General features: G+C 71.8%; 54 protein-coding genes, 2 pseudogenes and 1 riboswitch (2 of these 57 only partly in view). Of the genes and pseudogenes, 23 read left to right on the top strand and 33 right to left on the bottom strand.

Features of this window, described 5'->3' with window-relative positions; translation table 11 throughout:
• Positions 1-771, top strand: the 3' portion of a protein-coding gene (gene dnaN, locus ACZ4MF_RS28230; RefSeq protein WP_467494686.1) for a DNA polymerase III subunit beta. 357 nt of this gene lie to the left of the window's left edge; 771 of the gene's 1,128 nt are visible here — the last part of the coding sequence; its start codon lies beyond the left edge, outside the window; its stop codon occupies positions 769-771.
• A gap of 109 nt (positions 772-880) precedes the next feature.
• Positions 881-1,894 carry a sigma-70 family RNA polymerase sigma factor gene (locus ACZ4MF_RS28225; protein WP_467494685.1) on the top strand — a complete coding sequence of 338 codons (1,014 nt, stop codon included), beginning with the start codon at positions 881-883 and terminating at the stop codon, positions 1,892-1,894.
• On the opposite strand, the gene ACZ4MF_RS28220 is transcribed toward ACZ4MF_RS28225, so the two are convergent.
• The 8 genes from ACZ4MF_RS28220 to ACZ4MF_RS28185 form a co-directional block, all read right to left on the bottom strand.
• On the bottom strand, positions 1,778-2,164 hold the full coding sequence (locus ACZ4MF_RS28220; protein ID WP_467494737.1) for an STAS domain-containing protein: 387 nt from the start codon (positions 2,162-2,164) through the stop codon (positions 1,778-1,780). The two genes, ACZ4MF_RS28225 and ACZ4MF_RS28220, sit on opposite strands and share 117 nt — an antisense overlap.
• 67 nt (positions 2,165-2,231) lie before the next feature.
• Entirely contained in the window at positions 2,232-3,509 is a 1,278-nt protein-coding gene (locus ACZ4MF_RS28215) for a thymidine phosphorylase (protein WP_467494684.1), read from the bottom strand.
• Between the two features lie 82 nt (positions 3,510-3,591).
• Positions 3,592-3,996: a cytidine deaminase gene (locus tag ACZ4MF_RS28210; protein ID WP_467494683.1), complete on the bottom strand. Its 405-nt coding sequence runs from the start codon at positions 3,994-3,996 to the stop codon at positions 3,592-3,594.
• The gene (locus ACZ4MF_RS28205; RefSeq protein ID WP_467494682.1) at positions 3,993-5,279 is read right to left on the bottom strand and encodes an ABC transporter permease; all 1,287 of its coding nucleotides are present in this window, start codon (positions 5,277-5,279) and stop codon (positions 3,993-3,995) included. Before ACZ4MF_RS28205 ends, ACZ4MF_RS28210 begins: the two co-directional genes overlap by 4 nt.
• Complete coding sequence (locus ACZ4MF_RS28200) at positions 5,279-6,403, bottom strand: ABC transporter permease (protein ID WP_467494681.1); 1,125 nt, start codon at positions 6,401-6,403, stop codon at positions 5,279-5,281. The genes ACZ4MF_RS28205 and ACZ4MF_RS28200 overlap by 1 nt, the downstream gene beginning before the upstream one ends.
• A complete protein-coding gene (locus ACZ4MF_RS28195; protein ID WP_467494736.1) occupies positions 6,400-7,926 on the bottom strand; it encodes an ABC transporter ATP-binding protein in 1,527 nt (508 codons plus the stop codon). The genes ACZ4MF_RS28200 and ACZ4MF_RS28195 overlap by 4 nt, the downstream gene beginning before the upstream one ends.
• A gap of 232 nt (positions 7,927-8,158) precedes the next feature.
• Positions 8,159-9,217 (bottom strand): BMP family lipoprotein, encoded by a 1,059-nt coding sequence (locus ACZ4MF_RS28190; protein WP_467494680.1) that lies wholly within the window; start codon positions 9,215-9,217, stop codon positions 8,159-8,161.
• A gap of 320 nt (positions 9,218-9,537) precedes the next feature.
• Positions 9,538-10,773, bottom strand: coding sequence for an amidohydrolase (locus ACZ4MF_RS28185; protein WP_467494679.1), 1,236 nt, complete (start codon positions 10,771-10,773; stop codon positions 9,538-9,540).
• Positions 10,774-11,004: 231 nt separating this feature from the next.
• Here ACZ4MF_RS28185 and ACZ4MF_RS28180 point away from each other — a divergent pair, with 231 nt between their 5' ends.
• Entirely contained in the window at positions 11,005-11,661 is a 657-nt protein-coding gene (locus tag ACZ4MF_RS28180; protein ID WP_467494678.1) for a class I SAM-dependent DNA methyltransferase, read from the top strand.
• A 259-nt stretch (positions 11,662-11,920) separates the two neighbouring features.
• The gene (locus ACZ4MF_RS28175; protein ID WP_467494677.1) at positions 11,921-12,472 is read left to right on the top strand and encodes a CAP domain-containing protein; all 552 of its coding nucleotides are present in this window, start codon (positions 11,921-11,923) and stop codon (positions 12,470-12,472) included.
• A gap of 5 nt (positions 12,473-12,477) precedes the next feature.
• Here the strand turns inward: ACZ4MF_RS28175 and ACZ4MF_RS28170 are convergent, their stop codons facing one another.
• The 4 genes from ACZ4MF_RS28170 to ACZ4MF_RS28155 are packed head-to-tail and all read right to left on the bottom strand — an operon-like array spanning position 12,478 to position 17,338.
• Positions 12,478-13,629, bottom strand: coding sequence for a hypothetical protein (locus tag ACZ4MF_RS28170; protein ID WP_467494676.1), 1,152 nt, complete (start codon positions 13,627-13,629; stop codon positions 12,478-12,480).
• A 60-nt stretch (positions 13,630-13,689) separates the two neighbouring features.
• Positions 13,690-14,628: an N-acetylneuraminate synthase family protein gene (locus ACZ4MF_RS28165; RefSeq protein ID WP_358651741.1), complete on the bottom strand. Its 939-nt coding sequence runs from the start codon at positions 14,626-14,628 to the stop codon at positions 13,690-13,692.
• 14 nt (positions 14,629-14,642) lie between these two features.
• Positions 14,643-15,998, bottom strand: a complete 1,356-nt coding sequence (locus ACZ4MF_RS28160; RefSeq protein WP_467494675.1) for a cytidylyltransferase domain-containing protein — start codon at positions 15,996-15,998, stop codon at positions 14,643-14,645.
• A 17-nt stretch (positions 15,999-16,015) separates the two neighbouring features.
• Entirely contained in the window at positions 16,016-17,338 is a 1,323-nt protein-coding gene (locus tag ACZ4MF_RS28155; protein ID WP_467494674.1) for a DUF6716 putative glycosyltransferase, read from the bottom strand.
• A 198-nt stretch (positions 17,339-17,536) separates the two neighbouring features.
• On the opposite strand from ACZ4MF_RS28155, the gene ACZ4MF_RS28150 reads away from it, so the two are divergent.
• The 3 genes from ACZ4MF_RS28150 (at position 17,537) to ACZ4MF_RS28140 (ending at position 21,100) form a co-directional block, all read left to right on the top strand.
• Positions 17,537-18,514 carry a glycosyltransferase family 2 protein gene (locus ACZ4MF_RS28150; protein WP_467494735.1) on the top strand — a complete coding sequence of 326 codons (978 nt, stop codon included), beginning with the start codon at positions 17,537-17,539 and terminating at the stop codon, positions 18,512-18,514.
• The gene (locus tag ACZ4MF_RS28145) at positions 18,511-19,854 is read left to right on the top strand and encodes a polysialyltransferase family glycosyltransferase (protein ID WP_467494673.1); all 1,344 of its coding nucleotides are present in this window, start codon (positions 18,511-18,513) and stop codon (positions 19,852-19,854) included. The genes ACZ4MF_RS28150 and ACZ4MF_RS28145 overlap by 4 nt, the downstream gene beginning before the upstream one ends.
• Positions 19,855-19,939: 85 nt before the next feature.
• The gene (locus ACZ4MF_RS28140) at positions 19,940-21,100 is read left to right on the top strand and encodes an acyltransferase family protein (protein WP_467494672.1); all 1,161 of its coding nucleotides are present in this window, start codon (positions 19,940-19,942) and stop codon (positions 21,098-21,100) included.
• On the opposite strand, the gene ACZ4MF_RS28135 is transcribed toward ACZ4MF_RS28140, so the two are convergent.
• Positions 21,093-21,752 carry a TetR/AcrR family transcriptional regulator C-terminal domain-containing protein gene (locus ACZ4MF_RS28135; protein WP_467494671.1) on the bottom strand — a complete coding sequence of 220 codons (660 nt, stop codon included), beginning with the start codon at positions 21,750-21,752 and terminating at the stop codon, positions 21,093-21,095. The two genes, ACZ4MF_RS28140 and ACZ4MF_RS28135, sit on opposite strands and share 8 nt — an antisense overlap.
• 74 nt (positions 21,753-21,826) lie before the next feature.
• Here ACZ4MF_RS28135 and ACZ4MF_RS28130 point away from each other — a divergent pair, with 74 nt between their 5' ends.
• Positions 21,827-23,206: an FAD-dependent monooxygenase gene (locus ACZ4MF_RS28130; protein WP_467494734.1), complete on the top strand. Its 1,380-nt coding sequence runs from the start codon at positions 21,827-21,829 to the stop codon at positions 23,204-23,206.
• 30 nt (positions 23,207-23,236) lie between these two features.
• Here the strand turns inward: ACZ4MF_RS28130 and leuE are convergent, their stop codons facing one another.
• The gene (gene leuE, locus ACZ4MF_RS28125) at positions 23,237-23,887 is read right to left on the bottom strand and encodes a leucine efflux protein LeuE (RefSeq protein WP_467494670.1); all 651 of its coding nucleotides are present in this window, start codon (positions 23,885-23,887) and stop codon (positions 23,237-23,239) included.
• Between the two features lie 48 nt (positions 23,888-23,935).
• Positions 23,936-25,531, bottom strand: a complete 1,596-nt coding sequence (locus ACZ4MF_RS28120; RefSeq protein ID WP_467494669.1) for an acyl-CoA mutase large subunit family protein — start codon at positions 25,529-25,531, stop codon at positions 23,936-23,938.
• 84 nt (positions 25,532-25,615) lie between these two features.
• Here ACZ4MF_RS28120 and ACZ4MF_RS28115 point away from each other — a divergent pair, with 84 nt between their 5' ends.
• Positions 25,616-26,455: a L,D-transpeptidase family protein gene (locus ACZ4MF_RS28115; RefSeq protein ID WP_467494668.1), complete on the top strand. Its 840-nt coding sequence runs from the start codon at positions 25,616-25,618 to the stop codon at positions 26,453-26,455.
• A gap of 225 nt (positions 26,456-26,680) precedes the next feature.
• Here ACZ4MF_RS28115 and ACZ4MF_RS28110 read toward each other — a convergent pair whose 3' ends face one another.
• The 7 genes from ACZ4MF_RS28110 to ACZ4MF_RS28080 all read right to left on the bottom strand — a co-directional run bounded on the left by ACZ4MF_RS28110 (position 26,681) and on the right by ACZ4MF_RS28080 (position 33,249).
• Positions 26,681-27,763 carry a hypothetical protein gene (locus ACZ4MF_RS28110; protein ID WP_467494667.1) on the bottom strand — a complete coding sequence of 361 codons (1,083 nt, stop codon included), beginning with the start codon at positions 27,761-27,763 and terminating at the stop codon, positions 26,681-26,683.
• On the bottom strand, positions 27,763-28,425 hold the full coding sequence (locus ACZ4MF_RS28105; RefSeq protein WP_467494666.1) for an RNA polymerase sigma factor: 663 nt from the start codon (positions 28,423-28,425) through the stop codon (positions 27,763-27,765). Before ACZ4MF_RS28105 ends, ACZ4MF_RS28110 begins: the two co-directional genes overlap by 1 nt.
• A 296-nt stretch (positions 28,426-28,721) precedes the next feature.
• Positions 28,722-29,483, bottom strand: a complete 762-nt coding sequence (locus ACZ4MF_RS28100; RefSeq protein WP_467494665.1) for a hypothetical protein — start codon at positions 29,481-29,483, stop codon at positions 28,722-28,724.
• 180 nt (positions 29,484-29,663) lie between these two features.
• Positions 29,664-30,272, bottom strand: coding sequence for an RNA polymerase sigma factor (locus ACZ4MF_RS28095; RefSeq protein WP_467494664.1), 609 nt, complete (start codon positions 30,270-30,272; stop codon positions 29,664-29,666).
• Between the two features lie 139 nt (positions 30,273-30,411).
• On the bottom strand, positions 30,412-30,798 hold the full coding sequence (locus tag ACZ4MF_RS28090; protein WP_467494663.1) for a hypothetical protein: 387 nt from the start codon (positions 30,796-30,798) through the stop codon (positions 30,412-30,414).
• Positions 30,799-30,955: 157 nt separating this feature from the next.
• Positions 30,956-31,513: a hypothetical protein gene (locus tag ACZ4MF_RS28085; RefSeq protein WP_467494662.1), complete on the bottom strand. Its 558-nt coding sequence runs from the start codon at positions 31,511-31,513 to the stop codon at positions 30,956-30,958.
• A gap of 107 nt (positions 31,514-31,620) precedes the next feature.
• On the bottom strand, positions 31,621-33,249 hold the full coding sequence (locus ACZ4MF_RS28080) for a beta-N-acetylhexosaminidase (RefSeq protein ID WP_467494661.1): 1,629 nt from the start codon (positions 33,247-33,249) through the stop codon (positions 31,621-31,623).
• 154 nt (positions 33,250-33,403) lie between these two features.
• Here ACZ4MF_RS28080 and ACZ4MF_RS28075 point away from each other — a divergent pair, with 154 nt between their 5' ends.
• The 7 genes from ACZ4MF_RS28075 to ACZ4MF_RS28045 all read left to right on the top strand — a co-directional run bounded on the left by ACZ4MF_RS28075 (position 33,404) and on the right by ACZ4MF_RS28045 (position 38,940).
• A complete protein-coding gene (locus ACZ4MF_RS28075) occupies positions 33,404-33,997 on the top strand; it encodes a 2-oxo-4-hydroxy-4-carboxy-5-ureidoimidazoline decarboxylase (protein WP_467494660.1) in 594 nt (197 codons plus the stop codon).
• A gap of 170 nt (positions 33,998-34,167) precedes the next feature.
• Positions 34,168-34,548, top strand: a complete 381-nt coding sequence (gene sdhC / locus ACZ4MF_RS28070; protein WP_079173146.1) for a succinate dehydrogenase, cytochrome b556 subunit — start codon at positions 34,168-34,170, stop codon at positions 34,546-34,548.
• Between the two features lie 5 nt (positions 34,549-34,553).
• Complete coding sequence (locus ACZ4MF_RS28065; protein ID WP_467494659.1) at positions 34,554-35,036, top strand: succinate dehydrogenase hydrophobic membrane anchor subunit; 483 nt, start codon at positions 34,554-34,556, stop codon at positions 35,034-35,036.
• A gap of 19 nt (positions 35,037-35,055) precedes the next feature.
• Entirely contained in the window at positions 35,056-36,810 is a 1,755-nt protein-coding gene (gene sdhA, locus ACZ4MF_RS28060) for a succinate dehydrogenase flavoprotein subunit (protein ID WP_467494658.1), read from the top strand.
• Positions 36,810-37,574: a succinate dehydrogenase iron-sulfur subunit gene (locus tag ACZ4MF_RS28055; RefSeq protein ID WP_356030199.1), complete on the top strand. Its 765-nt coding sequence runs from the start codon at positions 36,810-36,812 to the stop codon at positions 37,572-37,574. The genes sdhA and ACZ4MF_RS28055 overlap by 1 nt, the downstream gene beginning before the upstream one ends.
• A 103-nt stretch (positions 37,575-37,677) precedes the next feature.
• Positions 37,678-38,088, top strand: a complete 411-nt coding sequence (locus ACZ4MF_RS28050) for a VOC family protein (RefSeq protein ID WP_467494657.1) — start codon at positions 37,678-37,680, stop codon at positions 38,086-38,088.
• 36 nt (positions 38,089-38,124) lie between these two features.
• The gene (locus ACZ4MF_RS28045) at positions 38,125-38,940 is read left to right on the top strand and encodes a TetR family transcriptional regulator (RefSeq protein WP_467494656.1); all 816 of its coding nucleotides are present in this window, start codon (positions 38,125-38,127) and stop codon (positions 38,938-38,940) included.
• On the opposite strand, the gene ACZ4MF_RS28040 is transcribed toward ACZ4MF_RS28045, so the two are convergent.
• From ACZ4MF_RS28040 to ACZ4MF_RS28030, 3 genes are all read right to left on the bottom strand, one after another.
• Positions 38,941-40,485 carry an ABC transporter substrate-binding protein gene (locus ACZ4MF_RS28040; protein ID WP_467494655.1) on the bottom strand — a complete coding sequence of 515 codons (1,545 nt, stop codon included), beginning with the start codon at positions 40,483-40,485 and terminating at the stop codon, positions 38,941-38,943.
• Positions 40,486-40,727: 242 nt separating this feature from the next.
• Positions 40,728-41,156, bottom strand: coding sequence for a hypothetical protein (locus ACZ4MF_RS28035; protein ID WP_467494654.1), 429 nt, complete (start codon positions 41,154-41,156; stop codon positions 40,728-40,730).
• A gap of 135 nt (positions 41,157-41,291) precedes the next feature.
• Positions 41,292-41,531, bottom strand: coding sequence for an SCO4848 family membrane protein (locus ACZ4MF_RS28030; RefSeq protein WP_467494653.1), 240 nt, complete (start codon positions 41,529-41,531; stop codon positions 41,292-41,294).
• A gap of 91 nt (positions 41,532-41,622) precedes the next feature.
• Between ACZ4MF_RS28030 and ACZ4MF_RS28025 the strand changes: the two genes are divergently transcribed.
• The gene (locus ACZ4MF_RS28025; protein ID WP_467494652.1) at positions 41,623-42,849 is read left to right on the top strand and encodes a D-alanyl-D-alanine carboxypeptidase family protein; all 1,227 of its coding nucleotides are present in this window, start codon (positions 41,623-41,625) and stop codon (positions 42,847-42,849) included.
• Here the strand turns inward: ACZ4MF_RS28025 and ACZ4MF_RS28020 are convergent.
• Entirely contained in the window at positions 42,797-43,729 is a 933-nt protein-coding gene (locus tag ACZ4MF_RS28020) for a YihY/virulence factor BrkB family protein (RefSeq protein ID WP_467494651.1), read from the bottom strand. The genes ACZ4MF_RS28025 and ACZ4MF_RS28020 overlap by 53 nt on opposite strands.
• A gap of 116 nt (positions 43,730-43,845) precedes the next feature.
• On the opposite strand from ACZ4MF_RS28020, the gene ACZ4MF_RS28015 reads away from it, so the two are divergent.
• Together ACZ4MF_RS28015 and ACZ4MF_RS28010 are read left to right on the top strand one after the other, a co-directional pair.
• Positions 43,846-45,150: an FAD-binding oxidoreductase gene (locus ACZ4MF_RS28015; RefSeq protein ID WP_467494650.1), complete on the top strand. Its 1,305-nt coding sequence runs from the start codon at positions 43,846-43,848 to the stop codon at positions 45,148-45,150.
• 15 nt (positions 45,151-45,165) lie between these two features.
• Positions 45,166-45,903, top strand: coding sequence for a decaprenylphospho-beta-D-erythro-pentofuranosid-2-ulose 2-reductase (locus ACZ4MF_RS28010; RefSeq protein WP_467494649.1), 738 nt, complete (start codon positions 45,166-45,168; stop codon positions 45,901-45,903).
• Here ACZ4MF_RS28010 and ACZ4MF_RS28005 read toward each other — a convergent pair.
• The 3 genes from ACZ4MF_RS28005 to ACZ4MF_RS27995 form a co-directional block, all read right to left on the bottom strand.
• On the bottom strand, positions 45,884-46,471 hold the full coding sequence (locus tag ACZ4MF_RS28005) for a 2'-5' RNA ligase family protein (RefSeq protein WP_467494648.1): 588 nt from the start codon (positions 46,469-46,471) through the stop codon (positions 45,884-45,886). The two genes, ACZ4MF_RS28010 and ACZ4MF_RS28005, sit on opposite strands and share 20 nt — an antisense overlap.
• A 138-nt stretch (positions 46,472-46,609) precedes the next feature.
• The gene (trpS, locus tag ACZ4MF_RS28000) at positions 46,610-47,635 is read right to left on the bottom strand and encodes a tryptophan--tRNA ligase (RefSeq protein ID WP_376291120.1); all 1,026 of its coding nucleotides are present in this window, start codon (positions 47,633-47,635) and stop codon (positions 46,610-46,612) included.
• Between the two features lie 57 nt (positions 47,636-47,692).
• Positions 47,693-49,144: a glycine hydroxymethyltransferase gene (locus tag ACZ4MF_RS27995; RefSeq protein ID WP_467494647.1), complete on the bottom strand. Its 1,452-nt coding sequence runs from the start codon at positions 49,142-49,144 to the stop codon at positions 47,693-47,695.
• A 33-nt stretch (positions 49,145-49,177) separates the two neighbouring features.
• A riboswitch (ZMP/ZTP riboswitch) is annotated at positions 49,178-49,283 on the bottom strand.
• Between the two features lie 102 nt (positions 49,284-49,385).
• Here ACZ4MF_RS27995 and rocD point away from each other — a divergent pair.
• Entirely contained in the window at positions 49,386-50,594 is a 1,209-nt protein-coding gene (gene rocD / locus ACZ4MF_RS27990; protein WP_467494646.1) for an ornithine--oxo-acid transaminase, read from the top strand.
• 55 nt (positions 50,595-50,649) lie between these two features.
• Here rocD and ACZ4MF_RS27985 read toward each other — a convergent pair.
• Positions 50,650-50,871: pseudogene (locus ACZ4MF_RS27985) on the bottom strand (glutathionylspermidine synthase family protein); the annotation flags it as partial.
• A gap of 18 nt (positions 50,872-50,889) precedes the next feature.
• Positions 50,890-51,202, bottom strand: a pseudogene (locus ACZ4MF_RS27980) (hypothetical protein); the annotation flags it as partial.
• A 128-nt stretch (positions 51,203-51,330) separates the two neighbouring features.
• Between ACZ4MF_RS27980 and ACZ4MF_RS27975 the strand changes: the two are divergent.
• Positions 51,331-52,161, top strand: coding sequence for a DMT family transporter (locus ACZ4MF_RS27975; RefSeq protein ID WP_467494733.1), 831 nt, complete (start codon positions 51,331-51,333; stop codon positions 52,159-52,161).
• 13 nt (positions 52,162-52,174) lie between these two features.
• On the opposite strand, the gene pdxR is transcribed toward ACZ4MF_RS27975, so the two are convergent.
• Positions 52,175-53,581, bottom strand: a complete 1,407-nt coding sequence (pdxR, locus tag ACZ4MF_RS27970) for a MocR-like pyridoxine biosynthesis transcription factor PdxR (protein WP_467494645.1) — start codon at positions 53,579-53,581, stop codon at positions 52,175-52,177.
• Between the two features lie 47 nt (positions 53,582-53,628).
• Between pdxR and ACZ4MF_RS27965 the strand changes: the two genes are divergently transcribed.
• Positions 53,629-54,150: a carboxymuconolactone decarboxylase family protein gene (locus ACZ4MF_RS27965; protein ID WP_467494644.1), complete on the top strand. Its 522-nt coding sequence runs from the start codon at positions 53,629-53,631 to the stop codon at positions 54,148-54,150.
• Complete coding sequence (locus tag ACZ4MF_RS27960) at positions 54,147-54,890, top strand: isocitrate lyase/PEP mutase family protein (RefSeq protein WP_467494643.1); 744 nt, start codon at positions 54,147-54,149, stop codon at positions 54,888-54,890. The genes ACZ4MF_RS27965 and ACZ4MF_RS27960 overlap by 4 nt, the downstream gene beginning before the upstream one ends.
• Before the next feature lie 6 nt (positions 54,891-54,896).
• Here ACZ4MF_RS27960 and ACZ4MF_RS27955 read toward each other — a convergent pair whose 3' ends face one another.
• A protein-coding gene (locus tag ACZ4MF_RS27955) for an ABC transporter substrate-binding protein (protein WP_467494642.1) crosses the window boundary here: on the bottom strand, positions 54,897-54,950 show its 3' portion. 900 nt of this gene lie beyond the right edge of the window; the window shows 54 of its 954 coding nt (coding positions 901-954); its start codon lies beyond the right edge, outside the window — the gene reads right to left on this strand; it ends in the stop codon at positions 54,897-54,899.

Here is a 54,950-nt window from a genome sequence, read left to right as displayed (position 1 = left end):
GCGCCCGCGCCGTACGGCGAGGTGGACGCCGCCGCGTTCGCGACGGCCGTCGGACAGGTGGCGGTCGCGGCGGGCCGCGACGACACGCTGCCGATGCTCACCGGCGTCCAACTGCGCTTCGACGGCGCGGAGATGACACTGTCGGCGTCCGACCGGTACCGGTACGCGGTGCGCGGGCTGCCCTGGCGGCCGACCGGCCCGGACGGAGAGGCCGTGGAGGTGCTGCTGCCCGCGCGGCGGCTGCTGGAGGTGGCGCGGGCGCTGGGGAAGTGCGGCGCGCTGCGGATCCTGCTGGAGGTGGCCACGGCGCAGAGCTCGGGGGCCGTCGGTTTCGAGGGCGGGGACACGCGCGCGGTGCTGCGGCGGCTGGAGGGGCGGCTGCCGGGGTACAGGGCACTGTTCGAGGTGGCGGGGGCGGCCGTGGCCGAGGCGGAGTGCGCGGCGTTCGCGGAGGCGGTGCGCCGGGTGGCCGTGGTGGCGGACGGGAGCAGCCCGGTGCGGCTGGACTTCTCGGCCGCCGAGGGCTCGCTGCTCGTGCGGGCGGGATACGGGGACGACGTGGCGGCGCAGCGCCTTCCGGTCGCCCTGAACGGGGCGGACGAGGTGACGGTGGCCTTCAATCCGTCGTACCTGCTCGACGCACTGAACTCCTTCGAGAGCGGTGAGCTGCGGCTGGAGATGCTGGGGGCGGGCCAGCGGGTGCTGCTCGGCGCGGGCGGGCCGCGGTCCGCGCACCGTCATCTGCTCATGTCCGTGAAGCAACTGGTCTGAGCTGGGCATTTTCGGACTCGGGGGGCCATTGTCAGTGGGCTGCGGTAGCTTCCGAAGTGCTGGGGCGCAAGGGTGCGCGAACAGGAACGGCCACAGGGGTGGGTGGACGATGGGTGACAGCACGGCGACGGTGGACCTGGACGTCGCACTGGAGAAGCACCGGACCGAGCTGACCGGATACTGCTACCGCATGCTCGGCTCCTCCTTCGAGGCCGAGGACGCGGTGCAGGACACCCTGGTGCGGGCCTGGCGGAGCTACGAGAAGTTCGAGGGCCGCTCCTCCCTGCGCTCGTGGCTGTACCGGATCGCGACGAACGTGTGCCTGGACATGCTGACGGCGGGCAACAAGCGGGCGAGGCCGATGGATCTGACGGAGTCGAGCCCACTGGCGCAGGCGGCGCTCTCCCCCCGCCCGGAGAACACCTGGCTGGAGCCGATGCCGGACGCGCGGGTGCTGCCCCAGGTGCAGGACCCGGCGGAGGCGGCCGTCGCCAAGGAGTCCATCCGGCTCGCGTTCATGGCAGCGCTGCAGCAACTGCCGCCCAAGCAGCGGGCGGTGCTGATCCTGCGCGAGGTGCTGGCCTGGAAGGCGAGCGAGGTCGCCGAACTGCTGGGCACCTCGGTCGCGTCGGTCAACAGCGCGCTCCAGCGGGCCCGGGCCACACTCGCGGAGCGTGCCGACGCCGGCCCCGAGGGCGCGGTGTCCGATCCGCTGGACGAGGAGCAGCAAAAACTCCTGGAGCGGTACGTCAAGGCCTTCGAGGGCTACGACATGGCGGCGCTCACGGCGCTGCTCCACGAGGACGCCGTCATGACGATGCCGCCGTTCGACCTGTGGCTGCGCGGCACGGCGGACATCACCGGCTTCATGACCACCCTCGGCGCCTCCTGCGCGGGCTCCCGCCTGCGGCCGGTCATGGCCAACGGCCTGCCGGGCTTCGCGCACTACAAGCCGGACGAGGAGAAGGGCGGGTTCAGCCCCTGGGCGGTGCAGATCCTGGAGATCTCAGACGGCCGGATCACCGGTTTCCACTGCTTCCTCGACACCCAGCGCTGGTTCCCCCTCTTCGGTCTGCCCCTCCACCTGGAAGCGGAGTCCGACGAGGTCGAGAAGGGAGAGTAACGACGGGGCGGGATCCCGCAGGCGTATCCGCCCGCCGGCCCGGCGGGCGGTCAGCTCCAGCCGTGCCAGCAGATCGACGGCGCCCAGCCCCGAGGGCCCGAGTCCGCCCACATCACACACGACGACCCGTGCACCGGTCGCCGCCAGCAGCGCCCGCACGTCGTCGCACAACCCCGGCACCTGGTCACGGCTGACGGCGCCGGGCAGCACGAACACGGCAGGTGTCTCGGCATTCACGACCGGTAGACCGCCGGGGCGGTCGTAACTCATCGCGCACGCCGAAGGGGACCGGCGCAGGTCCACCGATCCCCTTCACCCGAACGGGAAATCCACCTGGTCAGGCGATCCGCTCCAGCACCACCGGCGACGCCGTGAAGTCCGTGCCGGCCGGGGCGATGTCGTACGAGCCCTCCACGGCCTCCAGCGCGTAGGCGAAGCGCTCGGGGGTGTCCGTGTGGAGGGTCAGGAGGGGCTGGCCCTCCTTGACCGTGTCGCCCGGCTTGGCGTGCATCTCGACGCCCGCGCCCGCCTGCACCGGGTCCTCCTTGCGCGCACGCCCCGCGCCCAGGCGCCAGGCCGCGACGCCGATGTCGTACGCGTCCAGACGGGTCAGCACGCCCGTGGCCGGGGCCTTGATGACGTGCTGCTCCTTCGAGGTGGGCAGCGTGGCGTCCGGCTCGCCGCCCTGGGCCGCGATCATGCGGCGCCAGACGTCCATCGCCGAGCCGTCGGCCAGGGCCTTCGCCGGGTCGGCGTCCTTGATGCCGGCCGCGTCGAGCATCTCGCGGGCCAGGGCCAGCGTCAGTTCCACGACGTCCGCCGGGCCGCCGCCCGCCAGGACCTCGACCGACTCGCGGACCTCCAGGGCGTTGCCCGCCGTGAGGCCCAGCGGGGTCGACATGTCCGTCAGGAGGGCGACCGTCCGCACGCCGTGGTCGGTGCCGAGGCCGACCATCGTCGAGGCCAGTTCGCGGGCGTCCGCGAGCGTCTTCATGAAGGCGCCCGAGCCCACCTTCACGTCCAGGACCAGCGAGCCCGTGCCCTCGGCGATCTTCTTCGACATGATGGAGGACGCGATCAGGGGGATCGCCTCGACCGTGCCGGTGACGTCGCGCAGTGCGTAGAGCTTCTTGTCCGCCGGGGCCAGGCCGTCGCCCGCCGCGCAGATCACCGCGCCCGTGCCGTCCAGCACGGACAGCATCTCCTCGTTCGAGAGCAGCGCGCGCCAGCCGGGGATCGACTCCAGCTTGTCCAGGGTGCCGCCGGTGTGGCCGAGGCCGCGGCCGGAGAGCTGCGGGACCGCCGCGCCGCAGGCCGCGACCAGCGGGGCCAGCGGGAGCGTGATCTTGTCGCCGACGCCGCCCGTGGAGTGCTTGTCCGCCGTCGGGCGGGACAGCGACGAGAAGTCCATGCGCTCGCCCGACGCGATCATCGCCGCGGTCCAGCGGGCGATCTCGCGCCGGTTCATGCCGTTGAGCAGGATCGCCATCGCCAGCGAGGACATCTGCTCGTCGGCGACCTCGCCCCGCGTGTACGCGTCGATGACCCAGTCGATCTGCTCGTCGGTCAGCTCGCCGCGGTCCCGCTTGGTGCGGATGACGGAGATGGCGTCCATGGCCATGGCGTTCCCTTCGGAAGATGTACGACGTGTACGGCCCCCCTGCGCGGATGCGGGTCAGGGGGGCCGTACACCGGAGTTACTTGGTGAGATGGGCCGGGCCGAAGGCCTGGGGCAGCATCTCGAAGAGGGGCAGGACACCCTCCGGGGTGTCCAGGAGGAGGTCCGGGCCGCCGAACTCGTGGAGCAACTGGCGGCAGCGGCCGCAGGGGACCAGCAGGGCGCCCTCGCCGTCGACGCAGGTGAAGTGCGTCAGCCGGCCGCCGCCCGAGCGCTGGAGGTCCGAGACCAGACCGCACTCGGCGCACAGGCTGAGCCCGTAGGAGGCGTTCTCCACGTTGCAGCCGGTGACCGTGCGGCCGTCGTCGACCCGGGCCGCCACGCCGACCGGGTAGCCGGAGTAGGGGGCGTACGCCCGGGACATCGCCTCGCGCGCCACCACCCGCAGGGCCTCCCAGTCGAACACTGCGGCTGCACCCGTCACTTGCCCTGGCCCTTCCGGTAGCGCATGCCGTCCGCCTTCGGCATCCGCAGGCGCTGTGCCGACAGGGACAGCACCAGCAGCGTGACGACGTACGGGGTGGCGCCGACGAAGTCGCTCGGGACCGTGTCGGTGAGCAGGTACCAGACCAGGATCACCGCGGCCACGGCGAGGCTGATCACGCCCTGGAGCATCGCCTTGCGGTACAGCTTCCAGGCGGCCAGGGCCACGAGCAGGACCACCAGCAGGAGCAGCAGCGCGTGGACGGTCGTACCGCCGTTGCGCAGCTGGAGCGCGTCGGAGTAGCCGAACAGTCCGGCGCCCATGGCCAGGCCGCCCGGACGCCAGTTGCCGAAGATCATCGCAGCGAGGCCGATGTAGCCGCGGCCGCCGGTCTGGCCCTCCAGGTAGGTGTGCGAGGTGACCAGGGCGAGGAAGGCGCCGCCGAGGCCGGCGAGGCCGCCGGAGACGGCCACGGCCGCGTACTTGTAGGAGTACACGTTGACGCCCAGCGACTCCGCGGCGGTCGGGTTCTCGCCGCAGGAGCGCAGCCGCAGGCCGAACGGGGTGCGCCACAGCAGCCACCAGGTGCCGGCGAACAGCAGCGCGGCCAGGACGGTGACGACGGACAGGTGGGTGACCAGGCCACCGAGGATGCCGGCGAGGTCGGAGACCAGGAACCAGTGGTGGTTCTCGACCGACTGCAGGGCGTCGGAGAGGCCGGGCACGGTGACGTCGGGCAGCGCGGCCACCGGCGGGGACTGCTTGGGGTTGCCGCCCGCGTTGGCCGCCGCGCCGCCGGCGAAGAACAGCTTGGCGAGGTACTGGGTGGCGCCGAGCGCGAGCAGGTTGATCGCGACACCGGAGACGATGTGGTCGACGCCGAAGGTGACGGTGGCGACGGCGTGCAGCAGGCCGCCGAGGACGCCGAAGGCGATGCCCATCAGCAGGCCGAGCCAGGGGTTGGTCTGCCAGCCGATCCAGCCGGCGCCGAAGGTGCCGAGGATCATCATGCCTTCGAGGCCGATGTTGACCACACCGGCCCGCTCGGACCACAGACCGGCCAGACCGGCGAGGCCGATCGGCACGGCGAGGCCGAGGGCGGCGCTGACCTGCCCGGCGGAGTCGAGGTCCTGTGAGCCGGTGATCACCCGGACCGCGGCGAGGAGGAGCAGCGCACCCGCGACGATCATGAGGATCTGGCCGACGGAGCGGCCCGAGCGCTGCGGCGCGCCCGCCGCCTTGGGCGCCGCCGGCGGCGGCGTGTCGGTCATCGTGGCAGTCATCACGCCACCTCCTGCTTCTTCGTCGCGGCGGCCTGAGCGGCGAGTTCCGCGCCGACCTTCTGCTGCTGGCGTTTGAGGCCGTAGCGGCGTACGACCTCGTAGGCGATCACGACGCACAGGACGATGACGCCCTGGATGACGCCGAGGATCTCCTTGTCGTAGCCCTGGAACTCCAGGTGGTTGGTGGTGCGCTCCAGGAAGCCCCACAGCAGGGCGCCGAGCGCGATGCCGATCGGGTTGTTGCGGCCGAGCAGCGCGATGGCGATGCCGGTGAAGCCGATGCCCGTCGGGAAGTCGCTGCTGAACTGGTAGCTGTCGTTGAGCAGGGTCGGCATGCCGATCAGACCGGCCACCGCACCCGAGATGATCATGCTGGTGGCGACCATCTTCTTCACCGACACACCGCTCGCGGCGGCCGCGCTCTCGGACTGGCCGACGGTGCGCAGGTCGTAGCCGAAGCGGGTGCGGCCGAGCACGAACCAGTACGCGACGCCGACAGCGGCGGCAAGGAAGATGAAGCCCCACAGCTCGCCGGACGGGCCGGTGTCGATGCTGAAGAAGTGCGAGCCCGACGGCAGCGGCTTGGTGGCGACGACGGTGTTGCCCTGCTGGAGCTGGGCGAGCTTTCCGGGCTGGAGCAGGTAGGCGATGATCGCGGTGGCGATCGAGTTCAGCATGATCGTCGAGATGACCTCGCTGACGCCGCGGGTCACCTTGAGGATGCCGGCGATGGCCGCCCACAGGGCGCCGGTCGCCATGGCGCAGATCAGGATCAGCGGGATGGCCAGCCAGCCGGGCACGGTCAGCGCGCCGCCGAGGACGGCGGCGAAGAACGCGGCGAGCCGGTACTGGCCGTCGACACCGATGTTGAACAGGTTCATCCGGAAGCCGATGGCCACCGAGACGCCCGCGAGGTAGTACGTGGTCGCCTTGTTGAGGATGTAGACCTGGCTGTCGCTGGCGAAGCCGTAGGTCAGCATGTCGTTGAAGGCGGGACCGGGGTTCTTGCCGGTCGAGAGGATCACCAGGGCGGTGACGACGAGCGCGGCGACGACCGCCAGCAGCGGCGCGGCGATGCCGAGAAGCAGCCGCTCCTTGTCGATCCGTGAGGTCAGCTTGTTCATCGCTCGTCGTCCTCTGTGTGCTCCAGGTGGCCGGAGGCCGCACCCGTCATGGCGGAGCCCAGCTCCTCGGGGGTGATCGTGGCGGGGTCGGCGTCGGCGACCAGGCGGCCGCGGTACATCACCCGCAGGGTGTCGGAGAGCCCGATCAGCTCATCCAGGTCCGCGGAGATCAGCAGCACGGCCAGGCCCTCGCGGCGGGCCTCGCGGATGTAGTCCCAGATGGCGGCCTGGGCGCCGACGTCCACGCCGCGGGTGGGGTGGGCGGCGATGAGCAGCTTGGGGTCGTGGCTCATCTCGCGGCCGACGATCAGCTTCTGCTGGTTGCCGCCGGACAGCGAGGCCGCGGTGACGTCGATACCGGGGGTGCGGACGTCGTACGACTCCACGATCCGCTGGGTGTCGGCGCGGGCGGCCTTGATGTCGATGAGTCCGCCCTTGGAGTTGGGCTTCTCGGTGACGTGGCCGAGGATGCGGTTCTCCCAGAGCGGTGCTTCCAGGAGCAGGCCGTGGCGGTGGCGGTCCTCGGGGATGTAGCCGATGCCGGCCTCGCGGCGGCGGCGCGTGGGGGCGTGGGAGATGTCGGCGTCGTCGAGGGTGATCACACCGGCGTCGGGGTCGCGCATGCCCATGATCGCCTCGACCAGCTCGGACTGGCCGTTGCCCTCCACGCCGGCGATGCCGAGGACCTCGCCCTTGTGGATGGTGAAGGAGACCTGGTCGAGGACGATGCGCTCGATGCCGTCGAGGTCGGTCTGCGCCAGGTGCAGGCCGTCGACGGTGAGCATCGGGACGTCCGTGACGGTGGACTCCGTGGTCTCCGGGGTGGGCAGCTCGCTGCCGACCATCAGCTCGGCGAGCTGCTTGGGGGTGGTCCTGGACGGCTCGGCCGTGCCGACCGTCGTGCCGCGCCGGATGACGGTGATCTCGTCGGCGACGGAGAGCACCTCGCCCAGCTTGTGGGAGATGAAGATGACGGTGAGGCCCTCTGCCTTGAGCTCGCGCAGGTTGTCGAAGAGCGCGTCGACCTCCTGCGGCACGAGGACGGCGGTGGGCTCGTCGAGGATGAGGGTCTTGGCGCCGCGGTAGAGGACCTTGAGGATCTCCACGCGCTGGCGGTCGGCGACGCCGAGCTCCTCGACGAGGACGTCCGGGCGGACGTTCAGGCCGTACGCGTCGGAGATCTCCTTGATCTTGGCGCGGGCCCTGCCGCCGATGCCGTACAGCTTCTCCGCGCCGAGGGCGACGTTCTCCAGCACGGTGAGGTTGTCGGCGAGCATGAAGTGCTGGTGCACCATGCCGATGCCGCGGGCGATGGCGTCGCCGGGGTTGTGCAGGACGACCTGCTCGCCGTTGACCGTGATGGTCCCCTCGTCCGGCTGCTGCATGCCGTAGAGGATCTTCATCAGGGTGGACTTGCCGGCGCCGTTCTCACCGCACAGGGCATGGACGGTGCCCGTGCGGACGGTGATGTCGATGTCCTTGTTGGCGACGACGCCGGGGAAACGCTTGGTGATGCCGCGCAGTTCGACGGCAGCGGGAGGGCTGGACGCGTTGATGGCGCACTCTCCTCGGGGAAAGGGGCTGCGTAGGGGAGGGCAGGCGTCGGCGACGCTAGCGCGGCAACTCGACGCTACACGCGTAGAGTTGACACATTGTTATGGCTCGGCGAGGGGTCGTGGGGACGACACTCCCTCACCGAGCCGGGTCCGGCGAACCGGCCGGGTCCCTCGGCGGGAACCGGCCGGATCCGTCAGGTCACGGGGTGGTCTTGACCTTGATCTGGCCGTCGACGATCTTCTGCTTCGCGGCGTCCAGCTTGGGCTGGATGTCGGCGATGAAGCCGCCGCTCGTGGCGAGCGAGACGCCGCCCTTGGCGAGCGAGTAGACGTTGTTGCCGGTCAGCGGCTTGCCGTCCTTGACCGACTTGATGAAGTCGTACACACCGACGTCGACGTTCTTGACCATCGAGGTCAGGATCGCGCTCTTGTACTGGGCGAGACCCGGGATGTTGTACTGGTCGGAGTCCACACCGATGGCCCAGGCACCCTTGGCGCCGTGCACGGCCTCGATCGCGCCGTTGCCGGAGGAGCCGGCGGCCGTGTAGATGACGTCGGCGCCGTTGTCGAGCATGCCCTGCGCGGCCTGCTGGCCCTTGTCGGGGCTGGAGAAGCCGGAGTAGTCCTGGCCGTGGGACAGGTACTGGACGTCGACCTTCACCTTCGGGTTGGTGTCGTGCACGCCCTGGGTGTAGCCCGCCTCGAACTTCTTGATCAGCGGGTTGTCGACACCGCCGACAAAGCCGACGTGGTCCTTCTTGGTCTTCAGCGCGGCGGCGACACCGGCCAGGTAGGAGCCCTGCTCCTCGGTGAACGTGATGCTGTTGACGTTCGTGCCGGTCACGACCGAGTCGACGATGCCGAAGTTGGTCTTCGGGTACTTAGGGGCGATCTTGGTCACGGCGGAGGCGTAGGAGAAGCCGACGGCGACGATCGGGTTGTAGCCCGCGTCCGCCAGGTCCTGCAGGCGCTGCTCGCGGTCGGCCTCGGTGTCCGAGGTCTTCGCGGTCAGTTCCTTGATGGAACCGCCGAACTCCTTCTCGGCCTTGTCGGCGCCGCGCGCGGCGGAGTCGTTGAACGAGCGGTCACCGCGGCCGCCGACGTCGTAGGCGAGACCGATCTTGATACCGCCCTTGGCACCGCCCGAGGAGGAGGAGCTGGCGTTGTTGTCGGAGGAGGTGCTGCCACACGCGGTGGCAGTCACGGCGAGTGCCGCGGTCGCGAGACACGCAGCGGAAAGCTTGGCTACCCGGCGCACGGGAGGCTCCTTCACCTGACCTGAGCGCCGTGTCGGCGCTTGATGGGAGCACCTTGCCGGTGCTCCAGCCGGGACGCCCCGTCGGCGTCGGCTTCGCGGCATCGTAACGCGCGTAGATGTCGCAAAAAACCCCCTCTCGAAGCCGTTATCGATTCGAGGCAAACAGCGTCTGAACTCACCCTCTTCGCCCTTGATCGGAGGTGTCGCGGTGCGTACACGAATGGCTTACGGAGATGTTGCGCCGGTCGGTCGAATAAGTAAGAACAAGTAAGAAGGAGCCCCGAAGCGGCCCCTTCTTCCTCATTCCTCCCGCCCCTGACTCAGACCTCGGTGCCGTTCGCGTCCAGGAAGGCCGCTGCCGTGAACATCTCCACGCCGACCGTGATCGCGTGCTCGTCGGCGTCGAAATCGCCCTGGTGCAGGTCGCGGACCGTGCGCTCGCCGGGGCGCCGGACCCCGAGCCGGGCCATGGCGCCCGGGACGTGCTCCAGGTACCAGGAGAAGTCCTCGCCGCCGAGGCTCTGCTCGGTGGACTCCACGGACTCCCGGCCCCGGCGCGCGGACATCGCCCGGCGCAGCAGGTCGGCGGACTCCTTGTCGTTCACGACCGGCGGCACCCCGCGCACATAGGTGATCTCGGACTTGGCGCGGTGCAGGGTGGCGACCTCGTCGATGGCCGCGTGGATGATGTCGGGCGCCTGCCGCCAGGCCTCCAGGTCCAGGCAGCGCACGGTGCCGGACAGCTCGGCGTGCTGCGGGATGACGTTCGGCGCGTGCCCCGACTCGATCCGGCCCCAGGTCAGCGCCAGCCCGACCCGGGTGTCGACCCGGCGGGCGATCAGCGCGGGCACGTCGAGGGCGACGCGGGCGGCGGCGGTGACCAGGTCGGTGGTCAGATGCGGCCGGGCGGTGTGCCCGCCGGGGCCGTCGAGCGCGATGTCCAGCCGGTCGCAGGCGCTGGTGATCGGCCCGTGCCGCAGCCCGACCCGCCCGGCGTCGACGCGCGGGTCGCAGTGCACGGCGAGGATCCGGCCCACGCCCGCCAGCACGCCGTCCTTGATCGCGTCCAGGGCGCCGCCGGGCATCACCTCCTCGGCAGCCTGGAAGATCAGCCGCACGGGTCGGGGCAGCAGGCCCTTGCCGTGCAGGTCCGCGAGGACGAGCCCGGTCCCGAGCACGATGGTGGTGTGCACGTCGTGCCCACAGGCGTGCGCCCGGTCGGGCACGGTGGACCGGTAGGGACAGTCGGCCTTGGTGTCCGGGATGGGCAGGGCGTCGATGTCCGCGCGCAGGGCGAGCAGCGGTACCGCCGTCCGCTCACCCTCGGTGAGCCCGATGTCGCACACGAGTCCCGTTCCCTTGCCGAGCACGCGGGGCTTGAGCCCTGCCTGCTCCAGCCGCTCCTTGATCGCGGCCGTCGTACGGAACTCCTGGTTGCCCAGCTCGGGGTGCATGTGCAAGTCGCGGCGGAAGGCGACGAGTTCGGCGTGCAGGGCTTCGCTCAGCGCGCCGGGGAGCACATCCCCCGCGAGGCCGGCCTCGGACTCTAGGGACATCAATTGCTTCACCCTCTGAAGGGTAGGACGCCCGGGTGGTCAACTGCCCCTCGATCAACAAAAGTTCAGCCCGTTAGGGGAGAAAATCTGACCAGCGGACGCATGGCGGCGGACTCTGACGGGTAAAACCACTGTTTCTCCTTCCACGGATACCATGCCTCACTACAGTCCTGCTCGACGTGTCCAGGAACCGGACCGGGGCCGCGCCCCCTCCCGATAGGGTCCGGACGCGTGACCGACGCGACGGAGACGTTCCTCCATCCCACCCGGACCTCGTACGACACGATCGCCAAGGAGTACGCGGCCCGGTACCCGACCGGGCTCACGCACCCGCTGGACCGCACCCTGATCACGGCCTTCGCCGAACTGGTCACGGCGAACGGCCCGGACCCGGTCGCCGACCTGGGCAGCGGCCCCGGCGGGGTCACCGCGCTCCTGCACTCCCTCGGGATCCCGGTCTTCGGCGTGGACCTCTCCCCCGCCATGGTGGCCCTGGCCCGCGAAACTCACCCCGGCCTGCGCTTCCATGTGGGTTCGATGACCGCCCTGGACCTCCCGGACGCCACGCTGGGCGGCATCCTCGCCCTCTACTCCACGATCCACGTCCCCGACGACCACCTGCCGGCCGCCTTCGCCGAATTCCGGCGCACCCTGCGCACCGGCGCCCACGCCCTGCTCGCCTTCCAGGCCGCCGACGAGCCCGGCCACCTCCACCTCCCGGAGCGCTTCGGCCACGAGATCGACCTCGACTACTACTGGCGCACGCCGGAGCAGGTCGCGGCGCTGCTGGCGGGGGCCGGGCTGGAGCTGGTCGCGACGGTACGGCGGGAGCCGTCCGGGGAGGAGCGCCGGGCGCGGGCGTTCGTGCTGGCGAGAAAGGCCGACTGAACCCCGGACGCGCCCCCTCCCCCCGGCCCGGCCCGAACCTTCCTCGCGTGCAGTGTCGTACACGATGCCGAGCGGCCGGCCGGGATCCTCGTGGCCGGGCGATCGTCGTGGAGGCGTGGGCGGACGCCGCCGCGCACGAGGCGGCCGCCGGTGATCGCGCCGGTTACCGGCGGTACGTGCTCCTGGCGCCGTCTGGTGACGAACGCACGGCGTCGCGAGAATCACCCTGAGTCACCACCTCCGAAAGAGGGGCTGCACAGTGGGCGTTCTCTCGCGGGCCGCACCCCGGCCGACGGCCGTGCTCCTGACCGCGTTCCTGTCCTGCTCGCCGACCGCCTGGGCCGGGCCACCGACGCCGGGGCCACCCGCGTTCCCCTCACCCGGGTGGACGGTGCCGGTCGCCGGGCAGTGGCGCGCGCCGCCCTCGGCACCGGCCTCGAACGCCGTGGTGTCCGAGGTCAACAGGCGCCGTTCCGAGGAGGGTTGCGCAGCGGTACGGCTGCGCACCTCGCTCGACCGGGCCGCCCAGGCACACAGCTCGGACATGGCCGCACACCGGCACCTCACCCACACCGGTACGGACGGCAGCGCCCCCGAGAACCGGATGCGGACCGCCGGCTACCGCCCCGTCGCCACCGGCGAGACCATCGAGGTCGGCCCCGCCGACGCGGGCGCGGCCGTCACCGCGTGGATGGCCAGCCCGCCGCACCGCGCCATCCTTCTCACCTGCCGCTACACCGACGGCGGCGTCGGCAGGACGGACGGCCCCGACGGCGCCTGGTGGACCCTGGACCTGGCCTCGCGCGACTGACTTCTTCAGACGGAGAACGCCACCGTCTGCAGCCGGTGCACGTCTTTGGCCGTTCCCGTGACGCCCGACAGGAAGCCCTGGGCGCGGGGGGACGCGGTCTCCGTCAGCCAGGTCGGGTCGATGTCGAAGACGGCCACCTTCACGCCCGTGCCCACCAGCGCGAGCGGCAGGGTGTGGACGACCGTCGAGGGGAAGCTGAGGATCGTACGGCCGATCGGGCCGCGGCGGGCGATCAGTTCGAGGGGGAGGTCCGGGCGGACGATCTCCAGGCCCGTCTCGGTCGCCAGGCGGTGGAGTTTGTCCGTGCTCTCGCGGCGGTGGGCGAAGTAGCGCGTCGCGCCGTGGGTCCTGGAGAGGGTGCGGACCGCTTCCACGTAGTGGTCGGCGTCCACCACGCCCGTCTCCACCAGTGACGTGCCGACCATGTCCGCGCTCTTGGTGATGCGCGGCGGGCCGAAGCGGGCGCGGGTCCACGAGAAGTCGTTGGCCGTGACCGTCACGCCCTCGGGCGTCTCCGTCACCGGCATCGAGGAGAAGACCTCCACCCGGCGCTTCGCGCTCGGCGTGAGCCGGCGGCGGGCCGAGGCGGAGACCGGGGCGAAGAGCAGGTCGCGCGGGCCGGGGCGGCCGCCCTTGCGGTGCCAGCGGACCAGGCGTTCGCCGCGGGCGAGCTGGGCCACGAACTCCATCGTGGCCGTGCCGTCGTCCACCACGACCAGGTCGAGGGCCTTGGTGATCGTCAGCAGCAGTTGGACGTAGCGGGAGAACGGGTCTCCCATCACGATCCGGTCGGCCCGGCGGAGCGCGCCCGCCAGGCCGCCGATCGTCGAGAAGGGCGCGGCCGGACCGCCGCGCGCCTCCTCCCAGCGCACCGTGTGCCCCTCGTCCCGGGCCAGGTCCGCCATGCGGCGCAGCTGGCCCCGGGTCATCGGGTCGGTCGGCGACAGCACGACGAGGGTGAGTTCCGCGCCGGCCCGTGAGGGGTCACCGGCCATCGTCCGCCGCACCTGCGCGGGCACGGACGGCAGCGGGTCCGGGGCCGGGCCCTGCAGTCCGTGCAGGTGTGCCCACTCCAGTACGTTCAGCAGCTGGACCGGGCTCTCCACGAAGGCGAGCGTGCGGGGAGGTTGGCCGGGCTGACCGGCGCGGGGGCTCATCGGCGTACGACCGTCCCGTCGTAGGACACGTAAGGGGCTCAACAGGCCGGGGCCGGGGGGTCAGACCGTGACCGGCTCGCCCGCCGCCGCGGCGATCTCCGCCTCCGCGACGACACCGGTGACGCGGCGCAGCTTCTTCATCGGGCCCAGCTCGGAGTCGTAGACCTTCTTGACGCCGTCGCCGAGGGAGGCCTCGATGGTGCGGATGTCGCGGACGAGGCGGGTGAGGCCCTGCGGCTCGACGGAGGCGGCCTGGTCGGAGCCCCACATGGCGCGGTCGAGGGTGATGTGGCGCTCGACGAAGGTGGCGCCGAGGGCGACGGCGGCCAGCGTGGTCTGCAGGCCCGTCTCGTGGCCGGAGTAGCCGATCGGGACGTTCGGGAACTCCTTCTCCAGCGTGTTGATCACGCGGAGGTTCAGCTCCTCGGCCTTCGCCGGGTAGGTCGAAGTGGCGTGGCACATCAGGATGTTGTCGCTGCCCAGGACCTCGACCGCGTGGCGGATCTGCTTCGGGGTCGACATGCCGGTGGAGAGGATGACGGCGCGGCCGGTGGCGCGCAGGGCCTTCAGCAGCTCGTCGTCCGTCAGGGAGGCGGAGGCCACCTTGTGGGCGGGGACGTCGAACTTCTCCAGGAAGGCGACGGCCTCGGTGTCCCACGGGGAGGCGAACCAGGCGATCCCCTTCTCCTTGCAGTACTCGTCGATCTGGCGGTACTCGTCCTCGCCGAACTCCACGCGGTGGCGGTAGTCGATGTAGGTCATCCGGCCCCAGGGGGTGTCGCGCTCGATGTCCCACTGGTCGCGCGGGGTGCAGATCTCCGGGGTGCGCTTCTGGAACTTCACGGCGTCGCAGCCGGCCTCGGCGGCCACGTCGATCAGCTTGAAGGCGTTCTCCAGCTCACCGTTGTGGTTGATGCCGATCTCGCCGCAGATGTAGACGGGCTTGCCGGGGCCGACCTCGCGCGAACCGAACGAACGCAGACGGGAGTTGGTGCTCATGGCAGGAGATGTCCTTACTTGGGGAGGGAATCGAGAGAGGGGCCGAGGATCCAGCTGGCGATCTCTCGGATCGCGCCGTCACCGCCGGGGAGGGTGGTGACCGCGCGTGCGGCGCCGCGTACGACGTCGTGGGCGCTCGCGACCGCCACGGGCCAGCCGACGAGGGCGAAGCACGGGAGGTCGTTGACGTCGTTGCCGACGTAGAGCACGCGCTCCGGCGCGATGCCCTGCTCCTCGCACCACTGCTTCAGCGCGAGGTCCTTGCGGTCGATGCCGTGCAGCACCGGGAGCTTCAGCTTCCGGGCGCGGGCGGCGACCACAGGGTTCTGCTCCGTGGACAGGATCAGCATCTTCAGGCCGCTCTTGCGCAGGGCCGCGATGCCGAGTCCGTCGCCGCGGTGCACGGAGACGAACTCCCGTCCGTCGGAGTCGATCAGCACCCGGTCGTCGGTCTGGGTGCCGTCGAAGTCCAGTACGACCGCGTCGATGTCCTCGGCGGTCGGCAGCGAACCGGGACGGTCCGCGTCGAAGAGGGGGGCCAGCGCGCGGGCGCGGGCCAGGTCGTGCGGGTCGTCGATCTCCAGCACGCGCGCGGGATCCGTGCGGACGAGTTCCGTACGGCCGAAGAAGCGGTACTGGTGCTTGCGGAAGCCGGCCGCGTCCATCGCGTAGGCGGCGCCGGTCTCCAGGAAGTCCTGGGGGCGGTCCTGACGGCGGGGGCGGAAGGACTTGTCGTGGTTGACGCCGTAGCCTCCGGTGGCCGGCGCGGGAACGGCGTGGCTGCCGCCCGCCGCCGCGGCCACCGAGGCCGTGCCGGTGGCGCCGTCCGTCGCCGCCCGCGCTTCGGCCACCGGCGCGGTGGCCGACGGCTCACCGTGCGCGGCGAGTTCGTCGACCGCGTCGCGCCAGACGAACCCGTGGAACGGCGCGACCGTCAGCGCGGTGTCCGCGCCGCCTTCGATCACGGCCGACGCAACCCCGTCGATGTCCTCGCGAACGATGAACGGGCTGGTGCACTGCACGAGCAGGACCGCGTCGACCGCCGCGCCGTGCAGCGCCTCGTGGGCGTCCATGGCGTGCAGGACGGCGGCCTCGGAGGTGGCCGTGTCCCCGGCGATGGCGGCGGGCCGCAGCACGACCTCGGCGCCGGCCTGCCGGGCGGCGGCCGCGATGGCCTGGTCGTCGGTGGACACGACGACGTCGGTCACCAGCCGGGTCGCCCGGCACTCGCGCACCGCGCGCGCCACCAGCGGCACGCCGCCGACGGGGGCCAGGTTCTTGGCGGGCACGCCCTTGGAGCCGCCGCGCGCGGGGATCACCGCGAGCACCCGGCGCAGCGTCGCGCCCGGTCCCGCCTCGGGGTTGGACATGGAGTCTCCTTGGAAGGTCACAGCTCCCCCATCCGCCGGATCACGGGGGCCACGCGCTGCACGCCGTGGCGGTAGGCCCCGCGCGCGGCGCGGCGCACGATCTGGCGCACCGGGCCGGGTTCCTTGTCGGCGGCGGGCGCGCCGGGCAACGGGGCGCCGTCGGGGCCGAGGTGGTGGCGGGCGAGGATGCCGGGCAGGTATCCGGGCGCCGTCTCGGGTGTGTAGTAGGGGTTCAGCGGGGGCAGCCCGCCGGGCCGCTCCAGCAGCCCGGCGATGCGCTCGCGCGCGGTGTCGAAGGCCGTCTCGTACGAGCCGTCGACACCGACGCCCTGCCGGGCCACCCACTCCTCGTCCGCCGCCGGCCGGTGCCCGGCGTCGAGCTGGTCCCAGGAGGCGAGGCACCCGGAGCCGGTGAAGTGGTGGTTGCCGAGCACCTCGCGCACGCCCAGGTCGGTGAGGACGACCGTGGGGACGCGCCGGTGCAGGGCCTCCAGGGCGGCCGTGGAGCTGACGGTGACCAGCAGGTCGGCGCGGTCCAGCACCTCGCCCATGTGGCCGTACACCAGCCGGAAGTTGGCGGGCACGGACATGCCCCGGACCAGCTTCTGGTACGGCAACTCCTCGATGTGGGTGGTGTGTTCACCCGGCTTGGAGCGCAGCTTCAGCAGCACCTCGCGCTCGGGGTGCCTGCGGGCGTGCTCGATGAGCCGGTTCAGCAGGTATGTACGGTCCTTGCGGCTGTCCGGGACGGACGGCTGGGCCGCGAACACCACGGTGTACGGCTCGTGTTCACCGGTGTACGGCGCCCCGCCGAGGAAGGGCAGCGCGACCTCGGTGACCGCGGAGGCGTCGGCGCCCACGCCCTCGTACACGGCCCGGAACCGGTCCGCGTCGTGCCGGGAGTTGGCGAGGACGAGGTCGGCGCCGTGCCGCAGCAGCAGGCCGTCGGCGAGCTTCTCGTAGACGACGCCGACGTAGCCGGTGACGACCACCGGGCGCTCGCCCGAGCCCCAGGCGCCCCGCAGTCCGTGCAGCATCGCCTGGACGCCGCCGCCGACCAGTGCGAGGACGAGGAGGTCGTAGGGCTCCCCGGCCGTCGAGTCGGTCATGGCGCGCAGGAACTCGACGCCGGTGACCTCGCGGAGCGAGTCCGCCCGGACGCCCACTTCCCCCAGCTGGCGGGCTGTGGGGGTGGCGCGCCCCCGCAGGAGGTAGCCGTCGAGCCGGATCTCGGAGTCGGCGGGGGCGAGGCGCTGCGCGGTGAGCGCGCCCCACTTCCACCGGGTGTCGGAATCGGCGAGGACGGCGACCCGCAGGGACTTCGTAGCTCTTGCTGGCACGCCGAAGACGCTAGGAAGCGATTCCGTTGTCCGGCCCAACCCGAATGCAACAAACGGTTAACAGCACATCGCCGAATGACGAATCGGGCCGTCAACTCGCCGGAAAAAAGCCCGGTTCACAGCTTCGCCACGCGTCGTTCACCCAGCATCAAGCAAGGCGTCAAGACGAATCACGGGCTTCCCCCTAACGTCCCTGACGTGGTCAAGCTCTCCGTCATCGTGCCGTTCTACAACGTGCAGCAATACGCTCCCGACACCCTCAGGAGTCTGAAGGCGAATGCCCGGGACGACTTTGAGTTCATTCTCGTGGACGACTGTTCCCGCGACGGGACACCGGACATTCTCGCGCGCGCGGAGCGCGAGCTGCCCGGGGCGGTCCATGTCCGGCACGAGCAGAACGGGGGGCTGGCGACCGCGCGCAACACCGGGATCGACCGGGCGCGCGGTGAGTACCTGACGTTCCTGGACGGCGACGACTGGCTCGCCCCCGGCTACTTCCCCCAACTGGTCGCCGCCATGGACGAGTTGGGCTGCGACTTCCTCCGTACCGACCATGTGCAGTGCACCGCGCGCTCGCGCCAGGTGCACCGGGTGCCGGTCGGCCGGCGGGGCGTGGTGATGAGCCCGCGCGAGGCGATCCTGCCCGCCGACCGCTCGACGTCCGTCGACTACGCGTACGCGTGGGCCGGCATCTACCACCGGCGGCTCGTGGACAAGGGCCTGCTGCACTTCACCGACGGGCTGCGCACGGCCGAGGACCGGCCGTGGATCTGGAAGCTGCACCGGGAGGCGGAATCCTTCGCCGCGGTGAGCATGCTCGGTGTGTTCTACCGGCGCGGGGTCGCCTCGTCGCTCACCCAGATCGGCGATGTCCGGCAGCTGGATTTCATTCGCGCGTTCGACCAGGTCGTCGCGGAAACCGCCGAGGATCCGCAGGCCGATGAACTGCTGCCGAAGGCCGTCCGTACCTATTGCGCCATCATTTCCCATCATCTGGGATCCATCGAAAGGTTCGAGCCCGCGGTGGCGAAAAAGCTGAAATCCATGAGTGCCGCGGCCCTGCGGCGCATGCCGCAGGACGTGCTGGAGGACGCGCTGGACTCCATGGACTTCCAGCGCGCGTCCAAGCTGCGCCGGCTGCGCCGCCGTCCCGCCCCCGCGGGGGCCGCCGCGTGACGACCCAGATCTTCCAGGCGTCGACGCTGTACGGCACGGCCACGCTCGCCGCCGCCCTGGACTCCGGCTGCTTCGGCCCGGCCGACCGGCGGATCCTGCTGGTCTGCAACAACTCCACCACCCCGGAGACGACGCCCGCCCTGGACGAGGCACCCGGCTTCGAGAAGCTGCGCGACCGCTTCGACGAGGTGATCTCGTACAACGAGACGATCTTCCCGTTCCACCCGGGCGGCTGGGCTCCGCGGGTGGACGACATGCCGCTGTGGGAACGCTTCCTGCGCCACGAGTGGCGGCTGGGCGAGGACGACGTCGAGCTGGCCGTCGAGTCGATCCAGGTCAACCCGTCGCTGGCGCTCGGCCAGATCTTCACCGGCGCCCCCGTGACGGTCTACGCCGACGGCCTGATGAGCTACGGCCCCACCCGCAACAAGATCGACCCGCTGGTCGGCACCCGGGTGGACCGGGTGCTGCACCTGGACCTCGTCCCCGGCCTGAAGCCGCTGCTGCTCACCGAGTTCGGCGTCGAGGGCGAGATCGTGCCGACGGCCGCCTTCACCAAGGTGCTCGCCGATCTCGGGCCCGTGAATCCCCAGGACACGGAACTGCCGGACGTCGAGGAGCCGGCGCTGCTGCTCGGCCAGTACCTCTCTGCGCTGGAGATCCTCACCGCAGAGCAGGAGGACCAGCTGCACATGCGGATGCTGCGGGGCGCGGCCGCGCTCGGGCACACCAAGGTGGTGTTCAAGCCGCATCCGTCCGCACCGGCGGGCTTCACCCGCTCGCTGGAGCAGGAGGCGCGGAAGCTGAAGGTCGAGCTGACCGTGCTCGACACCCCGGTCCTCGCCGAGGTGCTGTACCAGCGGATGCGTCCCGCGCTGGTCGTCGGCTGTTTCTCCACCGCCCTGCTCACGGCCCAGGCGCTCTACGGCCTGCCCGTCGCCCGGATCGGCACCGAGCTGCTGCTGGAGCAGGTCACGCCGTACGAGAACAGCAACCGGATCCCGGTCACCATCGTGAACGCGCTGCTGCCCGCACTGGGCGACAGGGCGGCCGTCGAGGAGCAGCGCCGGGGCATGGACGTCGAGGAGCTCGGCGCGCTGGTGCGGGCGGTGGGCTTCGCGATGCAGCCGAAGATCCTGCCGAGGCTGCGGCCCGAGGTCGAGGGCTGGCTGGCGCGGAACCAGAACCCGCGGACCCTGCGCTACTTCAAGCGCCGACGGCTGACCTCCCTGGCCCTGCCCGGCGGGGTGCCGGCCCAACTGGCGTTCATCCCCCGCAACGCCACGGTGCGCCGAGTGGCCCGCAAGGCCCGCAGCCTGCGCCGGGGCGCACGCAACTGAACCGGGCCGCGGGCCAGGGGCGCGCGAGCGGCCGGGCCCGGCGACGGCAGAACCGTGAAGACCATCCAGGAAGGACATGACCTCCATGGCAGCGTCACCGTCACCCCCGGGCCTCGCCGCCGCGCCCGGCCCGTTGATACCCCGCCCGGCCCCCGCACCGTCCGCCGCCGGTGGCGGACGCGCGAGCCGCCTCATGGCCCTGGACGGTCTGCGGCTCGTGGCCGCGCTGATGGTCTGCCTCTACCACTACACCGGACGCGGCGGCACGGTCTCCGCGTCCTGGCACGGCAGCCCGGCGCACCTCTTCCCGACCCTGTCCCGGGCGGCCGTCTACGGCAACTTCGGGGTGCAGTTCTTCTTCGTGATCAGCGGCTTCGTGATCTGCATGAGCAGCTGGGGCCGTACGCTCGGCGACTTCTTCCGCTCCCGCGTGTCGCGCCTGTACCCGGCCTACTGGGTGGCGCTGTTGCTGGTCACCGGGGCGTCGCTCGCCATGCCCGTCGTCGTCCACGCGGTCCGGCTGGACGAGTTCCTGGTCAACCTGACGATGCTCCAGCAGCCGATGGGCGCGAAGCGGGTCCTCGGCGTGTGCTGGACGCTCTGGGTCGAACTGCGCTTCTACGTGCTGTTCGCGCTGCTCGTCGTGGTGCGCGGGGTGACCCGGCGCCGGGTGGTGCTGTTCGCCTGTGTGTGGACGCTGGCGGCGGTGCTGTGCCACAGCTCCGGGAACGAGCTGCTGAACCAGGTGATCATGCCCGAGTACGCCCCCTTCTTCATCGGCGGCCTGGCGCTGTACCTGATCCACCGCTTCGGCAGCGACCTGCTCTCGTGGGGCATCGTCGCGATGTCCTGGCTGCTGGCCCAGCGGGAGGCCACCACCGGCCTGTGGGGCCACCACCCGCACCGCGATCCGTACGTCGTCATCCTGATCGTCACCATCGCCTTCGCGGCCGTCGCCGTCGTGGCGCTCGGCTGGGCGAGCTGGGCCAGGTGGCGCTGGCTGGTCACGGCGGGCGCGCTGACGTACCCGTTCTACCTGGTCCACGAGCACCTGGGCTGGTTCGTCATCCGGGTGCTGCACCGCGGTCTGGGGCTCGGCCCGTGGCCGACGCTCGTGGTGACCGTGCTGGGCATGCTGGCGCTGGCGTGGCTGATCCACCGGTTCGTGGAGAAGCCGTTCGGGCCCCGGTTGAAGCGGGCCCTCAAGACGGCGGGCACCGGTGTCCCGGAGCGGGCGGTCAGCTGACTCCGTACCGCGCCCCGATCCCCGCGACGACGACCGCCAGTCCTTCCTCGAACTGGCGGTCGTAGTCGTCGAAGAGCAGCTCGCCGGCCGCCGCCGCGAGCGGGAAGTCCGCGAGCCGCCGGGCCCGTTCCCCGACGTCGTACCCCTCCCGGCGCTCGCCCGGCAGGGGCCGTACGCCCTGTTCCTCGGTGACGAAGCCGATCGCGTAGGCGTTCGCCGTCCGGCCCGCGTCGACCGCCTGGGCGAGGGTGAACCCGGCGTCCGTCAGCAGCCGCAGGTTCGCCTCCAGGGCGGGGGCGTGCTCGGTGCCCGTGAAGCGTGAGCCGCTGTAGACCTTGGCGCCGTCGCGATAGCCGAGCAGCGCGCCGCGCAGCCCCCGGCCCGTCTTCAGCAGCCGCTCCTGCCAGCTGTCGTCCGGATCGAGCGGCGCGGCGGCGACCATCCGCCGGTACATCTCCGTCGCCATCTCGTCCAGCAGCGCCTGCTTGTCCTTGAAGTGCCAGTACAGGGCGGGCGCCTTGACGTCCAGTTCGTTGGCGATGGCGCGCAGGGTCAGGCCGTCCAGTCCCGCCTCGTTCAGCAGCCGCAGGGCGGTGTCGGCGACGCGGCGCCGGTCCAGGGGGGCGCGGGGTGCGCGTTTCTCGGGGCTCACACTTGACAGCTTAACAGCGTTAAGGGCACGCTCATGGGCGACGGCACTTAACGCTGTTAAGGAGACGAAGGAGTATCGCGATGGACGTTCTGATCGTGGGCGCGGGTCCGACCGGTCTCGCCCTCGGCGCCGACCTGGCCCGGCGCGGCGTGGAGGCGCTCGTGGTGGAGCGGGCCGACGGCCTGTTCCCCGGCTCGCGCGGCAAGGGGATCCAGCCCCGCACCCAGGAGGTCTTCGACGACCTGGGCGTACTGCCCCAGATCCGCGCGGCGGGTGGACCGTACCCGGACCGGATGATCTGGAAGGACGGCGAGCGCGTGGGCGGGGAACCGATGTTCGACACGGTCGAGCCGGACGAGGGCGCGCCGTACACCGAGCCGCTGATGGTCGCGCAGTGGCGCACGCAGGAGGTGCTGTACGCGCGCCTGCTGGAGCTGGGCGGCCGGGTCGCCTTCGGGTGCGAGGTGACCGGCGTCGTGCAGGACACGGACGGGGCGGCCGTGGAGCTCGCCGACGGTACGGCGCTGACCGCGCGGTACGTCGTCGCGGCCGACGGCGGACGCTCGGTGATCAGGCGGGCGCTCGGGATCGGCATGGCCGGCGAGAGCGTGGACCCGGCGCCGTTCATGGTGGCGGACGTCCGGGTACGGGGCCTGGACCGCGCGCACTGGCACACGTTCCCGAAGGACGACGGCACCGTCGTGGGCCTGTGTCCGCTGGCCGGCACGGACGACTTCCAGCTCCAGGCCCGCCTCCCCGAGGGCACGGCCCCCGACCTGTCCCTGGACGGCATCCGCACGCTGGTCGCCGCGTACACGCACCTGGACCGCGCCGACGTGACGGAGCTGCGCTGGGCGTCCGACTTCCGCCCGCGCGCCGCCCTGGCGGACCGCTTCCGGGTGGGCCGGGTCCTGCTCGCGGGCGACGCGGCCCACGTCCACTCCCCGGCGGGCGGCCAGGGCCTGAACACCAGCGTCCAGGACGCCTACAACCTGGGCTGGAAACTGGGCGCGGTGCTACGGGACGGCGCCCCGGACGCCCTCCTCGACACCTATGAGGAGGAGCGCCGGGCGAACGCGGCGGCCATGCTGGACCTGTCGACCGGGGTGCACCGGGGCGAGGTGCGACGCGGGCGCGAGACGGTCCAACTCGGCCTGGGCTACCGGGAGTCGAGCCTCACCGAGGAGACCCGCGCGAACCCGGCCGGGGTGCGGGCCGGCGACCGCGCGCCCGACGGCACGGCGGGCGGTGTACGCCTCTTCGACGCGTTCCGGGGGCCGCACTGGACGCTGCTGGGCGCGCCCGACGGCACGGCCCCCGGGGTGCGCTCGCTCCCGGCGGCCCCGGAGTCGTACGGCCCGGGTGTCTTCCTGGTCCGCCCGGACGGCTACGTGGGCTGGGCGGGCGGGACCACGGACGGGCTCGCGGCCTATCTCTCCAGGGTCGGCCGCTGAGGAGCGCCGGTCCCCTGGGAGCTACGAGGGCTACGAGCTCGCCAGCGACAGCTTCACGGCGAAGCCGAGGAACAGCGCGCCGGCCGCCGACGTGGCCGTGGCCGACAGCCGCTTGCGGCGCCGGAACGCGGCGGCGAGCCGGGTGCCGCCGAATATCAGCGTGCTCAGGTACAGGAAGCTGGCCAGCTGTCCGAAGGCGCCGAGGATGGCGAAGGAGAGGGCCGGGTAGGCGTAGCCCGGGTCGACGAACTGCACGAAGAAGGCGACGAAGAACAGGATCGCCTTGGGGTTGAAGAGGCTCACGACGAGGGCCCGCCTGAAGGGCCGCTCCTCGGCGGCCCGCTCGGGCTCCGCCTGCGCCACGTCCTGCTCCCGCCGCGTCCGCCACAGCTGCCAGGCGGACCGCAGCATCCCTGTCGCCATCCAGGTCAGATACGCGGCGCCCGCGTACTTCACGATCCCGAACAGCACGGCGTCGGCCTTCAGCAGGGAGGCGACACCGGCCGCGGACAGCGTCATCAGCACGGTGTCCCCGCAGAACACGCCCGCGGCGGCGGTGTATCCGGCCCGCACGCCGCGGCGGGCGGCGACGGACAGCACGTACAGCGAGTTGGGACCGGGCAGCAGCACGATCAGGGCGAGGCCTGCCAGGTAGGTGGGGAGATCGATGACGCCGAACATGCGAATGAGTGTCGCACGCAGGTCTGACAACACCCCCTGCCCGGCCGCTCAGAAGACGTCATGGGGTTCGTACCTCCCCCACACCTCCCGCAGCGCGTCGCACACCTCCCCGACCGTCGCCCTGGCCCGCAGCGCATCCCGCATCGGATACAGCACGTTGTCCTCGCCCCCGGCCGCCTTCTTCAGCGCGGCCAGCGCCGGCTCCACCGCCCGCCGGTCGCGCCGCGCCCGCAGCCGCTTCAGCCGCTCCGCCTGCCGGGCCTCGATCGCCGGGTCGACCCGCAGCGGCGCGTACGGCTCCTCCTCGTCCAGCCGGAAGCGGTTGACGCCCACGACCACCCGCTCGCCGGAGTCGGTCTCCTGGGCGATGCGGTACGCGTTCCGCTCGATCTCGGCCTTCTGGAAGCCCTGCTCGATGGCGGCGACCGCCCCGCCGAGATCCGCGACCCGGCGCATCAGGGCGAGGGCCGCCGCCTCGACGTCGTCCGTCATCCGCTCCACCGCGTACGACCCGGCGAACGGATCCACCGTCGCCGTCACGTCCGTCTCGTAGGCCAGCACCTGCTGGGTGCGCAGCGCCAGCCGGGCGCTCTTGTCCGTCGGCAGCGCGATCGCCTCGTCGAAGGAGTTGGTGTGCAGCGACTGCGTGCCGCCGAGCACCGCGCCGAGGGCCTGGACGGCGACCCGGACGAGGTTCACCTCCGGCTGCTGCGCGGTCAGCTGGACCCCGGCGGTCTGGGTGTGGAAGCGCAGCATCAGCGACCTGGGGTTGCGCGCGCCGAACTCGTCCCTCATCACCCGCGCCCAGATCCTGCGCGCCGCACGGAACTTGGCGATCTCCTCCAGCAGCGTCGTACGGGCCACGAAGAAGAACGACAGCCGGGGCGCGAACGCGTCCACGTCCATGCCCGCCGCCACCGCCGTACGGACGTACTCGATGCCGTCGGCGAGCGTGAACGCGATCTCCTGCACGGGTGAGGCGCCCGCCTCGGCCATGTGGTAGCCGGAGATCGAGATCGTGTTCCACCGGGGGATCTCGGCGGCGCAGTACCTGAAGATGTCCGCCGTGAGCCGCAGGGACGGCTTCGGCGGGAAGATGTACGTCCCGCGCGCGATGTACTCCTTCAGCACGTCGTTCTGGATCGTGCCGGTCAGCCGGTCCGCCGGGACGCCCTGCTCCTCCGCCACCAACTGGTACAGGAGCAGCAGCAGGGCCGCCGGGGCGTTGATCGTCATCGACGTCGAGACCTGGTCCAGCGGGATGCCGTCGAACAGCACCCGCATGTCCTCGACCGAGTCGACGGCCACGCCGACCTTGCCCACCTCGCCGTGCGCGAGGGGCGCGTCGGAGTCGTGGCCCATCTGGGTGGGCAGGTCGAAGGCGACGGACAGGCCGGTGGTGCCGTGCGCGATCAGCTGCCGGTAGCGGGCGTTGGACTCGGCGGCCGTGCCGAAGCCGGCGTACTGGCGCATCGTCCAGGGGCGGCCGGTGTACATGCTCGGGTAGACCCCGCGCGTGAACGGATACCCGCCCGGCTCGCCCAACTGCCGCGCCGGGTCCCAGCCGGTGAGGTCGGCCGGCCCGTAGACCGGCTCGATGGGCAGCCCCGACTCCGACTCGCGTGCCTCCGGCTCAGCTGCCATGAACACCTCCGCCCGCCGTACGTTTCGTCCCCTCTCACCATGCCCCGTAGTTCGGCGGCGGTCACGCGGGGAAGCATCCCCGGCATGAGGATCAGGGGCATCAGGGGCCCGTTCGCCGCCGTACGCATCTCCTCCGTCGCTCTCGCCGCCCTCACCGCCCTCGTCGGCTGCACCGTGCAGCCGATGACCGGCGCCGACGGCAAACCCGTCCCGCCGGTGCGCGTCGGACTGCCGCCTGGCGGCGTTCCCCGCACCGCCCGGACGGCCCCGGCCCCGACCGCCGCACCGCCCTCCCCGGCACTGTGGTCGCCGGGCGACAGCGGGCCCGGGGTACGGGAGCTCCAGGCCCGGCTGCGCCAGCTGGACTGGCTGTTCGACGGGCCGACGGGGTCGTACGACGATCTGACCGAGCGCGCCGTCGAGGGGTTCCAGGGCAGGCGCGGGCTGCCCCGGACCGGGCGGACGGACACCGTCACCTGGCAGCGGCTGGTGGCGATGACGCACCCGCCCGGCGAGTGGGAGCTGTACCTGATGGGCGGTCAGCCGGCCGGCCCGCCCGACCCGCGCTGTCTGACCGGGCGCGTGCTGTGCATCGACAAGACGACCCGGACGCTGCGCTGGATGGTCGACGGGCGGACGGTGTCGGCCATGTCGGTGCGCTTCGGCGCGCAGTACTCACCGACCCGCGAGGGCGTCTTCCACGTGTACTGGAAGGCGCGGACCTGGACCTCCACGCTCTACCACTCGCCGATGCCGTACGCGATGTTCTTCAGCGGCGGGCAGGCGGTGCACTACTCCTACGACTTCGCGGCGCGCGGCTACGCGGGCGGCTCGCACGGCTGCGTGAACATCCGCGACGGGGCGGCGATCCAGGAGCTGTTCGCGCAGGTGCGGGTGGGCGACAGGGTCGTCGTCCACTGGTGACGCACCCGTCGGCGACGGAGCGAAGGAGATGACGAAGGAGATAGGGCGCGGGCGGGACCGGGGGAACGTGTCCCGCCCGCGCCAGGTGCACGAGCCGTGGGTACGGGGGGAACCCCGGCTCAGTGCGACGGCCGATGACCAGTCGGCTCACTCTGTACTGCGTCGCAGGCTCCGGAAACGTCACACCCCGCGCCGAAAAAATTTCGTCGGTCACAAACGCGCAGGTCAGGAGCTTGACGGTGCGGAGTCGCCGTGGGGCCCGCCGCCGTTGCCCTGGTCGCCGCCGCTGCCGCCGTTGCCGCCCTGGCCGTGACCGCCGCCGTGACCGGGGCCGTCGCCGCCGTGGTCGCCGCCTCCCGGGTGACCGCCGCCGTCACCCTGCCCCTGGTCGTCACCGCCCTTGCCCTGGCCGCCGCCGTTCCCCTGGCCCTTGCCCAGGGGCTTTCCCTGGCCGTCGCCGTTGCCGCCGGACGCGGAGTCGAAGGCGCCCAGGACCACCTTGCAGAAGCGGTCGATGTGCGAGGACCCGCCCGCCAGGTTCTCCAGCGTGCGCATCCGGCCGGAGTCCGGCGCCTTGCCGTCGCGGATGGCCCGGCAGGCCCCGGCGACGTCCTGCCAACCGCCGCCCGGAACCCCGCTCGGGGCGCCCGCAGGTCCGCCGGGACGCGGTCCGGTGCTCGCGCCCGGGGTGGCACCCGGGCTCGCGCCCGCGCCGCTCGGCACACCCGGACCCGGGCTCACAGGGGCGGACGGCGAGACCGAGGCGAGCGGTGAGGCGGAGCTCTGGTCGGCCGAGACGGAGGTGGCGGGGGCGGGCCGCTCGGTCCCGAACGTGGGCAGCACCCCGCTCCCGACGGCCATGGCGACCCCGCCGAGCATGCCCGCGCTCACTCCCGCGGCGAGCGCCAGGCGCGCCGGGCGGGCCCAACGGGGGCGGCGGGGACGGCCGCCCGGGATTCCGGTACGGGCCGTGGGGGCCGGGCGGGCCGGGGCGCCGATGCGGATCAGACCGGCGTCGGAGGGCGGAGCGGGCGTGCCGAAGCGCTCGCCGGAGGCGTCCTCGGCGAGGGCGGCGGCGGTCCGCTCGGCCTCGGCGGCCTCGCGAGCCTTGCGGAACGCGGCCAGGGCGGCCTGTTCGCCGGGGAGTTCACCGGTGGCGGCAGCGCCCTGCGCGGACAGCGCGCCGAGCGCGCGGGAAAGTCGTTCGGCCTGGTCACGTGCGCGAGCGTCGACGACTTCCAGCGACTCACCGCGCAGCAGACGTTCCGCCGTCTCACGGTTCAGCCACTTGTCGTGCTCGTCGGCCATCACATGTCCTTCTGCGTCCGCGTACGCGTATGCGTCACAGTTGCGGACGACACCGCGCCGCGGCGCGGTTCTCGCTGGGATGGGAGCGCGTCGAGGGCGCCCGCCGATTCCGGATCCTGGCCGAGCAGCTCCGCGAGCCGCTTCAGGCCTCGGTGCGCCGCGGTGCGTACGGCGCCGGCGCGTTTGCCGAGCGTCTCGGCGGCGGTCTTGGCGTCGAGGCCGACCACCACGCGCAGGACGACCGCCTCGGCCTGGTCCTGCGGGAGACGCGCGATGAGGGAGAGGGTGCTGTCGGTGGCCAGCGCCTCGATGGCCTCGCCGGCCGTGTCGGACTCGGCGGCCCGGCCGGTCAGCTCCGTCTCGTCGCCGCCTATGGCGGGGCGCCGGCCGCGCATCCGTATGTGGTCCAGAGCGCGGTTGCGGGCGATCCGGGCGGCCCAGCCGCGGAACCTGTCGGCGTCTCCGCTGAACCGGTCCAGGTCGCGGGCGATCTGCAACCAGGCTTCCGACGCGACGTCTTCGGCGTCCGGATCCCCGACCAGCGTGCGGACGTAACCGAGCAGCCGCGGTTGCACGGCGCGGTACACCGTACGAAATGCGGTCTCGTCCCCGTCCTGTGCCGCACGCACCGCGGCGGTCAGCTCCGCGTCGTCCCCCAGCACGTGACTCCCTTTACGCCTGTTTCCTGGTCCGGCGCGAAAGGCACGTTACGGCGTCAAAGCGGTCCTCGTCCATGTCCGTCGACGAGTCTGTAGACGATGCAACTAACTCGTGACCGGGTGCGGGAGTGCGCAGGGTGAGCATCCGCGGGATCGGGGTGTGACAGAAAACGCGCGCATGGCGCTGTAGGAAGTACGGGCCGCGCGCGGCCCGTCCGCGCGACGGCCGGGGCCTCTCCTGTGGGGGGTGGCGGCCCCGGCCGTTGCCCCGGCGGACCGCTGTTCCTTCTCCCGAGCCGCTACTTCTTCTTGTGGGACGGCTTCGAACTCGCAGCAGAACGGCCGGATTTACCACTTCTGCCCTTGACGGCAGAACTTTGGGACTTATCGGCGGATTTACCGGATTTGCCCCTGTTGCCGGTCTTCTGCTGCTGGGCGCAGTAGGCCGCGACGTGGTCCCTGCCGCCCGCGGCCGTCAGCAGCCGCTGCCAGGCCGTGGCGTCGAGCGCCTTGCCCTCACCCTCGACCTGCTCGTACGCGCGGCAGTGCGCCAGGGTGTCCTTGGCGGTGTCCGGGCGGTCCGGGTGCGTGCCGGGGACGGCGGACGACCCGGCGGACGCGCCGGCACCGGCCCGCCCCGGGACGCTCGTCACCGGGTGCGCGGGGTGCCCGGCGCCGTGGTCGCCGCCCGACGAGGAGCCGACCGCGCCGATCGCCGCCACGGCGACGCCGCCCAGCGTGAGGCTCGCGGCGAACACCGAGAGCGTGGCCTTCACCGACAGCCGCGCACGCCACGGCTGCCGGGGCCGCCAGTCGTCCCGGCGCCGGGTCCGCGCCCGGTGCGGGCCGGCGTCCCGTGCCGCGCGGAACGCGCTCATCGCGTGCTGCTCGCCGTCGGGGTCGACGGGACCGGTGCGCAGGGCGTCCGCGAGGCTCGCCTCCAGCGCGGCGAGGCCGGCGCCGGGGACATCGGCGGTGGACCGGGATCCGGGGGCGGCGTCCGCGCCGGGGTGTACGTGCCGACGGCCGGGCAGTCCGCCGCCGCTGTGCCGTTCACCCATGTCAGTTCCCGTCCCTGTCCGATCTGTCCGCCACAACTGCTGCACGCATGCCATCCGCCTGGCCGGTCGCACGCCGCACGTCGCACGGGGCGCACGCGGCGTCCCGGCCCGGCCTTGTTCCATACGGCCCGTGGCCGCCGGCGTTCATCCGCGCGGTCGCGGGTGCCGGTCCGCCGTGGTTCATGTCGACTCCCCCAGCGTGCCGGCGCCCTCATCCGTCACACCCAGCTGGCGGGCGAGACGTTTCAGGCCCCGGTGCGCGGCCGTGCGCACGGCGCCGGGCCGCTTGCCGAGGACCCGTGCGGCGGCCGGTCCGTCCAGTCCGACGACGACGCGCAGCAGCACCGCCTCCGCCTGATCGGGGGGCAGTGCCCGGACCAGTTCGAGGGCGCGCTCGGTGGACAGGGACTCCAGCGCCTGGTCGTGGGTGCTGTGCGGCCCGGGCAGGTCCAGTACGTCCTGTTCGAGCGCGGTCGCCCGGGGCCGTACCCGCTGTCGGCGCAGATGGTCCAGGGCCCGGTGCCGGGCGATGGTGGCGCTCCAGCCGCGGAACCCGGCGCCGTCGCCCTTGAACCGGCGCAGGTCCCGGGCGATCTCCAGCCAGGCGTCGGAGGCCACGTCCTCCGCGTCGTCGGCGACCAGGCCGCGCAGATAGCCGAGCAGCCCGGGCTGGACGATGCGGTACGCGACCGCGAAGGCGGACTCGTCCCCCGCCTGGGCACGTGCGACGGCCTCGCCCAGCTCGGCGTCGTGCGCCTGCCGGCGCCGGCGTTCCCCTCCGTGACCCAAGAACCGTCCTCGTCCGTACCCAGCGAATGTGCGCGGTGCGATGCGGTGCGCTCCCGCCTCGCGCGTTCTCCCAGCCAGATCAGCGCCGGAGCTCACAGAAACGTCACAGTGCCGGGGCCTCCCGCACGTCGTGCGAACGTCACCGGACGGTGCTCGCGTCGCGGCACAGCAGACGCAGGGAGCCGTGGCCGCCGTAGGCGCGGCGGGCCTCGTCGACGGGGTCCCAGATCCGGCCGTCGGGGGTGCGCACCCAGTGCTCTCCGCCGGTCGCCCACCACTCGGCGCCCGTCTGGCGGACGATCACCTCGCCGGCGTAGGCGCCGAAGCCGCGCAGCGCGCTCTCGACGGCGGCGTACGGCGGGCTCTCGCGGCGGATCTCGTCGATCATGCGGTCCACCCGCCACAGGCTCTGCGCCGAGTAGTCGAGCCGCACCCGGGCTCCCTCGCGCGCCATCGCCACGGTGTCGGCCGCCCACCGCACCGGCTTCGCCGCGGCATGCGGCCGGGTCTCCTGCTGTGCTGTCACGTCCTGGGCTGTCACATAGGGAAGAGCGACCCGGACGGGCGAAGCGTCACCGTGTTCTGGATCGATTCGCCAACCGTTTCAGGACCACCCCAGGTCCACCCCAGGTCCGCCGCAGGCCGATCACAGGACCGCCCGCCCGCGTACCTCCCCGGCGCCTTTACGGAGCACTGCGCGCCCGCCTCGACACCACCGCCCGCAGCACCCGGCGCCCCTCCACCGAGACGTCCAGGGCGCCGCGCAGTCCGTGGGTGCCGTGCTCGGCGAGGAGGTCCAGGACGGTGCGCTGGCGGCGCAGCTCCGCGGCGACCAGCGGCGGCAGGTCCTCCGTGTCTCCCGCGCGCCCGGAGTCGAGGCCCTGGGCGGCCGGGGTGTCGCCGGCGGAGGGGTCCAGCAGCCGGTGGATCCGCAGCGAGGCAACCGAGCAGGCGTCGGCCCAGGGCCGTACCGCCGCGGCGGTGCGCACGGCCGGAGCCCCTTCCAGCATCCGCCGCGCCAGCCGCTCGGCCTCGTTCCCGGCCGGTTCGGCGGCGTCGACGCCGTGCCGGGCCCGCTCCAGGCTCGCGGCCCAGTCGGAGCCGTCGGCGAGGCTCGCCCACAGGGGCCGCAGCAGCTCGTCGTCGGCGCCGAGCAACGGCAGGCACCGATCCAAACAAGCCAACCCACTGGCAGCCAGCCCGCGTTCGTCGGCCTGCGCGATCTGCTCCACCAGGCTCATGAATGTCTCCCTCGACGCCAGGGCGCCGACCGGTACGGACCCCGTCCTTCCCCTTACTGCGTCGGGACTCCACCGGGTGTCACAGGGAGCTCACGCTCACCGCCCGTTCACCCCAGCGTGGCCGAAAGTCGCTGGAAGGCCGCCCAGGACAGGGCCGGCCTGCCCGGGTCCCACAGCTTCTGCACCGTCGCCCGCAGCGGCAGCCGGATCCCGGCCGCGACCTGCGCCTCGGTCTGCGCGTTCGGGAAGTCGCACCACACGGCGAACGACCCGCCGAGGATCTGCCCGTCGTAGCGCGCCGGTACGGCGGTCGTGCCGCGCAGCACCCTGGGGGTCCACTGCTCGTAGATGCGCCGCCCGGTCGGATAGACGAAGGTCTGCGGCTGGCCGAGGACGTAGTAGAGGAACTCGTCGTTGTAGTTGATGACCTTCCGGCCCGCGCTCAGGTACTCCACCGGCTGCCGGGCGCCCAGCTCCTTGCCGGTCCAGTAGGCGACCTGGAGATCCCCCGCGGGCTGCACGGAGGTGTCCTTGAAGAAACCGTCGTTCCAGACCCGGACGGTCCGGTCGTGGGCGCGGACGGTGTCGGCGCGGTCGCCCAGCCAGCCGGTGGTCAGGTCGGCGACGGTGCCGCCGGAGCCGTGGGCCCGGCGCGCGGCGGCCCCGAGCTGCGGGTACGAGACCTGCGGGTTCGTCGCGGTCAGCGCCTGGTACTCGTCGCCGCCCAGGTTCCACCGGTTGCCGGTGAACAGGCCCGCGTACTCGTTCAGCAGATCGTCCACGATTTTCGCGGACGCGGGTTTGGAGATGTCGATCGCGCCTTTCGTCGGCACCCCGTCCGCGTTGCGCAGGCGCAGGTCGGGGTGGGCCGCGAGGACGGCGCCCAGATGCCCCGGCGAGTCGATCTCGGGCACGACGGTGATGTGCCGGCTGTCCGCCAGCGCCACGATCTTCTGGACCTGCGCCTTGGTCAGATGGTCCGGGGAGACGATCTCGGGGTGACTGCCGGACTCGATCCGGAAGGCCTGGCCGTCCGAGAAGTGCAGCCCCAGCTCGTTGAACTTCAGGTCCCCCAGCTCGCGTATCCGGTCCTCGATCCAGGACTCGGAGAACGGCTTGCGCGCGATGTCGAGCATGAATCCGCGCACCTGCTTGGCGGGTTCGTCCCGCACCACCCCCTCCGGCGCCGTACCGCCGCCGTGGACCTCCTGCTTCAGCGTGCGGGTCCCGTAGAACACCCCCGCCGCGCCGGGTCCGCCGATGTCCACCCGCCCGTCGTGGACGCTCATCGTGTACGACTCCTGGTTCCCGCCCCCGCCGCCGAGCGCGAGCCGGACGTCCCCCGCCCGGACGTCGTCCTTGTCCTTCTGTCCCGCGTAGGCGATGCCCAGCTCCCCGGCGATGAGCCGCCCCGTGCCGGCCAGTGCGGCGTCGCCGATCACCACCCGGTCGCTCTTCTGCGGCCTCCAGCCCGGACCGCGCGCCGCCGTGAAGGCGCGCACCGCGGGTATCGTCTCCGGCGCCCGGGACAGCGGGTAGGACCGGCTCGGCGTGGGACTCGCGGCCGCCGCGCCGCCGGACGCCGACTGCGCCGCGCCTCCCGTCCCCCCGCTGCCGGACGAGGCCCACACACCGACCCCGACGCCGAGCGCGACGGTCCCGACGAACGCGGCCGCCACGACGGCCCGCTTACGTATCACCTGCTGCGCCGAGTCACGGCGCCTGTGCTGGGTCACCGGGCCAACGTACGGGCGTTCCCGTGTTCACCCGTCATCTCCGCGTTCCGAAACGCTTCCATACGAGTGAATTTCAGGCATCGCGAAGACGCAGAGTGACCACTCTCGATAGCCTGACGACACACCTTTCACAGCATCCCCTGCCACACCACATGTGACGCGAGGACCCACGCTGCCCGCCCACCGCCTGCCGTCTCTCCCGAGGCCCCTCGACGCCTTCAACGCGGCCCCCACCGACGAGGCCCACGCCCTCCTCCTGCGCTGCCTGCACAGCCTGCGCTGGTCCCGCCGCATCGCGGACCACCGCCCCTACCCCGACCTGGACGCCCTCCTGGCCGCGGCGGACGAAGCGGCGTACGACCTGTCCCCGGGCGATCTGTCGGAGGCCCTGGCGGGCGAGTCGCTGCCCGAGCTCCCCGAGGGCACGTATTCGGCGGCCCACATGGCACTGAGCGCGGCGCACGCGGCGTACGAGGCTCGATTCGGCCATGTGTTCGTCATCTATCTGGGTGACGCTCCAGCCGATGAATCGCTGGACCGCGTCCTCGAAGGCATCCGATCACGATTGGCGAACGATCCCGAGGACGAGCGGGTCGTAGCCGCGGAAGAACTCCGGCGCCTCGCGAAAGGGAGACTGACGACCTCCCTGAGGGGCGCGCGGCCGCATCCATCAGCGGCTCCGCCGCGGGGTGCGATCAGCCCAAACGCACCCGCAGTCGGGCAATCGCAGTTGAGCCCACCCCATTAGCCGCCCCCGCCTAGCCCAACCGCGTGCCAGTTTGATCACACCGGTAGGCCCCCCGTAAGCGCCGCCGCACCGCATGGATACGATGCTGGGGGCCGGTGGACCGTACCCGGCCGGGCCCGACCGACAGAGAAGCCGGCGCGGCCCCAATCCCCGCTCCCGGAGGGACTTCCGTGCCGGCTGGAACGCTGTACCGCGGCCGGGAAGGAATGTGGTCCTGGGTGGCTCACCGAGTCACCGGCGTCCTCATCTTCTTCTTCCTGTTCGTCCACGTGCTGGACACCGCTCTCGTGCGTGTCTCCCCTGAGGACTACGACAAGGTCGTAGCCACGTACAAGACGCCGATCGTCGCGTGCCTCGAATACGGCCTCGTCGCCGCCATCCTCTTCCACGCACTCAACGGCCTGCGCGTCATCGCCGTCGACTTCTGGTCGAAGGGCCCGCGCTACCAGAAGCAGATGTTCTGGACCGTGATGGGTGTCTGGATCGTCCTGATGGTCGGCGCGATCTACCCCGTGCTCGGCCACGCCGCTCGTGTCCTGTTCGGGAGCTGACGCCGATGTCCACGACTGAAACCACCGCGTCCGGTGTCGGCCCCGTCGAGGACGGCTCGTTCTACGACGTCGACAACCCGGCCCCGCTGATCGAGGCCCCGCGCAAGCGCACGAAGAAGACCCCCAAGTCCACCCGGGGCAACTTCGAGCTGGCCGCCTGGCTGTTCATGCGCCTGTCCGGCGTCGTGCTGGTCGTCCTGGTCCTCGGCCACCTGCTGATCCAGCTCGTGCTGGACGGCGGTGTCTCCAAGATCGGCTTCGCCTTCGTGGCCGGCCGCTGGGCCTCCCCGTTCTGGCAGGTCTGGGACCTGCTGATGCTGTGGCTCGCCATGCTGCACGGCGCCAACGGCCTGCGCACGGTCATCAACGACTACGCGGAGCGCGCGAACACCCGGCTGTGGCTCAAGGGCCTGCTCTACACCGCCACGGTGTTCACCATCCTGCTTGGCTCGCTGGTGATCTTCACCTTCGACCCGAACATCCGCTAGGCACGGGGCTGCGAGAATCATGAAGATCCACAAGTACGACACCGTCATCGTCGGCGCCGGCGGCGCGGGCATGCGTGCGGCCATCGAGTCGACGAAGCGCAGCCGCACCGCCGTGCTGACCAAGCTCTACCCCACCCGCTCCCACACGGGCGCCGCGCAGGGCGGCATGGCCGCCGCGCTCGCCAACGTGGAGGAGGACAACTGGGAGTGGCACACCTTCGACACGATCAAGGGCGGTGACTACCTGGTCGACCAGGACGCCGCCGAGATCCTGGCGAAGGAGGCCATCGACGCCGTCCTCGACCTGGAGAAGATGGGCCTGCCGTTCAACCGGACGCCCAAGGGCGAGATCGACCAGCGCCGCTTCGGCGGTCACTCCCGCAACCACGGCGAGGCCCCGGTCCGCCGCGCCTGCTACGCGGCCGACCGCACCGGCCACATGATCCTCCAGACGCTGTACCAGAACTGCGTCAAGGAGGGCGTGGAGTTCTTCAACGAGTTCTACGTCCTGGACCAGCTGATCACCGAGGTCGACGGCATCAAGCACTCCGCCGGTGTGGTGGCGTACGAGCTGGCGACCGGTGAGATCCACATCTTCCAGGCGAAGTCGGTCATCTACGCCTCCGGCGGCACCGGCAAGTTCTTCAAGGTGACCTCCAACGCGCACACCCTGACCGGTGACGGCCAGGCCGCGTGCTACCGCCGGGGTCTGCCGCTGGAGGACATGGAGTTCTTCCAGTTCCACCCGACCGGCATCTGGCGCATGGGCATCCTGCTGACGGAGGGCGCCCGTGGTGAGGGCGGCATCCTGCGCAACAAGGACGGCGAGCGCTTCATGGAGAAGTACGCGCCGGTCATGAAGGACCTCGCGTCCCGTGACGTCGTCTCCCGCTCCATCTACACGGAGATCCGCGAGGGCCGCGGCTGCGGTCCCGAGGGCGACCACGTCTACCTGGACCTGACCCACCTGCCGCCGGAGCAGCTCGACGCCAAGCTCCCGGACATCACCGAGTTCGCGCGGACCTACCTCGGCATCGAGCCGTACACGGACCCGATCCCGATCCAGCCGACCGCGCACTACGCGATGGGCGGCATCCCGACGAACGTCCAGGGTGAGGTCCTGTCGGACAACACCACCGTCGTCCCGGGCCTGTACGCGGCCGGCGAGGTCGCCTGTGTCTCCGTGCACGGCGCCAACCGCCTCGGCACCAACTCGCTGCTGGACATCAACGTGTTCGGCCGCCGTTCGGGCATCGCCGCCGCCGAGTACGCCCAGAAGGCCGACTTCGTCGAGCTGCCGGAGAACCCGGAGGCGTTCGTCGTCGCGCAGATCGAGCGGCTGCGCGAGTCCACCGGCAACGAGCGGGTGGCCACGCTCCGCAAGGAGCTGCAGGAGACCATGGACGCCAACGTCATGGTGTTCCGCACCGAGCAGACGATCAAGACGGCCGTCGAGAAGATCGCCGAGCTGCGCGAGCGCTACAAGAACGTCTCGATCCAGGACAAGGGCAAGCGGTTCAACACGGACCTGCTGGAGGCCATCGAGCTGGGCAACCTGCTCGACCTCGCCGAGGTCATGGCGACCTCCGCCCTGGCCCGCAAGGAGTCCCGCGGCGGTCACTACCGCGAGGACTACCCGAACCGCGACGACGTCAACTTCATGCGCCACACCATGGCGTACCGCGAGGTGGGCGACGACGGCACCGAGTCCATCCGTCTCGACTACAAGCCGGTCGTCCAGACCCGCTACCAGCCGATGGAGCGTAAGTACTGATGGCTACCCCCGTTCTGGACAAGGTGGAGGCGGAGGCCGCGGCCTCCTCGCACCTGATCACGGTCACCTTCCGGATCCGCCGGTTCAACCCGGAGGTCTCGGCGGAGGCGACCTGGGAAGACTTCCAGCTGGAGATCGACCCGAAGGAGCGTGTCCTCGACGGCCTCCACAAGATCAAGTGGGACGTCGACGGCACCCTCACCTTCCGCCGCTCGTGCGCGCACGGCATCTGCGGCTCGGACGCGATGCGGATCAACGGCAAGAACCGCCTCGCCTGCAAGACGCTGATCAAGGACATCAACCCCGAGAAGCCGATCACGGTCGAGCCCATCAAGGGCCTGACGGTCCTGAAGGACCTGGTCGTCGACATGGAGCCGTTCTTCCAGGCGTACCGGGACGTCATGCCGTTCCTGGTCACCAAGGACACGAACGAGCCGACGCGCGAGCGTCTGCAGTCGGCCGAGGACCGCGAGCGCTTCGACGACACCACCAAGTGCATCCTGTGCGCCGCGTGCACGTCGTCCTGCCCGGTGTTCTGGAACGACGGCCAGTACTTCGGTCCGGCCGCGATCGTGAACGCCCACCGCTTCATCTTCGACAGCCGTGACGAGGCGGGCGAGCAGCGCCTGGAGATCCTGAACGACCGTGACGGCGTGTGGCGTTGCCGCACGACCTTCAACTGCACGGACGCCTGCCCGCGCGGTATCGAGGTCACGAAGGCGATCCAGGAGGTCAAGCGCGCCCTGATCACGCGCCGCTACTGAGCCTCACGGCCCATCGCACCGAGGGCCCCGCTTCCGACTCCGGAAGCGGGGCCCTCGGGCGTTTTGGTCGGGTTTCCCGGGCGGCCGGTTCTAATCTGACGTCATGTCAGACGATGAGTCGTACGAACTGCTCGGCTTCGACAACGTCCTGCTGCCCGTCGGCGACCTCGGCGAGGCCGTCGCGTTCTACGAGCGGGCCGGATTCGGCGTGGGGTTCCGCTTCGACGAGGCCGGGATCGCGCAGCTGCGGGTCGGCGCGGAGACGCCGGGGATCCTGCTGCGGGTCGAGGAGGCACTGATGCGCCGGACGCCGCCGTGGCCGTCCCCGCGGATCTGGCTGGAGGTACCGGACGCGCGGACGGCGGCACGGCGGCTGGCCGAGGCCGGGATCACGCCGCTCGACGAGGCGTTCCGGACGGTCACCGGCTGGACCGTCGAGATCGCCGACCCCTGGGGCAACATCCTCGGCTTCACGGACTACACCAAACGCCGGGAACTGGGACGCAGGGGCTGACGGAGGGCCCGCCCGCACTGACTAGGCTCTTCTACCGTGCCCGCGATGAACGACGGCCCGGAGCCGGCCGACTCCCCCAGCAGCAAGTCCGAGCAGACCCGTGCGCTGATCCTGGAGACCGCGATGCGGTTGTTCCAGGAGCGCGGGTACGACAAGACCACGATGCGGGCCATCGCGCAGGAGGCCGGGGTCTCCGTCGGCAACGCCTACTACTACTTCGCGGGCAAGGAGCACCTGATCCAGGGCTTCTACGACCGGATCGCCGCCGAGCAGCAGGCCGCTGTGCGGGAGGTCCTGGACCGGGAGACGGGCCTTGAGGAGCGGCTCGCGGGCGTGCTCACCGTGTGGCTCGACATCGCGCGGCCGTACCACGACTTCGCCGTGCAGTTCTTCAAGAACGCCGCCGATCCCGACAGCCCGCTCAGCCCCTTCTCGCCGGAGAGCGCGCCCGCCCGTGCCCAGGCGATCGCCATCCACCGGGAGGTGCTGGCCGGGTCCAGGTCCAAGGTGTCGCCCGAACTGCGGGACGTGCTCCCGGAGTTGATGTGGCTCGCCCAGATGGGGCTCGTCCTGTACTGGATCTTCGACCGGACCGAGGGGCGCGGGCGCAGCTACCGGCTGGCCCGGCGCGGCGCCCGGCTGACCGCCCGCGGCGTGGCGCTCGCCCGCTTCCGAGTGCTGCGCCCCCTGGTCCTGGAGGTCCACGAGCTGTTCACGGACTTCCTGCCCGGCATGACCCGCGCCCTGCCGGACCCCCGGACGAAGGAGCCCAAGGACTCCAAGGGGCCCAAGGACTCCAAGGGGCCCAAGGACGCCGAGGAGCCCAAGGGGCGTGCGCGGCAGGGCGGTTGATCAGATCCAGTTCAGGCGCCACAGCCGGAAGACGCCCGTGCCGTCGTCCAGGTACTGGCCGCCGCCGACGTCCTCGGTGCTGACCACGTAGTCCTTGCGCTGCCACAGCGGGAGCAGCGGGACGTCCTGGGCGACGTCCGCCTGGATGGCCTTGAAGTCGTTCACGGTCTCGCTGCGGTCGGCGAACTGCTGGCTGTCCTGGATGAGATGGTCGACCACCTTGTTGCTGTAGCCGGTGCTCATCGTGGAGCCGGAGCCGACGAGGGCGGCGCCGAAGGTGTCCGGGTCGGGGTAGTCGGCCACCCAGCCGACCGCCCACGCGTCCATCTTCCCGGCGGCCCAGCGCTTCTGGAAGTCGGTCCACTCGTAGCCCTTGACGGCCACCTGGAACAGGCCGCTCGCCTCCAGCTGCTGCTTGAGCTGTGCGGCCTCCTCGGCGCCGGCGCCGTGCCCGATGCCGTAGCCGAAGGTGAAGCGCACCGGCAGGCTCACGCCGGCCTGGGTGAGCAGCGCGCGGGCCTTGGCGACGGACTGCGCCGGGTAGTCGTCGAAGAAGGACGTGGCATGGCCGGTGATACCGGTCGGGATCAGCGAGTACAGCGGGTCCACGGTGCCCCGGTAGACCGTCGCGGCCAACTGCTCGCGGTTGACCAGCCAGGCCATCGCGCGGCGCACCCGCACATCGTGCAGCGGGGAGTTCGCGCGCGTGTTGAGGTACAGGTTGCGGGTCTCGGCGCTGTCGGTCTCGGTGACGCGCTTGTTGGGGTCGCTCGGGTTCAGCTGGGCGAGCACGCCCGGCGACAGGGTCCGGGTGGCGACGTCGACCTGCCCGCCCTTCCAGGCGCTGTCGAGCTTCGCCGAGTCGGTGTAGTAGCGCAGCTCGACCGGCCGTCCGGTGCCGCCGATGTCGCCCCTGTAGCGCTTGTTCGGCGCGAGTTCGGCCTTCTCGTCCTTCGTGTACGACGTCAGCGTGTACGGGCCGGTGCCGTCGACCGAGGCGCCGGTGCGCAGGGCCTTCGCCGGGTACGTGTCCTTGTCGACGATCGACCCGGCGCCGGTGGCGACCTTCAGCGGCCAGGTGGCGTCCGGGGAGGTCAGGTGGAAGGTGACGGTGGTGGCGCCATCGGCGCTCACCGAGCCGAGCGTGGAGAACAGCGACGCCGGGCCGACATCGGAGTTGATCTTCCTGACCCGGTCGAAGGAGTACTTCACGTCCTCGGCCGTCATCGCGCGCCCGCTCGGGAAGGTGATCCCGGAGCGCAGGGTGCACCGGTACGTCTTCAGGTCCGAGCCCTGGAAGGCGCAGCTCTTCGCCGCGTCGGGGACCGGGGTGACCCCGCCCGGCTCGAAGGTCAGCAGCGACTGGAAGACGTTGCTGAACAAGGCCCAGGAACCGGCGTCATAGGCGCCGGCCGGGTCCAGGTCCGTGACGGCGTCCGTCGTACCGACCGTGATCGTCTTGTCCTTGTTCTCCTGCGACGGCAGCAGCTGCCAGCCGCCGATTCCCACGACCGCGAGCACGAGCAGCGTCACGAGAATGCGCATGCGAACAGATCGCATGGATGGTGCCCTCCCCAGAACCCCTACAGGCCCTACCCCTGGCCAGCACGATTTGGCCACTCCCCCAAGTGACGCGGCTCACCTAATCACAGGAGTTTGATCCGGGGGAAGGGCTTTCTGACCAGATGAGCAAGAACTTACCCAGGAGTTGTTTCTTCCGGGTTTCACAGGTCCTACACAGGGATGGGAGCGATTCCAGTCAGGGAGGGCACCATCGCGACGCTGTTCTACAGGACGGTGACCGTCTCCGTGTCGCCGTACCTGAAGCCGTCGTTGTCGAAGTAGAAGACGGTGACCTCGACCTTGTCCCCCTTGTCGAAGTGCGAGCCCGCGGCCGGGCGCATGGTCACCAGGGCGACATGCTGGTCGTAGTCGCAGACCAGCCGGTCCTTCTTGACGGTGCCCGCGGCGATGGACTGGTCGTGCGGGCTGTGGTTGAGCGTCGTGGCGTTGGCCACGAGTTCGTGGTCCATGCCGACGTCGCAGGAGTAGGTGACCTTCACCTGCAGCCCGGGGGTGTGCAGGGACACCTTGTCGATGGACAGCAGGTTGGCCTTGGCCGCCGCCGACGGTGCGGCCGCCAGGGCGCCGGCACCGATCAGAAGAACGGTGGCGGCGGTTCCGGCGACGCGCCGGCGCAGACTCGATGACGTCATCCTGGTCTTTTCCTTCCCCCTTGCGCGGTCGTCCCTGGTCGGGGCGTGGAGGGCTGTCTCCAGCCAAGCGGACAACCGCGACAGTCGGTCAATTCGACCTGGATGTTACGTGATCATAGGACCGGACGAACCGGGTTATGACGTGCGGCGCAGTGCGCGCAGACCACGCAACCCGATGCCCCCGATGACCGTCCCCAATACGAAGGAGACGACGGCCAGCAGCAGGTGTACCCAGAAGTACGCGGTCGGATGACCATGGTCGAAGGCCAGCCCGCTGCCGTCCTTGACGAGGTTCTTGACGAAAGTGATCCAGATGACCCAGCTCCACACCCCGAAGGCGAGCAGGAACCAGGAGAGGCGGCGGCTGAGCGTCATGGGTCCAGTATCGCCGGGCCGTGTCCGGTTCCCCGCCGGGGGTGGGGGCGGATACGGGACGTCGCCGTCCGTGCCAGGTACGTTTCCGACCGTGTCCGCATCGAAGAAACGCGTCCAGCGATCACTGCTCGTCACCTCCGCCACACTGCTGTGCCTCTCCGCCACCGTTCCCGCCGCGCTCGCCGCCCCCGCCGCTCCCGCCCCCTCGACGAGTCCGACGGCCACGCCCCCGGCCCGGATGTCGGTCGTCGGCGGCACCCGGCTCGGGCAGCCCGGTACGCAGGTGAACCTCGCCCCCGGCGTGCCGGTGCTGCCGAAGGACATCACCGCCCGCTCCTGGATCGTCACCGACGCCGAGTCGGGCGACGTGCTGGCCGCGCACAACGCGCACTGGCGGCTGCCGCCGGCGAGCACGCTGAAGATGCTGTTCGCGGACACCGTGCTGCCCCGCTTCCCCAAGGGCACCACGCACAAGGTGCTGCCCTCGGACCTCGCGGGCATGGGCGACGGCTCCAGCGTGGTCGGGATAAAGGAGGGCAACAGCTACAGCGTCCACGACCTGTGGCTCGGGGTCTTCCTGCGCTCGGGCAACGACGCCGTGCACGTGCTGGCCGCGATGAACGGCGGGGTCGAGCAGACGGTCAGGGACATGCAGAACCACGCCGACGAGCTTCAGGCCCTCGACACGCACGTGGTGACCCCGGACGGCTACGACGAGGCGGGGCAGGTCTCGTCGGCGTACGACCTGACGCTGTTCGCCCGCTCCGGGCTCCAGAAGAAGGACTTCCGGGACTACTGCTCGACCGTGCAGGCGAAATTCGGCGCGGGCGAGATCCGGAACACCAACCGGCTGCTCAGCGGTGACGCCGACGTCCCCGTCTACCAGGGCATCGCGGGCGTGAAGAACGGCAACACCACGCATGCCGGCGCCACCTTCACCGGAGTCGCCGAGCGGAACGGCCGGGTGCTGCTCGTCACGGTGATGAACCCCGAGAAGCACGAGCACAACGAGGTCTACAAGGAGACGGCGAAGCTGTTCGACTGGGGTTTCCAGGCGGCCGGGAAGGTCAAGCCGGTGGGCGAGCTGGTGCCGCCGAAGAACGCCGTGCCGAGCCCGGGGCCGAGCGCGTCCGGCGCCGGTGCGGGGCACGGGTCCGGCGCGAAGCCCGTCGCGGGTGCCGCGGCCGGCTCCGGCTCCGGGATGGGCACCGCCGCGGCGATCGCGGGCGGGCTGCTGGTGCTGCTCGCGGGCGGGGCGTACCTGGTCAACCGCCGCTGGCCGCTGCCGGACCTGCTGCGCCGCCGCAACCGCCCGTGACCTCGGGAGTGTCTCCGGCCGGCTCGGGCTGCCCGTTCTGCGTCGCCGTCCAGGCGGCGCAGAACAGGACGAGTTTCGCGGTGAAGTTGATCCACAGCAGCAACGCCACGGGGACGCCGAACGCGCCGTACATGCTCTTCGCCGCGACCCCCTGGATATAGCCGCTGAGCAGGAACTTCAGCAGCTCGAAGCCGACCGCGCCGAGCAGGGCGGCCACCAGCAGGCGGCGGCGCGGCGGCTCGACGCCGGGCAGCAGGGTCAGGACGTAGAGCAGGATGAGGAAGTCGGCGAGGATGGCGACGGCGACGGCGGCCGCGCGCAGCAGCGCGCTGCCCCAGCCGTACTCGCCGAGGCCCAGATGGCGCGAGACCAGGCCGACGGTGGCCGAGGCGAGCGTGGACGCGGCGAAGGTGAGCAGCAGGGCGCCGCCGAGGCCGACGAGGATGCCGGCGTCCTTGGCCTTGGCGAGGAACGGGTTCTCCGCCTTGTCCGGCAGCTCCCACACCGTGCGCAGGCAGCCGCGCATCTGGCCGACCCAGTTGATGCCCGTGAGCAGCAGCACGGCGCCCGCGATGAGACCGACGGTGCCGGCGTTGTGCACGAGCGTGGTGATGTTCAGCTGGTCCGAGACGACGCCCGGGAACTGCTCGGCGATCTTCTGCTCGACGTTCTTCTGCCGGGCCGGGCTGAGCGTGGCGGCGGTGATCGCGGCGGCCACGGTCAGCAGCGGGAACAGCGCGACGAAGCTGATGAACGTCATGGCGGCGGCCAGCCGCGACCACTTCACCCGGTCCAGCCGCTCGTAGCAGTGCCACGCGTGCGTGGTCATCAGGCGGGTGACGATCGGCCCGATGCCGGGGAGTCTCTTCAGCCAGTCCATGATCCGTTCCTGCCCCCGCCCACGCGCTCGTATGACATCCCACTAATCACCCGTTGTGTGCAGTGCGCGAATGTTCCGTAACTAACCTCCCATACAAGGACGATACGGTCCCCGACATGTCAGGAGACACGGTTCCCGTCATCCGTCCGCGGACTCACGAGGAGGCCGCGGTCGCCGTCCGCGCGTGCGGGGCGCGGGGCGCCGTCGCCCGGGGCGGACCGGACCGGGCCCTCGGGGACGCGGCACGGAACGCGGGCGGTGCCGTCCTCGACATGACCGGGCTGGACCGCGTCCACGTCGTCGACGCCGCCGAGGGCATCGTGCTGTGCGACGCGGGCATCGGCCTGCGCCGGCTGGCCGAACTCCTGCTCCCGCTCGGCTGGTTGGTGCCCGCGTTCCCCGCCGCCCGGCACGTCACCGTCGGCGGCGCGATCGGCGCCGACCTGCACGGCGGCGACCATGACAGCGCCGGCTCCTTCAGCCGCCATGTGGTGGCCCTGGAACTGCTCACGGCCGACGGCGAGGTCCGCGCGGTCCGCCCGGACAGCGAACTGTTCGAGGCGACGGCCGGCGGGCTCGGCCTGACCGGGGTGATCCTGACGGCCACGATCCGACTGCTGCCGGTGGAGACGGCGTACCTGACCGTCGGCACCGAGCGCGCCACCGGCCTCGACGACCTGCTGGCCCGCCTGGCGGCCACCGGCACCGGCCGGTCGCACCGCTACGCGGCCGCACACATCGACCTGACGGCCCGGGGGGCGGCCACCGGACGGGCGGTCCTCACCCGCGCCGGCCACACCCCGCGCGACGCCCTGCACATCGCGGCTGCGCGCGCACGGCGGCGGCCGCTCGCCCCGCGTGCCCTCCAACTCCTGCCGCCCGTCGGCCCGTTGGCCTCCCTCGTGCCCGCCGGGATCCGGTATCTCACGGCGCCCCGCGCGCACCCCGGCCGGCTCCGGCACCTGTCCGCCTTCGGCCATCCGCTGGACACCGTCTCGCTCGGCGGCCGCTGCTACGGCCGTCTCGGCCGTGTGCGCTACCAGTTCGCCGTCGGCCACGGCCAGGAGGATGCCCTGCACCGCATCGTGCGGCGGGTCGCCGACCGCCGCTGTCCGTCGGCCCGCGCCGTCCTCCAGCGCCTCGGGGCGGGCGGTCCCGGCTGGCTGTCCTGTGCCGTGCCCGGCTGGTGGCTGGCCCTGGACCTGCCGGTCGCGCTGCCCGGCCTCGCCGCCTTCCTCGACGGACTCGACGAGGAGGTGGCCGCGGCCGGCGGCCGGGTCGGGCTCGCGCGGGACTCCCGGCTCCGCCCCGACCTGCTCACCGCCATGTATCCGCGCGCCGCCGACTTCCGCGCCCTGCGCGCCCGGCTGGACCCGCGCGGCGTCTTCACCTCCGACCTCTCCCGCCGCCTCGCCCTCTGACTCCTAGGAGCTGACGTGAAGGACGCTTTCGGTCTCCCCCAGTCCCTGCTCGTCCTCGGCGGCACGTCGGAGATCGCGCTGGCCACCGCGCGCCGGCTGATCGCCCGCCGCACCCGCACGGTGTGGCTGGCCGGGCGCCCCTCGCCCGCCCTGGAGGAGGCCGCCGAGAGCCTGCGCGGGCTCGGCGCCGACGTCCGTACGGCCGACTTCGACGCCCTCGACCCCGGATCCCACGAGACCGCGCTCGGCAAGGTCTTCGCCGAGGGCGACATCGACCTGGTGCTGCTGGCCTTCGGCATCCTCGGCGACCAGGCCGAGGACGAGCGCGCACCGGCACGGGCCGTGCGGGTCGCCCAGACCAACTACACCGGGGCGGTCTCGGCCGGCCTGGTCGCCGCGGGCGCCCTCCAGGCGCAGGGCCACGGCTCGCTGGTCGTGCTGTCCTCCGTCGCCGGTGAGCGGGCCCGCCGCGCGGACTTCATCTACGGCTCCAGCAAGGCCGGCCTCGACGCCTTCGCCCAGGGCCTCGGCGACGCCCTGCACGGCACCGGCGTGCACGTCATGGTCGTACGCCCCGGGTCCGTCCACCGGCCGGAGACGCCGTTCGCCACCACCCCGGCGGCCATCGCCACGGCGATCGAGCTGGGCCTGCGCCGCCGCGCGGAGACGGTGTGGGTACCGGGCGTGCTCAGGGTGGTGATGGCCGCGCTGCGGCACACACCGAGGGCGCTGTTCAGGAGACTCCCGGTCTAGCGCACCGTTCCACCTCGGCGCCGCTCGCCTGGGGCGGGACCACGGAGCCCCCGAACGTGTACTCCCGCAGCTTGCGCCAGACGCCGTCGAGGCCCTGTTCGTAGAGGGCGAAGCCGGTGCACGGCCAGTCGGCCTCGAAGCCGGACAGCTCCGTGAAGGCGCGGTCCATGGCGGCCTCGCAGATGCCGTGCGCGACGGTGACGTGCGGGTGGTACGGGAACTGGAGCTCGCGCGGCACCGGCCCGGAGGCGTCCCGCACCCGCTGCTGGAGCCGGGCGCACTCCTCGGCGCCCTGGACGACCCGGACGTAGACGACGGGCGAGAGCGGGCGGAAGGTGTCCGTGCCCGACAGCCTCATCGGGAAGGGGCGGCCGGCCGCGGCGACCTCGGTGAGGTGCGCCTCGACGGCCGGCAGGTCCGCCGCGTCGACCTCGGTCGGCGGCAGCAGCGTGACATGCGTCGGGATGCTGTGAGCCGCGGCGTCGCCGAAGCCCGCGCGCCGCTCCTGGAGCAGGCTGCCGTGAGGCTCCGGGACCGCGATCGACACGCCGATCGTTACGGTCCTCACGTCGTCTCCTGTCGTCCGCGCCCTGTGTTCTTACCGCGTTCTTCCCCGCCCGTGGCTATCGACTGTACGGCCACGGGTGTCCTGTGGGCAGGCGCGAGGGAAGTGATGTGCAGCGCTCTGTCCGGTGCGGCAGCCGGCTCAGTGCTTCGCCGGCAGGAATCCCACGCGGTCGTACGCCTGCGCGAGCGTCTCCGCGGCGACGGCGCGCGCCTTCTCCGCGCCCTTGGCCAGGATCGAGTCGAGCGTCTCGGAGTCGTCCAGGTACTGCTGGGTGCGCTCCTTGAACGGCGTCACGAACTCGACCATCACCTCGGCGAGGTCGGTCTTCAGGGCGCCGTACATCTTGCCCTCGTACTCCCGCTCCAGCTCGGCGATCGTGCGGCCGGTGAGCGTGGAGTAGATGGTGAGCAGGTTCGACACGCCCGGCTTGTGCTCCACGTCGTAGCGGATCACGGTGTCGGTGTCGGTGACGGCGCTCTTGACCTTCTTGGCGGTCGTCTTCGGCTCGTCGAGGAGGTTGATGAGGCCCTTCGGCGTGGACGCCGACTTGCTCATCTTGATCGTCGGTTCCTGGAGATCGTAGATCTTCGCCGTCTCCTTGAGGATGTACGGCGACGGGATCACGAAGGTCTCGCCGAAGCGGCCGTTGAAACGCTCGGCCAGGTCCCGGGTCAGCTCGATGTGCTGGCGCTGGTCCTCGCCGACCGGCACCTCGTTGGCCTGGTACAGCAGGATGTCGGCGACCTGGAGGACCGGGTAGGTGAACAGGCCGACGCTCGCCCGGTCCGCGCCCTGCTTGGCGGACTTGTCCTTGAACTGGGTCATGCGGCTGGCCTCGCCGAAGCCGGTGAGGCAGTTCATGACCCAGGCGAGCTGGGCGTGCTCGGGGACATGGCTCTGCACGAAGAGGGTGCAGCGGTCCGGGTCCAGGCCTGCGGCGAGCAGCTGGGCGGCGGCGAGCCGGGTGTTGGCACGCAGCTCTGCCGGGTCCTGCGGGACCGTGATCGCGTGCAGGTCGACGACCATGTAGAAGGCGTCGTGCGACTCCTGGAGCGCCACCCACTGGCGGACGGCGCCGAGGTAGTTGCCGAGGTGGAACGAGCCGGCGGTGGGCTGGATACCGGAGAGCACGCGGGGTCGGTCAGCAGAGGCCATGTTCATCATTCTCTCAGGTGTGGACAGTGGCGACGGCACCGATCCGACCCCGCGCGCGGCAGCGGGTCAGCCCAGGTCGACCTCGGGGTACAGCGGGAAGCCCGCCACCAGGTCCGTCGCCCGCTGGGCGATCTCCTCGGCCACCTTCGCGTCCAGGACGTGGGAGGCCTTGCTCGGGGTGCCGGACTTGGTGCTGCCCGGTTCCGTCGTCGCAAGGACGCGGTCGATCAGGCCCGCGACCTCGTCCATCTCCGCCGTGCCCAGGCCGCGGGTGGTGAGCGCCGGGGTGCCGATGCGGATGCCGGAGGTGTACCAGGCGCCGTTCGGGTCGGCCGGGATGGCGTTGCGGTTGGTGACGATGCCGGAGTCGAGGAGGGCCGACTCGGCCTGGCGGCCGGTGAGGCCGTACGACGTGGCCACGTCGATCAGGTTGAGGTGGTTGTCCGTGCCGCCGGTCACGAGCGTGGCGCCGCGGCGCGTCAGGCCCTCGGCCAGCGCGCGGGAGTTGTCGACGATGCGCCGGGCGTAGTCCTGGAAGGCGGGCTGCCGGGCCTCGGCCAGGGCGACGGCCTTCGCGGCCATGACGTGCGGGAGCGGGCCGCCGAGGACCATGGGGCAGCCGCGGTCGACCTGGTCCTTGAGGGAGTCGTCGCACAGGACCATGCCGCCGCGCGGGCCGCGCAGCGACTTGTGGGTGGTCGTGGTGACGATCTGGGCGTGCGGGACCGGGTCGAAGTCGCCGGTCAGGACCTTGCCGGCGACCAGACCGGCGAAGTGCGCCATGTCGACCATCAGGGTCGCGCCGACCTCGTCGGCGATCTCGCGCATGATCCGGAAGTTCACCAGCCGGGGGTACGCCGAGTAGCCCGCGACGATGATCAGCGGCTTGAACTCGCGGGCCTGGGCGCGCAGCGCCTCGTAGTCGATCAGGCCGGTCGCCGGGTCGGTGCCGTAGGAGCGCTGGTCGAACATCTTGCCGGAGATGTTCGGGCGGAAGCCGTGGGTGAGGTGGCCGCCCGCGTCCAGGGACATGCCGAGCATGCGCTGGTTGCCGAAGGCCTGGCGCAGCTCGGCCCAGTCGGCCTCGGTGAGGTCGTTGACCTGGCGGACGCCCGCCTTCTCCAGGAAGGGGACCTCGACGCGGTCGGCGAGGACGGCCCAGAAGGCGACGAGGTTGGCGTCGATGCCGGAGTGCGGCTGGACATAGGCGTGCCGGGCGCCGAACAGCGCCTTGGCGTGCTCGGCGGCGAGGGACTCCACCGTGTCGACGTTGCGGCAGCCGGCGTAGAAGCGGCGGCCGATCGTGCCCTCGGCGTACTTGTCGCTGAACCAGTTGCCCATCGCCAGCAGCGTGGCCGGGGAGGCGTAGTTCTCGGAGGCGATCAGCTTGAGCATCTCGCGCTGGTCGTGCACCTCCTGGCCGATGGCGTCGGCGACGCGCGGCTCGACGGCGCGGATCACGTCGAGGGCGGCGCGGAAGGCGGTGGACTCGGTGGAAAGGGGCTGCTGCTCAGGCATCGGGGACCTCCGGACGGTGTGCGTACAGCGTTCACGTTCGGCCCAGGCGCACGGCACTGTTTTCCCGCGGGACCGCTGTCCCGCAGGGCCGCTCCCTGATGGTCGGTCCCATCCCAGCGCGCCAGTCACGGCCCGTTGATCAGCCTACCGGGCGTGCCGCGCACGACAGGCCGCGCGTCCACCATGCGAGCGAGGATGGGGTGAGGGCATCGAAGGGGGCACCGCCGCACCGGGAGCGATCATGACCACCGCCGAAGATCTCATCGCCGCCGCCGACGCGCACTGCGCGCCCACGTACGATCCGCTGCCCGTCGTCGTGGCCACGGCCGAGGGGGCATGGCTGACGGACGTGGCGGGCCGCCGGTACCTGGACATGCTCGCCGGGTACTCCGCGCTGAACTTCGGGCACGGCAACCGGCGGCTGATCGAGGCGGCGACGGCGCAGCTGGGGCGGGTCACGCTGACGTCGCGCGCCTTTCTGCACGACCGGTTCGCCGCGTTCTGCACCGAGCTGGCCCAGCTGTGCGGGATGGAGATGGTGCTGCCCGTGAACACCGGCACGGAGGCGGTGGAGAGCGCGGTCAAGACGGCCCGGAAGTGGGGGTACAAGGTCAAGGGCGTGCCCGCGGAGATGGCGAAGATCGTGGTCGCGGGCGGCAACTTCCACGGGCGTACGACGACCGTGATCAGCTTCTCGACCGACCCGGAGGCCCGGGCGGACTTCGGGCCGTACACACCGGGCTTCCAGATCGTGCCGTACGGCGATCTGACCGCGATGCGGGCGGCGCTGACGGAGAACACCGTCGCGGTGCTGCTGGAGCCGATCCAGGGCGAGTCCGGGGTGATCGTGCCGCCGGCCGGTTATCTGGCGGCGGTGCGGGAGCTGGCCCGGGAGCGGAACGTGCTGTTCGTCGCCGACGAGATCCAGTCGGGGCTCGGGCGGACCGGGCGGACCTTCGCGTGCGAGCACGAGGGGGTCGTGCCGGACATGTACGTGCTGGGCAAGGCGCTGGGCGGCGGGATCCTGCCGGTGTCGGCGGTGGTGTCGAGCGCGGAGGTGCTCGGGGTGTTCCGGCCGGGCGAGCACGGGTCGACGTTCGGCGGGAATCCGCTGGCGTGCGCGGTGGCGCTGGAGGTGATCGCGATGCTGCGCACCGGCGAGTTCCAGACGCGGGCGGCCGAGCTGGGCGCGCGGATGCACCGGGCGCTGGCCCAGCTGCCGGCCACCGGCGCGGTGACGGCGGTGCGGGGGCGCGGGCTGTGGGCCGGAGTGGACGTCGCCCCGCACGTCGGCAGCGGGCGGCAGGTCGCGGAGCGGCTGATGGAGCGCGGGGTGCTGGTGAAGGAGAGCCACGGCGCGACGATCCGGCTCTCGCCGCCACTGGTCGTCTCCGAGGCGGATCTGGACTGGGGGCTGGAGCAGGTGCGGGCGGTGCTCGAAGGGGCCTAGCTAGGCCCTGTCGTCACATTCCCGTCGTCCGCCCGAAGGGCGGGCCGCGCGGCGGGTGCTCGGCGGCGGCGAGGCACATGGGCAGTTCGGCGACGGTCCCCTCCAGCGCCTCGACCTCGTCCAGGGTGAAGACGTACGCGGCGCTCTCGTCCCAGCACGGGCGCAGGGAGCCGTCGGGGTGGCGGGTGAGGGGGTGGATCAGCCCTTGTTCCTCGACCGCCCGCTGCCGGCCGGGGCCGGGGGGGGGTGAGGGTGCGGCGCTCCATACGGGCCTCAGCCGCCGGAGCTGTGGTCGGCCGCCGCCGAAGCCGCCGCGGTGGACCCCGCTGTGGCTGCTGCCGGAGCTCTTGCGGGCCCGGTGAAGGAGCCGCCGTCCACCCAGGAGCCCTTCTTCGTGCCGCCGTAATACCAGCCGCCGTCGACCGACGCCTTGGTGGACGTGCAGTTCTTGTCGGAGACGACCCTGCAGCCCCGGGCGAAGTCGTAGCTGCCGCGGTCCACGCAGCGCTTGTCCGGCTCGGACGAGCAGGCGGTCAGGGCGGCGGCCAGCAGGCCCATGCCGCCGAGACGACCGTGCCGGAGCGCAGCCGGCGGCGCGTGTTCTCCATGGTGGTGTCTCCCCCGTATCGGACTTTGGTTCGTAGGACGTTCGGATCAGCCTAGAGATCGGTGAGAACCGCCGTTCAGGAGGCCTGCGGCTTTACCACTCGCCTAGAGTCCCGTTGTGTTGTTTGGAATGGTGTGCGCCCTGGGCGCGGCGGTCTGCTTCGGTACCGCGACGGTGTTGCAGGCGGTGGCCGCGCGGACGGCCGGTACGGGCGAGGGCGGTGAGGCCGCGCTGCTGCTGCGCGCGCTCAGACAGTGGCGGTACCTCGCCGGGCTGTCGCTGGACGGGCTCGGTTTCCTGTTCCAGATCGTGGCACTGCGGTCCCTGCCGATCTACGCCGTCAGCGCCGCCCTGGCGTCGAGCCTGGCGGTGACCGCCGTGGTGGCGGCGCGCCTGCTGCGGGTACGGCTGAACGGCACGGAGTGGGGCGCGGTGGCCGTGGTGTGCGCCGGGCTGGCGATGCTGGCGCTGGCCTCCGGACCGGAGGGCAGGCAGGACGGGTCGGACACCCTGCGGTACGTGATGCTCGCGGTGGCCGTCGGCATGCTGCTGCTCGCGCTCGCGGGCGGGCGGCTGACCGGGAAGGGCCGGTCGCTGGTCCTCGGGCTGGGAGCCGGGTTCGGGTTCGGGGTGGTGGAGGTGTCGGTGCGCCTGATCGACTCGCTCCGGCCCGCACAGTTGCTCACCAACCCGGCGACGTACGCGCTGGTCATCGCCAGTGGTGCCGCGTTCATGCTGCTGACCTCCGCCCTGACCCGCGGTGCGGTGACCACGGCCACGGCCGGCCTGGTGATCGGCGAGACGCTCGGACCGGCGGCGGTGGGCGTCGTCTGGCTGGGCGACCGCACCCGGGAGGGGCTGACCTGGCTGGCGGTCCTGGGCTTCCTGGTGGCGGTGGCGGGCGCGATGGCGCTTGCGCGCTTCGGAGAGGCACCGGGGGCCGAGGAGTCCGTCGCCTGAAAGCCGCCTGTCGTCAGGGCAGCACCCTGCACAGGGCCTCCAGTGCGCCCGCCCACGCGCTGTCCGGCGGGGTCGCGTACCCCACCACCAGCGCGTCCAGCGGCTCGGCGGCCGCCTCCGGGTGGCGGTGGAAGGACAGGCCCTGGAGGGCCAGGCCCTGCCAGGCGGCGGCCTGGACCACCGACTCCTCCAGGCCCGGCGGCAGGCGCAGGAGGGCGTGCAGGCCGGCGGCGATGCCCGTGACCGTGACCTCGGGGGCGCGGGCGGCGACCGCCTCGGCCAGGGCGTCGCGGCGGCGCCGGTAGCGCTGGCGGGCGGAGCGGACCTGGCGGTCGTACGCGCCGGAGGTGATGAACTCGGCGAGGGTGAGCTGCTCCAGCACCCCCACGGTGTCGTGCGTGCCCTTGGCCTCGATCGCCTCCTGGGCCAGAGCGGGCGGCAGTGCCATCCAGCCCAGACGCAGGCCGGGGACGAGGGACTTGCTGGCGGTGCCGAAGTAGATCACGTGGTCGGGGTCCAGGCCCTGGAGCGCGCCGACGGGCTGGCGGTCGTAGCGGAACTCGCCGTCGTAGTCGTCCTCCAGGATCAGCCCGCCGGTGCGCCGTGCCCGGTCCACGACGGCGGCCCGCCGGTCGGAGTGCAGCGGCAGGCCCATCGGGAACTGGTGGGCGGGGGTGAGCAGGACCGCGCCGGCGTCGCCCGGCACCCGGGGGTCCGTGCCGAGTTCGTCGTACGGGAGCGGGGGTGTCGCGAGGCCCGCCTGCCGGAGCAGGCGCCGGTACACGTCCAGGCCGTACGACTCCACCGCCACCGCGCGCACCCCGCGCGCGGCGAGCACGGGACCGATGATCCGCAGGGCGTGGGCGAAGCCCGAGGTGACGATGAGGGTCTCGGGGTCGGTGCGGACGCCGCGGACGCGGGCGAGGTAGCCGGCGAGGGCGGTGCGCAGTTCGGGGCGGCCGCGCGGGTCGCCGTAGCCGAGGGCGTCGTGCGGGGCGGTGGCCAGGGCGCGGCGGGCGGCTTTCAGCCACGCGGCGCGCGGGAAGGCGGCCAGGTCGGGGGTCCCGGGCAGGAGGCTGTACGTGGGGCGCGCCGGTGCCGTGTGCCGTGGGGCCGCCGCACCGCTGCGCGCCGGATCCGCCGGGGTGACGGCGGCTCTTTCGGTCACGCGGGTGCCGGAGCCCTGGCGGGCGGTGAGCCAGCCCTCGGCGACCAGGTCGGCGTAGGCCTCGGCGACGGTGTTGCGGGCGATGCCGAGGTCGGTGGCGAGGCTGCGGGAGGACGGCAGCCGGGTGCCGGGGGCGAGGCGGCCGGTGCGGACGGCGTCGCGCAGGGCGTCCGTCAGGCCCCGGCGCAGCCCGCCCGCGCCGGTCGGTTCGAGGTGGAGGTCGACGCCGAGAGTGGCCCAAGGTTTCGCCATGGAAATGGACCATACTCCTGGGCTGCCTCGCTCGTAGGGTCGACGGCATGAGCACTGACATCAGTAACGACATCAGCACCGAGAAGCAGGCCGAGTACGTCGCCGAGCACACGCCCCGGATGCAGTTCGCCGAGCACGCGCCCGAGGTCTACAAGGCGATGGTCCGGCTGGACGCCGCCGCCCGGCGGGGGCTGGACCCCACGCTGTACGAGTTGGTCAAGATCCGCGCCTCGCAGCTCAACCACTGCGCGTTCTGCCTCGACATGCACACCAAGGACGCGCTCGCGGCCGGTGAGCGCGTGGAGCGGATCGTGCAGCTCAGCGCGTGGGAGGAGTCGAAGCACTTCTACACGGAGAAGGAACTGGCGGCGATCGAGCTGACCGAGGCGATCACCGTCCTGACCGACGGCTTCGTGCCGGACGAGGTGTACGAGCGGGCCGCGAAGCGGTTCGAGGAGCCCGAGCTGGCCCAGCTGATCGCCGCGATCACGGTGATCAACGCCTGGAACCGGATCGGCGTGAGCACCCGGATGGTGCCCGGCCACTACCGGCCGGGGCAGCACGCGTGAGCCGTGGCGGCACGGTCGAGGAGTTCCGCGCGCTGCACCTGGGGCGCGCCCCGGGCGATCCCCTGGTCCTGCCCGGCCCGTGGGACGCGGCCGGCGCGCGGGTGTTCGCGGCGGCCGGGTTCCCGGCGCTGGCCACGCCGAGCGCGGGCGTGGCCGCCTCGCTCGGGTACGAGGACGGGGCGGTCCCGGCCGACGAGATGTTCGCGGCGGTCGCCCGGATCACCCGGGCCGTGGACGTGCCGGTGTCGGCGGACATCGAGGCCGGATACGGGCTCGCACCGCGGGAGATCGTGGAACGGCTGCTGGAGGCGGGCGCCGTCGGCTGCAACCTTGAGGACTCCGCCGGGGGTGTTCTCAAGGACCCGCACGAGCAGGCGGAGTTCCTCGCCGAGTTCCGCGCGGCCGCGGGCGACCGGCTGTTCCTCAACGCCCGCGTCGACACCTTCCTGCGCGGCGAGAAGGATCCCGAACGGGCCATCGAGCGAGCCGTGTTGTACGTGGCGGCGGGCGCGGACTGCATCTTCCCGATCCGCGCCCCCGAGGACGTACTGCCGCTGCTGCGCTCCGGCATCCAGGGCCCGGTCAACGTCCACGGCCACCTGGACGGCGGCGGCCCCTCGCTCGCCGGACTCGGCGAACTCGGGGCCACCCGCATCACGTTCGGACCGGGACTGCAGCGCTGGGCGGCGCTGGCGCTGCGGGGGATGGCGGAACAGCTGATGAAACAGCAGGCGGAGTAGGGCGGTTCAGGACAGCCACTTCCTCCACACGTCGGGGTGGCTGTCCACCCACTTCCTCGC

The organism is Streptomyces sp. NPDC025793 (genome assembly GCF_055558375.1).
The sequence above is the reverse complement of the archived record's forward strand: the minus strand, read 5'-3'. Positions and strand labels throughout refer to the sequence as shown.

What these genes read in the sequence shown, in the direction of transcription:
- ACZ4MF_RS28185 (WP_467494679.1), bottom strand. Translation starts at nt 10,773, where the DNA reads ATGTCCCTAGAGTCCGAGGCCGGCCTCGCGGGGGATGTGCTCCCCGGC.
- leuE (WP_467494670.1), bottom strand. Translation starts at nt 23,887, where the DNA reads ATGTTCGGCGTCATCGATCTCCCCACCTACCTGGCAGGCCTCGCCCTG.
- ACZ4MF_RS27965 (WP_467494644.1), top strand. Translation starts at nt 53,629, where the DNA reads ATGAGCACTGACATCAGTAACGACATCAGCACCGAGAAGCAGGCCGAG.
- ACZ4MF_RS28115 (WP_467494668.1), top strand. Translation starts at nt 25,616, where the DNA reads ATGAGGATCAGGGGCATCAGGGGCCCGTTCGCCGCCGTACGCATCTCC.
- ACZ4MF_RS27995 (WP_467494647.1), bottom strand. Translation starts at nt 49,144, where the DNA reads ATGCCTGAGCAGCAGCCCCTTTCCACCGAGTCCACCGCCTTCCGCGCC.
- ACZ4MF_RS28050 (WP_467494657.1), top strand. Translation starts at nt 37,678, where the DNA reads ATGTCAGACGATGAGTCGTACGAACTGCTCGGCTTCGACAACGTCCTG.
- pdxR (WP_467494645.1), bottom strand. Translation starts at nt 53,581, where the DNA reads ATGGCGAAACCTTGGGCCACTCTCGGCGTCGACCTCCACCTCGAACCG.
- ACZ4MF_RS28225 (WP_467494685.1), top strand. Translation starts at nt 881, where the DNA reads ATGGGTGACAGCACGGCGACGGTGGACCTGGACGTCGCACTGGAGAAG.
- ACZ4MF_RS28035 (WP_467494654.1), bottom strand. Translation starts at nt 41,156, where the DNA reads ATGACGTCATCGAGTCTGCGCCGGCGCGTCGCCGGAACCGCCGCCACC.
- ACZ4MF_RS28120 (WP_467494669.1), bottom strand. Translation starts at nt 25,531, where the DNA reads ATGGCAGCTGAGCCGGAGGCACGCGAGTCGGAGTCGGGGCTGCCCATC.
- trpS (WP_376291120.1), bottom strand. Translation starts at nt 47,635, where the DNA reads ATGATGAACATGGCCTCTGCTGACCGACCCCGCGTGCTCTCCGGTATC.
- ACZ4MF_RS28220 (WP_467494737.1), bottom strand. Translation starts at nt 2,164, where the DNA reads ATGAGTTACGACCGCCCCGGCGGTCTACCGGTCGTGAATGCCGAGACA.
- ACZ4MF_RS28040 (WP_467494655.1), bottom strand. Translation starts at nt 40,485, where the DNA reads ATGCGCATTCTCGTGACGCTGCTCGTGCTCGCGGTCGTGGGAATCGGC.
- ACZ4MF_RS28165 (WP_358651741.1), bottom strand. Translation starts at nt 14,628, where the DNA reads ATGAGCACCAACTCCCGTCTGCGTTCGTTCGGTTCGCGCGAGGTCGGC.
- ACZ4MF_RS28085 (WP_467494662.1), bottom strand. Translation starts at nt 31,513, where the DNA reads ATGAGCCTGGTGGAGCAGATCGCGCAGGCCGACGAACGCGGGCTGGCT.
- ACZ4MF_RS28215 (WP_467494684.1), bottom strand. Translation starts at nt 3,509, where the DNA reads ATGGACGCCATCTCCGTCATCCGCACCAAGCGGGACCGCGGCGAGCTG.
- ACZ4MF_RS28160 (WP_467494675.1), bottom strand. Translation starts at nt 15,998, where the DNA reads ATGTCCAACCCCGAGGCGGGACCGGGCGCGACGCTGCGCCGGGTGCTC.
- ACZ4MF_RS28140 (WP_467494672.1), top strand. Translation starts at nt 19,940, where the DNA reads ATGGCAGCGTCACCGTCACCCCCGGGCCTCGCCGCCGCGCCCGGCCCG.
- ACZ4MF_RS28020 (WP_467494651.1), bottom strand. Translation starts at nt 43,729, where the DNA reads ATGGACTGGCTGAAGAGACTCCCCGGCATCGGGCCGATCGTCACCCGC.
- rocD (WP_467494646.1), top strand. Translation starts at nt 49,386, where the DNA reads ATGACCACCGCCGAAGATCTCATCGCCGCCGCCGACGCGCACTGCGCG.
- ACZ4MF_RS27975 (WP_467494733.1), top strand. Translation starts at nt 51,331, where the DNA reads ATGGTGTGCGCCCTGGGCGCGGCGGTCTGCTTCGGTACCGCGACGGTG.
- ACZ4MF_RS28030 (WP_467494653.1), bottom strand. Translation starts at nt 41,531, where the DNA reads ATGACGCTCAGCCGCCGCCTCTCCTGGTTCCTGCTCGCCTTCGGGGTG.
- ACZ4MF_RS28200 (WP_467494681.1), bottom strand. Translation starts at nt 6,403, where the DNA reads ATGAACAAGCTGACCTCACGGATCGACAAGGAGCGGCTGCTTCTCGGC.
- ACZ4MF_RS28110 (WP_467494667.1), bottom strand. Translation starts at nt 27,763, where the DNA reads ATGGCCGACGAGCACGACAAGTGGCTGAACCGTGAGACGGCGGAACGT.
- ACZ4MF_RS28015 (WP_467494650.1), top strand. Translation starts at nt 43,846, where the DNA reads ATGTCAGGAGACACGGTTCCCGTCATCCGTCCGCGGACTCACGAGGAG.
- ACZ4MF_RS28100 (WP_467494665.1), bottom strand. Translation starts at nt 29,483, where the DNA reads ATGGGTGAACGGCACAGCGGCGGCGGACTGCCCGGCCGTCGGCACGTA.
- ACZ4MF_RS28205 (WP_467494682.1), bottom strand. Translation starts at nt 5,279, where the DNA reads ATGACTGCCACGATGACCGACACGCCGCCGCCGGCGGCGCCCAAGGCG.
- sdhA (WP_467494658.1), top strand. Translation starts at nt 35,056, where the DNA reads ATGAAGATCCACAAGTACGACACCGTCATCGTCGGCGCCGGCGGCGCG.
- ACZ4MF_RS28170 (WP_467494676.1), bottom strand. Translation starts at nt 13,629, where the DNA reads ATGAGCCCCCGCGCCGGTCAGCCCGGCCAACCTCCCCGCACGCTCGCC.
- ACZ4MF_RS28055 (WP_356030199.1), top strand. Translation starts at nt 36,810, where the DNA reads ATGGCTACCCCCGTTCTGGACAAGGTGGAGGCGGAGGCCGCGGCCTCC.
- ACZ4MF_RS28065 (WP_467494659.1), top strand. Translation starts at nt 34,554, where the DNA reads ATGTCCACGACTGAAACCACCGCGTCCGGTGTCGGCCCCGTCGAGGAC.